Consider the following 55,633-nt stretch of genomic DNA (forward strand, 5'->3'; position numbering starts at 1 on the left):
CGTACTGCTTCCGATGGTGCTGCCGCCCACGGTGGGCGGAGTCGCGCTCCTGCTCGGCTTCGGGCGGCGCGGGTTGCTGGGGCCCTGGCTGGAGGACACATTCGGCGTCGTACTGCCGTTCAGTACCGCCGGTGCCGTGGTGGCCGCGACGTTTGTCGCCATGCCGTTCCTCGTGATCAGCCTGGAGGGCACGCTCGCGGGCATGCGCCCCTCGTACGAGGAGACGGCGGCCTCGCTCGGCGCCTCGCCGGTACGGGTGTTCTTCACCGTCACGCTGCCGATGGTCGCCCCCGGGCTTGCCGCCGGGGCTGCGCTCACCTGGGCACGGGCACTCGGCGAGTTCGGCGCGACCATCACCTTCGCAGGCAACCTGCCGGGATCCACCCAGACCCTGCCCCTGCAGGTCTATCTCCTCCTCCAGGACCAGCCCGAGGCAGCCACCTCGGTGTCTCTGCTTCTGCTGGCCATTGCGATGGCCGTCCTGGTGGCGCTGCGCGGACGCTGGACCGGTGGAGGCTCGCCCGCTCGTAGGGCGCAGGACGCCGTCACAGGCCGTGAAGAGCCGGGCGAACCTCCGGCGGCCACAGAGGAACGGACCGCCCCGGCACCCGAGGGGGACGCCCCGCGATGGCCCCTGCACGCCGACGTCACCGGCTTCAACCAGCTCACCCTCGACGCGGCACCCGGCACCACCATCGCCGTCGTCGGCGAGAACGGCGCCGGCAAGACGACCCTCCTGCGCGCCCTGCTCGGCCTCACTCCCCGGGCCCACGCGCGGCTGCAGCTCGGCGACACGGACGTCACCGCTCTCCCCCCGCACAAGCGCGGCGTGGCCTGGGTCCCGCAGGACGGCGCGCTGTTCCCGCACCTGAACGCCCTGTCCAACACGGCATACGGCCTACGAACCCAGGGCGTACCGCGCACCGAGGCCCGACGTGCCGCACAACAGTGGCTGGACCGGCTCGGCGTCGGACACCTCGCCCGCCGCAAGCCCGCCCAACTCTCCGGCGGCCAGGCCCAACGCGTCGCTCTGGCCAGGGCATTGGCGCCCGATCCGCGGCTGCTGCTGCTCGACGAACCGCTCGCCGCCCTCGACCAGACCACCCGCGCCCATGTCCGGCACACCCTGCGCACCCACCTGTCGGGCTTTCGTGGCGTCTGCCTGATCGTCACCCACGACCCCGTGGAGGCCGTCTCACTGGCGGATCGTGTCCTCGTACTCGAAGACGGCCACACCCTGCAGGACGCCACGCCCTCGGAGGTCACCCGGCATCCGCGTTCCCCCTGGGTGGCACGGATGCTGGGCCGCAACGCCCTTGCCGGGACCGGCACTTCGCAGGGCACCCTCGCGCTCGCCGACGGCGGCCACCTCGTCGTGGCCGACCCGCCGGCCGAGGGAGCGCATGCGCTCGCCATCATCGCGCCCGAGGCGGTATCGCTGCACCGCGAGCACCCGGAGGGCTCCCCCCGCAACGTCCGGCCCGGAACCGTCCGGGAGATCACATCACTCGGCAGCCGGCTCCGCGTCCTCGTGGCCGGCGACCAGGCACCCGACCTCGTCGCCGAGATCACCCCACAGGCAGCGGCAGACCTCGAACTCGCCGACGGCACGCCCGTCTACACGAGCGTCAAGGCCACCGAGATCACCCTCGTGGCCACCTGAGGAAGCGGGCCTCGGACCCGGTCATCCCCGCTCGCCTCCGCGTACCCCGTCGGTCGCCGGATCGACACTCCTCAGCAGGTACGTATCCATGATCCAGCCGTGCCGGGCACGTGCCTCGGCCCGCAACTCCCTGATGCGTTCGGACACTTCACGCAGCGGACCGGCGACCAGGAGCTCGTCCGGCGTACCGAGGTAGGCACCCCAGTAGATCCACACATCGTCGCTCTCGACGTCCGTGAACGACTCGTGCGCGTCGAGCATGACCACGATGTCGCCGTCGTCGCCCCGACCCACGTCACCGAGGCGGCGGGCCGGGGTGATGTGCAGGGGCCGGCCCACCTGGTTCAAGGGAATGCGGTGCCTGGCGGCCAGCGTCGAGACGCTGCTGATCCCCGGCACGACGTCGACGGCGACCGACACGTGACCGCGGGCCTCGATGTCGGACAGAATCCCGAGCGTGCTGTCGTACAGCGACGGATCGCCCCACACGAGGAACGCGGCGGTCTCCCCCGCCGCCATCTCCTCGCGCAGCAGGACCTCGAAGATCTCCCCGCGCCGGGTACGCCAGTCCTGAACGGCCGAGGCGTAGTCGCTACGCCCCATGGGGCGCCGGTCCCGGCTCGGGTCCTCCACCTCGACGACGCGGTACGGGCTCTGCGCGTGCTCCTCGATCATGCGATGCCGCAGATCCGTCAGCACCGCCTTGTCCGGCCCCTTGCCGACGACGAAGAACACATCGGCCCGCCGCATCGCCTTCACCGCGGCGAGGGTCAACTGGTCCGGGTCCCCCGCTCCGATACCGATCACGAGTACGCGTCGTCGCTCCATGCTCATACCCGCAGTCTCGCAGGCCCGCCGCCTGACGGCGGCCGCGACCAGTGATGGCGGGCCGCCTGCCCGAGCGCGTGACGCCCGCGAGCAGCCGAAGCGGCCGTCAGGAGGCCGTGGCGACCTTCCACAAGTGGCCGTCAGGGTCACTGAAGGTGCCGTAGTACCCGCCCCATTCGGTCGCGGACGCCTCCAGCACTGCGGTGGCGCCCGCAGCCACCGCAGTGCGCATGACCTCATCCACCTCGTCCCGCGAGTCGGTGATGAAGTGCAAGGACGCCCCACGGAACCCGGATCCGTCCGCGGGGACTCCGGCGTCCTCCGCCACGGAATCCCAGGCGTACAGCGCAAGTGACGAGGACCCCTCACCGAGGCTGCACCTGACGAACCCGGGGAACTCCTGTTCCACCGCGCAGCCGAGACCTTCGACGTAGAACGTCTTGGCGCGATCCACGTCCTGGACCCCGAGCATGATGACACTGACCTTCAGCTGAAAACTCATGGCGGTGAGAATAGGGCGTGGGGCATGAACGCGTCGGCCGAAACACAGAGGAATTCCAGTACCGATCGAGCAGCGCCAGAGCGGATTCGCCGCTATCGGCCGGCGGCCCGGTCGATGACACCGGGCAGCACACATGAGTGTGCCCTCCGTCGACGACGGAGGGCACACTCATGCCGGCGGGTTCAGCAGGAGCCGACCCATTCGACCTTCGAGACGTGGCGCTCGATGAAGCTGGCGCTGGCGCCCGGGGTGGCGACGGGACTGTCCGTCGAGTGGTAGGTGTGGCAGTCGGTGCGGTTCTTCTCGGGGCTGTCCGGATAGTGGTACGTGTACCGGACGTGGTCGGCGCCCGGGTACCGCTTCCCGTTGTTGAAGGCGGCGTGAGTGGTGAATTCGCCGCCCTTCCAGTTACCGGCGGTCTTGAAGACGATCCTCGATTTGACCGAAGTCTTCTCGTAGAAACAGATATAGCCGGACGGGCATCCGTAGAGCGTTTTGGACGGGCTGGCCTGTACCGTCCCGGCACCGGTGAGACTTGCGGTCAGAGCGAATGCACCGGTGGCGGCAAGGATGCCCAGCGTGCGCTTGGCCATGAATTCCCCCTTGGGATCGTGCCTTTGCGTCAGTCATCCTGCACGCCGAACGGGCCGGGGCGAACCTCTGACCTCTCAGGCTCCGGCACAAGCCCCCGAACGGCCCAACTGGGATTCCGCCCACCCTCCGGGCCCCTCGGCAGGGTGGGACGACATACGCCTGTAGTCCCCCTGTCGTAATCCTTCTGCATGGTTGATCGTTGGGCGGTCGACACGAGCCGTGAAACGCCGAACAGGGGGACGAACCGTGACCATCAGCCGCAGAGGATTGCTCGGGACGGGCGCGGCATTGGGGCTGCTGACCGCATGCGGATCCAACACGGGCCGGGAGGAGGGAGGTTCGGGCAGCGGACCGAAGCTCTCGCAGTGGTACCACCAGTACGGCGAACAGGGCACCGAGCAGGCCGTGAAGAAGTACGCGGCCGCCTACAAGAAGGCGAACGTCAGCGTTCAGTGGCGGCCCGGGAACTACGACGAGCAGACCGCCGCCGCCCTGCTCACCGATTCCGGCCCCGACGTCTTCGAGGCGAACGGGCCCTCGCTCGACCAGATCCAGGGCAAGCAAGTCGTCGACCTCACCGATCTGTTCGAGGGGGTCAAGGACGACTTCAACCCGGCCGTGCTCGCCCCCAAGACGTACGACGGCCGGATCTGGGGTATCCCCCAGGTCGTCGACATGCAACTGCTCTACTACCGCAAGAGCCTGCTCGCCGACGCCGGTGTCGCGCCGCCGAAGACCCTCGACGCACTCGTCGATGCGGCGAAGAAGCTCACCTCGAAGAAGGTGAAGGGCCTGTTCCTGGGCAACGACGGAGGCGCCGGTGTGCTGGGCGGCACTCCGCTGTTCGCGGCCGGGCTCGAACTGGTCACCGACGACGGGAAGGTCGGCTTCGACGACCCGGCCGCGGCTCGCGCCCTGGGCAAGATCCGCCAGTTGTACGCCGACAAGTCGCTGCTCCTGGGTGCTCCGGCCGACTGGTCCGACCCCTCGGCGTTCGTCCAGGGGTTGACGGCCATGCAGTGGTGCGGATTGTGGGCGCTGCCCACGGTGGAGAAGGAGCTCGGCGACGACTTCGGCGTCCTGCCGTTCCCCAAGGACGGCAGCGCGGGCGAACCTGCCGTCCCGGTCGGCGCGTACGCGGCGGCGGTCAGCGCCCGGAGCAAGCACCAGAAGGCCGGCAAGGACTTTCTGAAGTGGCTGTGGATCGACAGCACCGACCGCCAGGAGGACTTCGCTCTCGAGTACGGCTTCCACATTCCGGCCCGCATCTCGCTCGCGAAGAAGGCCGAGAAGCTTCGGACGGGTCCGGCGGCCGACGCCGTGCGGTACACCACGGACCACGGCCACGCCGAGCCGCTGCTCTGGACACCGGCGAGCAGAAGCTCCTATCAGGACGCACTCAGCCGCATCATCAGGGAGGGCGCGAACCCGGAGAGCGAGCTGAAGAAGGTGGTCCGCAAGGTGTCCGCGGAGCTCGGGCGGGTGAAGAAGAAGTCGTGACCGCGCAGAGCCCGCGTGCCCAACGCCCCACTGAGCGTAGGAGGTTGTGGGGAGCCCAGAACCGCACACTGTGGTTCTGGGTGTTCGTCGGGCCCTTCCTCCTGGGCCTGGGCGTCTTCACGTACATCCCGCTCGGCTGGAGTCTGTACCTCAGCTTCTTCGACGCGCAGAACACCGTCAATCCCAGCGACTTCGTCGGCTTCGGCAACTACACGGCGATGCTGCAGAACGACGCGTTCACCGACAGCCTGTGGACGTTCCTCGTGTTCTCGCTCTTCATCGTGCCGACGACGTACGCCCTCTCGCTGGCGCTCGCCCTCATGGTCAATCGGCAGCGTCACGCGCAGGCGTTCTTCCGCTCGGTGTTCTTCCTGCCGGCTGCCTGCAGTTATGTGGTGGCGGCACTGATCTGGAAGATGTCGATCTTCAACGGGGTGCGGTTCGGACTGGCCAACACCCTGCTCGGCTGGTTCGACCTCGATCAGGTCGCCTGGTTGGCGACGACGGATCCGCCCTGGTACTGGGCGGTGATCGTCACGGTGCGGCTCTGGCTGCAGGCCGGCTTCTACATGGTTCTCTTCCTGGCCGGTCTCCAGCGGATCAGTCCCACGCTCTACGAGGCGGCAGCCGTGGACGGGGCACGGCCGGGCTGGCAGGTGTTCCGGTACATCACGTTTCCACAGCTCAGGGCCACCTCCGTGGCAGTCGTACTGCTCCTGGTCATCAACGCCTTCCAGGCGTTCGACGAGTTCTACAACCTGCTCTCGGACGCCCGCGGGTACCCGCCGTATGCCCGACCACCGCTCGTGTACCTCTATTACACGGCGCTCGGGCAGGGGCAGAACCTCGGCCTCGGCAGTGCGGGTGCCATCCTTCTCGCCCTGATCATCGCCGTGGTGACGGTGGGGCAGGCGAAATGGTTCGGACTCGGGAAGAAGGAGGCGTAGTGAGAGACGACTCGAGAGTCCGGGCGGGGCGCGCACTGCGTCTGTCGCTGTTGATCGCGCTGGCCCTCCTGTTCCTGATCCCGTTCTATCTCCTGGTACGCAACGGGCTCTCGTCGGAGAGTGACATCACCTCGCCGGAGTGGACCTTCTTTCCCTCGTCGCTGCGCTGGGGCAACATCAAGGAGCTGTTCGACGACACATCCGTGCCGTTCGCGCGCTCGCTGCTGAACTCCTCGCTGATCGCGGTGGCGACGACGCTCGGAACACTCCTGCTCGCCTCGCTGGCCGGCTACGGTCTGGCCCGCATCCCCTACCGTCACGCGAACAAGGTGTTCTTCGCGATCCTCGGCACGCTGATGGTTCCGGCCTCGGTCACGTTCGTGCCGACCTTCGTGCTGGTCTCGTCCCTCGGCTGGGTGTCGACGATGCGCGGGCTGATCGTGCCGACCCTGTTCTCCGCCTTCGCGTGCTTCATCTTCCGGCAGTACTTCCTGGGATTTCCCAGGGAGTTGGAGGATGCGGCCCGGGTGGACGGTCTGGGTTACTGGCGTACGTACTGGCAGGTGGTGGTGCCCAACTCCCGTCCGGTCTTCGCCGCGGTGGGCACGATCGTCTTCATCGGCGCGTGGAACTCGTTCCTTTGGCCGTTGGTGATCGGTCAGGACCGCGACTCGTGGACCGTGCAGGTGGCGCTGTCGTCCTTCACCACGTCACAGGTGATCAGGCTGCACGAACTGTTCGTCGCGGCAGCCGTGTCGATCGTGCCGCTGCTGGTGGTGTTCCTGTTCTTCCAGCGGTGGATCGTGGCCGGGGTGGAGCGGTCGGGCATCGACGACTGATCCACCACCTCCCGCGCCGACGACGTCCGCGGGGCCTTCAAGTCCCGTGCCGGGTCTGTCCGTTGTGTCGTCGAGACTGGTCACCCCGCGCACGACCCGCGCCCGGCACCTACGACCTCCGGTCTGGACCAAACCCTTGACGGGCCTTCGAGCACGCCCTTATATCAAGAGGTGAAAGATGTGACGGGAGAGGTTCCGTGATGCGTTCACCTCTCGACACACGCACAGCCTCAAACACGGACATGTCATGCACATGCCCCCCACGAAGTGATGTGATGACCGTGCACACCCCCACACGCCATGTGCGACGGCTTTCCAGGAAACGTCGTGCCGCACTCGGCGCCATCTCCCTGGCCTGCTGCTGTGCCGTCGCGGCAGCCCTGCCGTCCGGGGCCTCGGCCTCACCCGAAGCCCCCCGTTCGGCCGACAAGAAGGCGTCGGCGGCCGCGTTCGCCGACGAGTTCGACGGCCCGGCCGGGTCCCCGGTGGACAGCAGCAAGTGGCAGACGGAGACCGGCGACAACGTCAACAACCACGAGCGGCAGTACTACACACCGGGCGGCGACAACGCCCAACTCGACGGCGAGGGCCACCTCGTCATCACCGCCCGCAAGGAGAATCCGTCCAACTACCAATGCTGGTACGGCACCTGCGAGTACACCTCGTCCCGGCTGAACACCGCGAACACGTTCACCCAGACCTACGGGCACGTGGAAGCCAAGATGAAGATCCCGCGCGGCCAAGGGATGTGGCCCGCCTTCTGGATGCTCGGCGCGGACATGGGTGATGTCGGCTGGCCCGCAAGCGGTGAGATCGACATCATGGAGAACGTCGGCTTCGAACCCGGCACCGTACACGGCACGCTGCACGGCCCCGGTTACTCCGGCGGAGGCGGCATCGGCGCCGACTACTCGCTGCCCGGCGGCGAGGACTTCGCCGACGACTTCCACACCTTCGCGGTGGACTGGGCCCCCGACTCCATCACCTGGTCCGTGGACGGCAACGTCTTCCAGACCCGGACCCCCGCCGATCTCGACGGCAAGGAATGGGTCTTCGACAAGCCGTTCTTCCTGATCCTCAACCTCGCGGTCGGCGGCGACTGGCCCGGCGACCCCGACGGCGGCACGACCTTCCCGCAGGAACTCGTCGTCGACCACGTGCGCGTGGAGACCGACGACGCCGCCCCGCCGGCCTGAACACTCCGCGGCCCGGGTGGTGACCTCACCACCCGGGCCGTGGTCCGTACGTGGTCAGCCGTCAATCTCCGCCCACGCGTCGGGCCGAGTGCCGTCGACGTCGGTGACGCCGTAAGCCCTGGCGAGGTCGGCGGCCGTCACCGACTGCTGGTTCCAGCGCGCCCGGTCCGCATCCCCGGCCAGCGCGGCGATGCCCCTGCCGACGAAACACGGCGACTCGGACGCCGCGAAGCCCGCGGGAGCGGCCGGGTACCCCGCAACGCTCCCGTCCAGGGCCTCGCGCCAGTTCTCCTCGGTGACCCCGAAGTTGTCCAGCATCATCTCCGAGCGGAGCCAGCCGGGGGTGACCGCCAACGCCGTTGCCCCGTACGGCGCGAGCTCGTGCCCCTGCGAGAAGCCGAGCCGGTTCACGGCGACCTTCGCCAAGTCGTAGTACACGGAGATCCGGTACTGCTCGGCGTTGTACGCGGTGGTGCCGTCGGTGATCTCCACGAGCAGCCCTCCCGGCCGGTCGACGAGCAACGGCACCAGGTGGTGCGACGTGACCAGATGGGTGTCGATCGCCAGGCGCAGGATCCGCAGGCCGGTGTCGAGATCGTGCTGCCAGACAGGCGTGTTCCACGTCGGTGGCGGGCCCTTGAGTACCTCGGCACCCCAGATGCTGTTGACCAGGACGTCGATGTGGCCGTAGTCCTTCCGCAGCCGCTGCGCCAGGCCGGCCACCTGGCCGGACTCGAGGTGGTCGACCTGGATCGCGACTCCCGCCCCGCCGAGCCGGGTGACCAGGTCGGCAGTCTCCTCGATCGTCTCGCCGCGGTCGTAGTCGGACCGGATGGAGGCATCCCCACGGCTGCTGCTGCGTCCCGTGCAGATCACCGTCGCTCCGGCCTCGCCCAGAGCCGCAGCGATACCCCTGCCCGCGCCGCGCGTGGCACCGGCGACCACCGCCACCTTGTCCCTCAGTGCACCGTTTCCTGACAAGTCCATGGTGAGAGCCTCCCAGCCTCGCGTTCGCATGCCGATGCGACATCCCGGTGGGGTCGTGAGCCGCAGGCGATCCGCGCGTCGTATCGGTTCGGCGGGTACGCAACCCGGTCTGGCCTGCGGTGCCGTGGGCCCCTTCGTCCACGGCTCACCATTGGCGGCTCACCGTCGCCTTGCCCCCGGTCACCAGGGTGGCAGGGGGTACGTCGTCGGTGACCACCGCGCCCGCGGCGACCACGGCATCGCGGCCGATGGTGACGCCCGGCAGGATCATGGCGCCGGCGCCGATCCACGCGTTCTCCTGTACGTCGATGGGGCCTCCGCTCAGCCAGCCCCGCCGCTCCTGAGGGTCGACCGGGTGGCCGACCGTGATGAAGGTGGCCTTCGGCCCGACCATCACGCGCTCGGCCAGGCGAATGCCGGCGTAGTCGAGGAACGTGCAGTTCTGATTGATGAACACCCGCTCTGCGAGCTCCAGTCGGAGTCCGTGGTCGGTGTAGAAAGGCGGATAGACGGTGACTCTGTCCGGCAGCGGCTTGCCGAGGATCCGCTCGAACAGGTCCGCCTTTCCCGCCTCGTCGTCGAAGGGCAGGACGTTCAGGCGGGAGGTCAGTTCGGTGGCGTGCAGGACGCGTTCGGACATGGCCTTGAACTCGGGGCTGTGGATGCGCATCAGACGGTCGTTGGACATGCACGATCCCTATCACTGCGCGCGCGCCACGGTCTCCGCCGTGTACCTCGGGGGCCGGGGGTGTCAGCACGGTGGCCTCCGCCGCGGAGTGCGGCGGAGGCCGTGGAGTGCGCGCGGGTGCGGTCGCGTCAGTCCGGGACGTTGTCCTCGAAGGTGGTGCCCGAGGAGCGGTAGGAGTCGACCTTCGCCTGTACTTCGGCCGGGGTCAGCGCCTCGTCCTTGACGTGCAGGACGTAGTCGACCTGCTGGTCGTACGCACGGGCCTCGGTGGAGGTCTGGCCCTCGAGGTCGATCAGCCACTGGTTGAAGTAGATGCCCATGGGGCGTTCGGGCAGGTACTTGGCGTCGTGGGTGCCGAAGAGTTCACCGTCGATGTAGTACTTGATGGTGCTGTCGTCGATGGTGAACACGACGTCGTGCCAGCCTTCGAAGCTGGTACGGGACTCGGTGTGCTGGTTGACCACCTCCCAGGGGTCGGGGCGGAACGTCTCCCACGAGGTGGTGAACAGGACGTTGTCCGTCTCGCCCCAGCCGCCGTTGGGCAGATACTCGAAGTCGTACTCCGAGTAGTCGTCGGCCATCGGAGCAGTGAGGTCGTTGAGCGAGAAGAACGCCTGGACGAGGCGATCGCCGTCGGGGCCGGACTTCGGCGCGTCGGAGAACTTGATCCGTGACGCGTAGGTGCCGTCCTTGAACTTCATCTTCTGGGAGAGGAGTTCGGCCTGCTCGGTCGACTCGGGTGTGCCGGCGGTGGAGGTCTCCAGGTTCATCACGGAGTTCTCGCCTTCGGTGGCGAAGGTGATGTTCTCCGGTGACCAGGTGGCTCCGGGGACGCCGGGACCGCCGGAGTTGCTGCGGACGCTCCAGCCGTTGGCGGAGATCGCCGGGTCGCTGTGCGAGGTGTAGTTGAAGTCGTCGAAGAGCGCTTCGCCTGCGGCGGCCTTGGCACTGCGCTCGCCGCGGCTGTCGTCGCTCGCCTGGGCGGTCGCCGTCAACGTGACTGCGGCGAGTCCGGTGACGGTGGCCACGGCTACGGCGATGCGCAGGTTCCTGGGACGGGCTCGGTGGGCGGGGTGACGTCGACGGATTCGTGGGGCTCCGGACACGGTGTTCCTCCTGGTGGGGGGCTACTGCGGGGGTTGTGCCTGTGTGCAGCCCCGCCGCGACTGGCGCGGCGGGGCGGTCGGCGTCGTCGCGTACCGGTTGAGGCGCGACGGGATGAGGGGGCGGTGGTGGACGCCGAGGGCGTCGAGACGGGCCGTATGGACGTGCAGGCGGGGCAGGAAGTCCCGGGACCAGGAGGTCTCGCCGGTCCAGGAGCGGTCGGCCAGAGCGCACAGACGGGGGAACGACTGGTACTCGATCTGCTCAGGACCGGGCACGAACTCGGTCCACAACTGGGCCTGCGCGCCCAGGATTTGGGCAGCCTCTCCGGGATCCCAGTCATTCGGCGCCGGATCGTGCGCGTGCACGGCGCGCAGGTCGACGACGGCGCCCGGCTGGCCAGGCGGTTCGCCGGGGTCGGCGGACTGGGCGTAGTCGAGGTAGGTGGCGAGGTAGTGGGCCATCACCACCTGATGGCCGCGGCGGGCGGCGGCCCGGCCGTGTGCGGGGTCGCGCCAGGTCATGACCGTGAAGCCGGGCGGCAGTTCGGTGCCGGTCTCCGCCCAGCCGACCGGACTGCGCCCTCGGGCGAGCAGGTGCTCCCCGATGCGGCCCATGAACCAGCCGTGCAACTCCTTTGTCCCTGCCAGGCGTTCGGTCGCCATGCGCTCCTGCGCCGACGGGCTTCGTTCCCATTCACCGGTCGGGCACTCGTCGCCGCCGATATGGACGTACGGGGACGGGAAGACGTCCATGACCTCGTCGAGGACGGTGCGGCAGAAGTCGAGGGCCGCGTCGTGGACACCGAGGGTCGTGTCGCAGACACCCCATTCGGTCCAGACGTCGAGCGCCCGGTCGGGGTCGTTGCCGAGTGCCGGGTAGGCGGCCAGCGCGGATCTCACGTGGCCCGGCATCTCGATCTCGGGGACGACGGTCACTCCGCGTTCGGCCGCGTACGCCACGATGCCGGCGAGCTCGTCCCTGGTGTAACTCCCGCCGTGCGGAACGCCGTCGTACGTGGTGCTGCCGGCGGGCCCGACCATGGAACGGGCGCGGTGACCGCCGACCTCGGTGAGCTTCGGGTAGGCGGCGACGGGCATCCGCCAGCCCTGGTCGTCGGTGAGGTGGAGTTGGAGGACGTTCAGTTTGTGGAAGGCGAGCAGGTCGACGTAGTGGCGTACGTAGGAAGCGGGCTGGAAGTGGCGGGCGACGTCCAGCATGACGCCACGCCAGGAATGGCGGGGCACATCGGTGATCTCGGCACAGGGCAGCTGCCAGGTGATACCGCGCCGCGGGGTGGCCGACAGGGCCTCGGGAGGCAGGAGCTGGCGGATGGTCTGGATGCCGCGCAGGAGCCCGTCCGGTCGGGCAGCACGGAGCAGTACGCCGTTCGGACTGATGGTGAGGCCGTAGCCTTCCGCGCCGAGGCCGGTGAGCTGCGGGTCGAGGGCCAGGACGAACGCTCCGGTCGCGGAGGGGCGCAGTTTCAGGCCGGTGGCGGGGGCGAGGAGCATGCGCAGGAGGTGCGCGGCGTCCTCGGCGCCGGGGGCTGCGCGCACGGTCGTGTGCCGGTCGAGGGGGAAGTGACCGGGCCGGGGTGAGTACCGGCTCGGTCTCGGGACCAGGGAGATCTCGGCGCGTGGTGCGGACACAGGTCGGCCTCCGGGGCGTGGGATCGGTCAGCCCTTGACGGCCCCGGCGGCGAACCCCGAGGTCACATGGCGCTGCAGGACCAGGAAGATGGCCAGGGCGGGCAGGGCGAAGAGGGTTGAGGCGGCCATGGTGGCGCCCCAGTCGGTGCCGAAGGTGTTCTGGAACGAGGAGAGCCAGACCGGCAGGGTGCGGCTGTCCTGCTGCTTGATGATCAGGAAGTTGGCGTAGGCGAATTCGTTCCAGGCCGTGATGTAGCCGAAGAGCGAGGTGGCCATCAGGCCGGGGGCGAGCAGGGGGAAGGCGATTCTTCGGAAGGCACCGAGCCGGGTGCAGCCGTCGACCTGGGCGGATTCCTCGAGTTCGGGCGGGATGGTGCCGATGAAGCCGCGTAGCACGACGATGGTGAACGGCAGCGTGATCATGAAGTAGACGAGGGTGAGGGTGGGCAGCCGGTCGAGCATGTCGGTGTCCCGGGAGATGATGTAGATCGGGATGATCAGTGACTCCCAGGGCGCCATCTGCGCGATGAAGACCATCAGCATGAACTGCCGCCGTCCGCTCCATCTCAGCCGCGCCACCGCGAAGGCGGCGCCGAGTGCGACCACGAGCGCGAGCAGCACCGCGCTCGCGGTGACGAGGATGCTGTTGCGCCAGAAGAGGGCGAACCCGTCCGAGTCGACGGCGGTACGGAAGTGCTCCAAGGTCCAGGTGTACGGGACGATTTGCGGGCTCTCGGACTGGATGTCCCTGGTGGGCTTGAAGGCCGTGGTGACCATCCAGTAGACGGGGAAGAGGCAGACGAGGACGGTCAGTACGGCCGCCGCGTCGAGAGGGATCCGGCGGATTCGGGAACGGGTCACAGCTCGGCCTCCTGCTTGAACATCTGCCGGAAGTAGGCGACGAGCACGCCGGACATCAGGACCACGGTGACCATGGAGGCGGCCGCTCCGAGGTCGTAGTGCTGGGCGGACAGCGCGGTCTGGACGGCGTACACCGGCAGGATGGTGGTGGCGTCTCCGGGCCCGCCCCGGGTCATCACCCAGATCTGCACGAACGCCTTGAAGGTCCAGATCACTTCGAGCGACAGGACGAGCATGAAGATCGGCCGGATCATCGGGAAGGTGATCGAGCGGAAGATCCGCCGGGCGCCCGCCCCGTCGAGGCGGGCCGACTCGTAGAGCTCGCCTGGGACGGTGGTGAGCGCCGAGTAGAGAGTGATCGCGGCGAACGGCACCGACTGCCAGACGATGAGCAGGACCAGGATCGCGAAGGAGGCCGGTCCGCTCGCGAACCAGGTGTACCGGTCGAAGGATTCGAGTCCAAGACTCCTCAATGCCCAGTTCACAAAGCCGAATTCGGAGTGGAAGAGCCACTGGAAGACGGTGGTGGCCGCGATCACCGGCATGGCCCAGGCCAGTACCAGCGCACTGAGGACCATGGTCCGGCCGAAGCGGCCGAGCCGCTCGACCATCAGGGCGACGAGCGTCGAGATGAGCATGATGAGGGCGACGTTGATCGCCATGAAGACGAAGGTGCGGCGTACGACCTCCCAGAAGCGGGGGTCGGTGAGCAGCGTGCGGTAGTTCTCCAGTCCGACGAACTCGGCCTCGCCGAGGATGAGTTGGCGGAGCCCGAAGTCCTGGACGGAGATCAGCAGGGCGCGCAGCAGGGGGTAGACGAGCAGGTAGAGGGTGCCGAGTACGGCTGGTGCGATCAGCAGGTACGGCCACGGACTGCGAGGCCGGGCGGGAGTGCGGACGGCACGCGGGGCACGGCGTGGCGCGGGTGCCTTCCCGGGTGCGGTGGTCCGTTCACGAGTGAGTGGCACTGCACTCAGGACCCGGTGTTCATGGCGCGGGTGATGGCTTCTGACGCCTTGGCCGCCTCGGTCTCGGTGGCGCCGCCGGTGATGACGGCGGTCATGTAGTCCTTGATCGGGTTCTCGGCCTCGACCGCTGCCCAGGCGGGCGTGTTGGGGGTGGCGTGGCTGTTCCTTGCCGCGCCCACCGCCATGGCCGCGGCGCCCGGGTCGTCGGCCACGGCGCTCGCCAGAGTGGTCTTGTTGGGCACGTAGCTCATGGCGACGGCCAGCTTCTTCTGCCACTTGTCGCCGGTGAGCGCCTTGACGAAGCTCCGTGCCGCGTTCGGGTGCGCGGAGGCGGCGGGGACGATCAGGTCGGAGCCGCCGGTGAAGACGGCACCGGGCTTCGACGCGGACTTTCCGGGGATGGGGAAGAAGCCGAGTCTGCCCTTGAGTTCGGGGTTCGCCTCGGTGATCACTTGGGCGCCGCCCGGCGTGGAGATGATCTGGGCGACGTCGCCCTTGGCCATCACGTCGGCCTGGGGCGGGTCGTCCTCGTCGGAGTCCTTGGGTCCTTTGCCGAGGGCTTGGAGCTCCTTGTAGAACTCCATTCCGCGGACGGCTTCGGGGGTGTCGAGGGAGCCCTTCCAGGTTCCCCCGGACTCGGTGGCCAGGTCGCCGCCCTCGTCCCAGATGAATCCGGCGAGCGCGTACCACATCTGGCCGGGCAGGTAGATGCCTTGCGTCTTGCCCTTGTTGAGCTTCGCGGTGGCGTCGGTCCACTGTGCGCGGCTCTTGATGTCAGCCGGGTCGATGCCGGCCTTCTCGAAGAGGTCGGTGCGGTAGACGACCACGCGGTTGGCCGCGTAGTACGGGATGCCGTACTGCTTGCCCTGGTAGGAGCCGGGCTCCGCCAGGCCCTTGAGCCACTGCTTGCCGCCGAGTTCGTCGACGGCGTCACTGAGGTCGGTGAGGCCGCCACTGGCGGCGAACTGGGCGACCTGAGTGTTGCCTGCCTCGATCACGTCGGGCGCGTCCTTGCTGGCGAGGGCGGCGGTGACCTTCTCGCCGATGCCGTCCCACTCCTGGATCTGGATCTTGACCTTGATGTCCGGGTGCGCGGCCTCGAAGCCCTTGACGAACTCGTTCTGGAACTCGGCCGAGACGCTGTCCCGCATCAGCCAGACGTCGATCGTCGTACGCCCGCCCTCCGCTCCCCCGGAACTGCTGGAGGAGCCGCAGGCGCTGAGGCCGGCGATCGCCACACATACGGACACCCATGCAAGCAAGCGGAGCTTCACGGTTCACCTCTGCGGACGAGCCGGCCCCGGAGGGGGCTGGCAACCCAACCACCTGACCAGTGGCATCAACTGGATACCTGACCTGTTGGCGATGGATGAAGTTGGCATAGACCAATTGAAACGTCAACCCCCTTGGCATATAAGGGATTTGCTAACCGACCTGGAGGCCGCGAGCCGGCCGACCGGCTAAACTAGCCTTACCAGTAGGCCACTTGTGGTCAGGTCGTGGCAGACTGGTCAGGCCCGGGACGTGCCGCAGGGAAGAAGGCCGACAGCAGATGGAGACGCAGCCGCCGGGGGCGGTACTCAAACGCGAGCGGGTCCGCGAGGTGATCCTCGAACTCGTCGAGTCACGCAGCCCAGGTGACGCCATTCCCTCCGAGCGCGCGCTCTGCGCCCGACTGGGCGTCTCCCGGCCGACCTTGAGGGCCGCGGTCGACGATCTGGTCGCTTCGGGGGTACTCATCAGGGAGCACGGCCGCGGCATGTTCGTGGCCCCGGAGAAGATCACCCAGGAGCTGGTGTCCGACCGCCACACACTCACCGCTCCGCCGGCGACCGGCACTTGGTCCAGCCGGCTCCTGGAGTTCGCCACCGTCCAGGCAGGCGCCCGGGTGGGCCGCAAGCTGCGCCTGTCCCCCGCGGCCGACATGGTGTACGTGGCGCGACTCCGACTGGTCGACGGGGCGCCCATGGCGATCGAGCACCTGCACATCCCGGCGTCGATCGTCCCCGGCCTGACAGCCGAGGAGTTGGAGAGCGGCGACCTCTACGATCATCTGCGCGAGCATCACCAGATCCGGGTGCGGGAGGCGGTGCAGGCCATCGAGCCGACCGTGGTGACCGAGGCGGAGGCCGAGCTCCTCGACGTCCCGGCCCTCTCGCCGGCGCTGCTCTTCGACCGTCTGACCACCGACACCGAGGGCCGCCCCGTGGAGTACGTCCACTCCCTGTACCGCGGCGACCGCTATCGGATCGTGTCCCGGCTGACGCTCGGCCCGGACCCCGGCACGGCGGTCCCACCTGCCCGGGACGGCCACCATCCGGGCATTCCACCGGGCGACCTCACCCATCGCGACCCGATCACCTCATCCACGACGGGCGACGTACAGACGGAGCGCTGAGGCCACGCCGGCGGGTGGCCGCAGCCCACCTGGCCGATCGACCGACGTAAATGCCCGACATACCGCCGCATACACCTGACGCGACGTCAAAGCTGCTCCAGCCGGAACAGGTTGAACCGATAGGCCTCGATGTCCCTCAGACGGACAGCTCCCATGGCACGCACGAGCAGGCGATAGCGCAGCGGCAGCGAGCGGCGCAGTGCGGCAGGCAGTCGAGCGAGGGTGCGGCTCTCGGCGAGGCGCAGGCCCGGTACCCAGGTCTCCATGTCCCGGGGATCCGCGCAGGACCAGCGGATGCGGGCCTCCATGTCCCCCAGCACATCGTGCCGGTCCTGGCGTTCGACCATCCAGGGTGCGGAGGTCTCCAGCGCGACGGTGGCCCCGGGCAGGCGTTCGTCGATGAGCCGGAACACCGACTCGACGTCCTCCTCCGGCAGGTAGATCAGTACCGCTTCGGCGAGCACGAGATACGGGCCGGGGCTGTCCGCGACGGTGTCGGCCCAGGAGGGGTCGGTGACCGATACCGGCAGCATCCGGCGCCGCTCGGTGTCCTCGAAGTACCTGCGGCGCAGTGCGATCACGTCGGGCAGGTCCAGGTCGAACCAGTGGACGCTCCCGTTGTCCAGGCGGTCGAAGCGCGTATTGAGTCCGGTGCCGAGCTCGACGACCGTGCCCGACGGATGCCGCCGCAGAAAGTCCTCGGCCCATACGTCGAACAGCAGGGTCCGGAGAGTAGCTCCCAGCAGGCTCTTCGCACCGTCGAAGCGCGAGAAGTCGTAGTCGATCCCGTCGACCATCCGCACCGCCTGCGGGTCGTCGATCATCCCGTGCCGTTTGCGGGTCTGCACCGCTCGGCCGTACAGCGGAATCAGCAACGTCTCCTGGACCGCGCCGAGTTCGGGCTTGCGTTTGGGCTGAGTCATCGGGCTCACCTCTCCCATCATCCGCTGCCTGCGCGGTACCGACCCGGGAAGCCAGAGTAAGTAAGGCTACCCTAAGTAGACCTTGGAGGGAGGTGCTCATGCCGACTGTGCCGTGGGGTCCGTCGGCCGCCCTGAGTCTCGAGGAGGCGGGCCACGGCGGATTCCGGTACGGCGGCCGAGGAGGTCGCCGGGGCGGGGGGATGCTCGCCCCGGGGCAGCGACGAGCCCGCACCCTACGAGCCGTACGCGCTCAGCACCCGCCGGGCCACCAGCTTCACGTCCGCGTCGAGTTGGGACTTGGTCGGGTGGTTCCAGCGCTGGTAGTCGACGTACACCACCAGGTTGCCCTCGCGGGCGACGAGTGTGTGGTTGCGGTTCATGTTCGCCTTGTGCCGGAATGAGTCGCGTTCGAGGCGGGCCTCGTCGCCGAAGCCGGACAGTTCGCCGCCGTCCGCCGAGGTGACGACCTCCTCGGCCTGTTTCGCCGCGCTCCGGCCGGTCAGCGGGGAGTCAGGCAGGGCCTTGACCCGTACGGTCAGATGCGGTGTCGGATCCGCGTCGGATTCCCAGTCGCACCCGGTGACGCGCCCGTCGGCCCCTCCCCTGGGTGTGGTGTCCTGCGCCTTGGCACCCGGCACAAGGCCGGCAGCCTCGGAACGCAGCCTGGAACAGAGGGGCTTGGCTTCGGTGATCTTTCCCCCCGTGGGCTCCGCCAGGGCCCTCTCGGACGCGGGCACCTCGGCCCCGAGCTGCTCGAGCACGTCGGCCAGCGCCGTCCGCGCCGCCGCCTCCACCCGGTGCTGCGGAGGCACTTCACCCCACAAGCCGCTCGACAGCGCCTCCGTCCTCGCCTTCACCCGGACCGTCACATTGCGGTGGCGGGCCAGGAGGTCGGCGCTTTGCCAAGTGCCCCGAGCCGAGTCATTCGCAGTCGACTTCGCCTCGTCCCCCAGGCCGTCGAGGGGGTGCGCGTCCGCCAGGACCTTCTCGTCCTCGTCCTCGTTCTCGATCTTTCCTCGACCGGCGTCGCGGAACGCCTTCTTCGCCACCGTGACCGCCGGCGTCGGCTTGCGCGAACCGGTGGGCGTCGCACTGTCGGACTCCTCCTCCCCGCCGGGCTGGTGCGCGGTCACGGTCACCGACAGCTCCCGTTCCGCGTGCCGGGGCGCGTCCCGCTCCTCCCAGGCGCAGTCGGCGGGCGGCGGCATCCCCTCGCGGTACACGCGCATCGACTTCTGCGCCGTCGGCGACACCGCCTCGCACGCGTTGGCCGCCGCGTCCGGACGCACGTCACCCTTGCGCCAGCCGTGCTTCTTCAGCGGCGGGTCACCCGCCACCGGAATCGGCTCGGCACCGTATCGCCGGGTGTCCCCGCCGGAGTCCGGCAGAGGGTACGCGACGACGCTGCCCCCGGACTCGCCCGAGCGCCGCAGGTAGATCCGGTCGTCGTCCCAGCCCACGAACAGCTGTGGCTGTGCGCCGATCTCCGCGATCCGCCCGATGGTGCGTTCCTCGCCGTCCTGTATCCCGTACGTCATCAGCCACGTGACCGGGAGCCCCTTGGGGCCCTTCACCTGGCGTACGGCCAGCAGCTTGTCCTTCCAGACGCCGAGGACGCTCCCGCTGTCCTGACGCTTCTTCCAGCGCACCTTGCCGGTGTCCAGGTCGTAGGCGTACAGCGCCGGGTCCCGGAAGTAGCCCATCACCAGCGTGTCCCCCTGGGCGAACGGGCCCACCTTCGCGCTACCGCTGCCACTGGAGAATCGCTTGAGCTGCTTGCCGATGGTGCGGACGGGCTTGCCCGCCGAGTCGTACGTCTGGATGAGGCGGTGGCTCGCCCGGCTGACGTCCAGGACCACCGGGTCGTCCGAGACGATGCCGTGCAGTTCGTCGCCCACGCGCTGCGCCTTCGTGCGCCAGACCGGTTTCTTGTCCGCTCCCTCGTACAGGGCGAAGTGGGCCGGGGCGCCTTCGGCGGCACGGATCCAGCCCGGGACCTTCTCCTTGGCGTTGCCCACCGGGGCCTCACGGACGGCGAGATGGCGGCCGTTGTGGTCGACTTCGTGTGCGCAGGCCTTGTCGCTCTCGAGACGGGTTCCCAGTGAGGTGCCGTCCTGCGCCCGGAACTGCTTCACGCCGTAGCAATCGAGGGTGACGGTGAGCGCCTCGTCCCCGATGCTGATGTCGCTCTTTCCGTAGGAACCCTTCATCTTGCCGACGTCCTTGGCCCACTCGACCTCGCCGTCCGCCAGGTCCACCGCGGCGGCGTAGCTGCAGTCGCCCTTCTTCTGCGCGGTGAGGAACAGCGCGCCGAGACCGGACTTGCTGGGCTCGTCCGACATCCCGCAGACACCGCTCGTGCCCTCGGGCGCCTTCAACGTCCAGCGCTGCTTGCCCGAGCTCGTGTCGTACCCGTGGAGGTCATCCCCGTCGCGCACGGCGAGCGTGCCCTTGCCGATCCAGGCTGCGGCACCGCCGTCGGCGCCCGCCGCGTCGACCACGGCCCGCGCCTCCCACGCCTTCTTCAGCTTCTTCGGCTGCATGACGCGGCGCGGCTTGTCCTTGCCGTCGTCGTCACCCCCGCCGGTGCAGGCCCCGCTCGCGAGCAGTGCGCCGAGCACCGCGACGGCCGTGGTCGCCCGCAGGCGCGTACGCACAGGTCGCCCCATGAGTGGTATCCCCCGATTCCCCCTGGTCCTCGGGCCGAGCCTAGGCCGACCGAGGCCACCGCCGTCAACCTGGGACCTCCGAGGGTCACGGGTGCGGGCAGGTGTGCTCGGTGGCGAGGAGTCCGGTGCCGTCGGGCTCGGGGGGCGGACACAGGACTCGGCCGGCCGCGCGGTCGTCGTCGACGAAGCGCTTGAACCAGGCGACGGTCTGCTCCGCGACGAGGGCACCAGGGGTGTTGGTCACGAAGTGGTCGCCGTCCAGCGAGAGATACGCCTTCTCGGCGGATCGCGTGCCGCGGTACATGGGTTCGGCGTGGTCGGTGACCGGGGCGACCTCGTCCTGCTCACCGCCGATGACCAGGGCGGGAGCGCGGACCCGTGCCCAGTCGTACGCGCCGTCGTAGTACGGGGTGAGTGCCACGGCGGCGCGGATCTCGCGGTGCTCGGCGGCGGCCACGAGGGCTCCGCCGCCGCCCGCGGAGTGGCCGAGTACGCCGAGCCGTCGAGGGTCGGCTCGGTCGGCGGCGGCGCTGTCCTGGGCGGCGTAGTCGAGTGCGGACCGGAGTTGGCCGGCGCGCTCGTCGGCGGTGTCGTCGGTGGCGCGGGTGTTGAGGGTGATCGTCACGAAGCCGTGTGAGGCGAGGAGTTCACCGAACCAGGCGACCATCGATTCGTCGGCGCCGAGTCCGGGTGAGGCGGCGATGACGCCGTGGCGGCCGGTGGTGTCCGCGGTGGGGGCGGGGCCGCCCGCCGGGTAGTGGAGCGTGCCGCCGCCGAAGTCGCCGTCCACGGCGTCGGACCCGAAGCTGTCGGTGCGGACCTCGTACGGGCCGTAGTGCTTGTCGCCGAGTTGGCGCTCGACCGGCTCGGGCGGCCTCGGCCGGCTGCCCGAGCCGTCCCGCTCCTGCGCGGGCCCGCCGCAGGCGGCCGAGGCGAGGAGCAGGACGGCGGTGAGGAGAGGGCCGAGCCGCGGGCGAAGAGCCGGTGTGCGCGCTGGTTCCACGGTCGCGGCTCCTCGCCTCGGTTCAGCTACCGAAGACAGTGTCCTGCTGATCGGGGATGACCGTGCCGTCCTCGCGCAGCACAGGACCGAGGGTGCCGTCCGGATGCGTGTACCCGGTCGTGGAGCAGGGGTACGCGCCGTCCTTGCGGGGCAGCGGCTCGATGAACATCGGGTTGACCAACCAGGCGCCGTCCGCGTTGTCGTAGCCGCGGCACATGACCTCGTTCTTGTTGCGGTTGAGGATGAGGTGCGCGTCGGTGGCGTCGCCGACGATCGTCACATCGGTGTCCGCGTCGCCCGCGCCGATCGCCGGACGCTTGTCGGCGGGCTGCTTCTTCCAGGCGTCGGGGCCGGTGATGCCGAAGGCCTTCTCGTTCAGCCAGCAACGCTTGCCGTCGATGTACGGCATGTCCTCACCCTTGCTGTCGGGCCGGCCGCCGCAGCCTTCCTGGGTGTAGGTGATGCGGCCCTGCTGGTCCAGGACGTTGCGGATGGCGATGGTGTGCTTGCGGTCGACGCCCACGCCGCCCGTCCAGGCGTTGGTGACCGGGGTGGAGCCGGCGGAGTCGACCCAGACTTCGAATCCGGCGCGCTTCAGCGTCCGGATCAGGTCCTTGATCTGCGGGTTGTAGCGCGCGTAGGCGTGCAGAGTGTGGCTGCCGAGCTTCTGTGTGGCTCCCACGGGCGCGGCGAGCGCCTCGGCGCGGGACTTGCGGGCGTACGACCTCACCTCGGCCTCGGTGTGCCCGGCGAACAGCTGGGGCACCCAGGCGTACTCGGGCAGCGTGCGGCGGCTGTTCCAGTCGCCCTCGAAGGCGTCGTTGCCGTTCATCAGGGTGGCCTCGCTGCGGATGGAGAAGATCTCGTCCGTGCAGGCCGTGTTGGTGGAGGTGGGCAGCGGTGCACCGACGGGCACGTCCGTGCCGCAGGCCTCGGTAAGCGTGCGGTCGGCTTCCTCGGTCATCCACGGACTGGAGTCGGACCAGTTGGCCGGGCGCAGAATCTTGTCGTGCTTGAGGGCCCAGGCGATGGCCAGATCGGTGATGTCGTTCTTGGTGACGGTGTTGTCCCAGTCGAAGACGGCGACCGGTCGGTCGCCGTGTCCGGTACGGGAGTTGGAGCAGTTGCCACGCTCGTCGATCACTCGCTGCAACTGCTGCTTGTTGGTGCCGTGCCACTCGAGGTCGGCGGAGAGCCGGGGACATCGGTGTCGTTCGGCGGGCCCCTCGGCCGCAAACGTGGGAGTAGCAGGAACGATGGTGGCGAGAACGGCGACCGAGAGAGAACCGAGGACGGCAGCCAGGGGGCCAGTGCGCACGCGGCGCCCCTCCTTCACATCAACGACGTCAGGACGTCTCGCACCGTACGCCTGGCATTAACCCTGGGTACACCCCACCGCGCCGGGCACACGCCGGAACGCCGCGGAGACCGTCCGAAGTCGGTCTCCGCGGCGTTCCGGCTGCAGGCGCGTGGTCGGGCGGTGACCTCCTCTCGGGGGCACCCACCGGCCGGGCGCTACTTCCGGTGTACGAGATCACGTGCGGTTCTGCGGGCGGAGGCCCAGGTGCTGTTGCGGTGGGCCGAGCGCCGGCCCAGGAGGTAGGCGCCGGCCACTGTGCCGGCGAATCCTGCCACGGCGCCGGACACGATCCCCTTCCGGTGCTTGGCCACGCTCCAGGCGGTGCCGGCGCTGGATGTCACCCGTCCGGCGGTGGACGTCACCCGTGCGGCAGTGTTGGTGAGCGCCTGGCGGCCCCCAGCCAGGCCGGTGGCTTCCGCGGCCTCTTCGGTCTTGGCCGCGGCCTGCTCGGGGACCGCCGCGGCCTTGGCCGCTCCCTTCTTGTCAGTGGACCGGCGCTTGGGTGCCGGTGAGGGGACGCCGCTGCCGGATGCGCCGTTGCGTTCAGCGGTCGGCTGGGCGGCCGTGTCGGAGTTCTTGTTGGTCTGGTGCTCTGCAGTCATGGGATCCGGGTTTCCTCTCAACTCTCGGTGATACTCAGGGGATTGCACTATTCGGGTGCCCTGTGTCACTCCGGGACCCGCCGGCGTCCCTGCGAGCGCGTGTCAGCCGCCGTCCCGTGGCAACAACGAGCCCAACGGCCCGAGATCCAGGTTCAGATCGTCCATGGTGAGGCCGTGCTGGTCGCAGAGTTCCGCCATCCGCTCCTGGAGGATCATCAGCGTCTCGCCGATGCGCTCCTCCTGGTCCTCGCTCAGGTCTCCCTCGTCGACCCGGTGCAGTGCTGTGCGTTCCATCAGCTGCCGCAGGAGTTCGACGATCGTCAGGACCAGCTTGATGAGGTCGCGTTCGACGGTGTCCGGGTCGGTCCCCAGTCGCTGGGCCGCCGTGCCCGGGCGCTTGATCTCCTCGTCGGGGCGCGGCGGGACCAGGTCGAAGGCGCGAACGGCTGCCTGCGCCACCTCGTCGAACCGGCCCCCGTACAGGGGCTCTCGGGCTTGTCCCACGGGACACCTCCAGGTCTGTCGACTACCGCGGCCGGTGCCGCCCCGCCCCGGACGCGGCACTCCCCTGCGCGCACCGGTCACCACGGCGCCGGTTCGTCGGCGGTGAGCGAGCGGATGACGGCGCGCAGGTTGATGTGCACCAGGTCCACGTCCGCGATGGACAGGACCAGGTCCCCGGTCAGGACGGCGCCGCCGGACAGGAGACGGTCGAGCAGGTCGATGAGTGCGACCTGCCGTCCCGCGAGCTCCTCGATCCCCGGGTCGTTCCCCGGTACGTCGACCGGCATCAGGGCTCCCCGACCGGTGCGGGCGGTGTGGCGAAGGAGTAGGGCGCCCAGGGGCCGGTGACCTCCAGCCGGACGCCGGGGACGTCGTCGACGAGTCCGGCCAGGGCCGTACGGAAGTCCTCGACACGGCCGACGGGAACCAGGAAGGCCTCGTTGGCGATGTTGTCTCCGACGTCCGGGGCCAGTTCACCCTGCTGCGGACGGTGCGCCATCCGCATCACCGCGAACTCGGCGACCCGGCTCGCGGCTTGGTCGGCGACCGCGCCCGCCGCACGGTAGACGTCGCTGTGGGTGCGCCGTTGGGCACGCCGCTGCTGCAGATAGGCGCGGCCCGGGCTCGCGGCCGGTGCCTCCTGGGTGACGACGGGTGTCTGTGCCGCGGCCTGCCGAGCGTCCGCGTACACCTTGACGCCCAGTTCCACATGGCCCTCCAGCTGGGCCAGCAGGATGTCGAACTCGGTGGCCCGTTCGTCCAGCATGGCGGCCACCCGGTCGTCCTCGATGTACACGGTCGCCAGGCGCATCGGCAGGACGGTGGCATGTTCGTAGGCGGCCTCGACCACCGCATGGTGGGTCCGTGCCATGACCTCCAGCCTTCCCAGGTCCTCCAGTTGCGTCTTGAGCGCCTCGGCCCCGAACGCGTCGGCCGGGACGGAGGAGGTGAGCGCCGCGAGACCGCCGGCACACACCGTGCGGACCTGCCCGCCGTCGATGCCCGGCAGCAGGGCCGCCGCGCGGTCGAGTGCTTCGCCCGCGCGGCCCACGGCGTAGACGTACGACATGTCCCGCGCACCGTCGTCGGAGTTCATGAGTCCTCCTCGTTCCGCTGCCGGCTCGGCGCCTCCTCGAGGCCGGCGGCCGAGCGCAGTTCGGCGAGTTCGGCGCGCAGAGCGGCGTTCTCGCGTTCCAGAGCTCCGGCCGGTGCGGCCTCGTCCGAGCGCCCGGAGACCTCCCTGGGAGGCCGGGCACGCGAGGAGAGGGAGGGGTCGTTCTCCCACCAGTCGATGCCCATCTCCTTGGCCTTGTCCACCGAGGCCACCAGCAGGCGGAGTTTGATGGTGAGCAGCTCGATGTCGAGCAGATTGATCTGGATGTCGCCCGCGATCACGATGCCCTTGTCGAGCACCCGCTCGAGGATGTCGGCGAGGTTGGCGGACGAACCTTGCTGCGCGTACGGGGACACTCCGCGGGAGGATCCCGCCCGGCCTGGCAGTGAATCGGACACCTTCGATCAGCCTCTCTGGGTACTGCGGCGCCGTCAGCTACGGGCGGCCGCGGGAGCGCGGCGCCGGCGCGAGCGGGGAGCGGGACGCTCCTCCTCCTGAACGGCCTCGTCACCGGGCTCGTCGGGGTCCTCGTCCTCCGGGTCCTCATCGTCGTACTCGTCCTCCGGGAGGTCCTCGTCCTCGGGGAGCTCTTCGTCCTCGGCGGTGTCGGAGTACTCGTCCTCGAGATCGGCATCCTCGTCCTCGGAGTCGTCCTCACCTCGCGGCTCGTCGTCCTCGGCCGGCTCGTCGTCCTCGTCGTACTCGTCCGCCGCTCGGTCGTCCTCGTCGGCCAGGTCGGCGTCCTGCGTGTCCTCGCCGTCCTCGGCTTCGGCGGCCGAGGCCTCGTCGCGTTCGCGCTCCTCCTCCTCGACGGCGTCGTCGTGTTCCAGTACGACCTCGCCGTCGCGGATCTCGCCGCGCCAGCCGTCGGAGGCCTCGCCCCGCATCATGATGAACTTGCGGTAGAGCTTGAGGTCGAGCCGGGCCCGTCGGCCCTGGGCGCGCCAGATGTTGCCGGTCTTCTCGAACAACCCCTTGGGGAAGTACTCCAGGACGAGCAGCACGCGCGTGAGGTCGTCCGTGATCCGGTGGAAGGTCACGACGCCCTTGACGGTTCCCTTGGCGCCTTCGGTGGTCCAGGTGATCCGCTCGTCGGGCACCTGCTCGGTGACGTTCGCCTTCCAGCTGCGGGTGGACTTGGCGACCTTCACCTTCCAGTTGCTCGTGGTGTCGTCGGCCTTCTCGACGCTGACGACACCCTTCGCGAACGTGCTGAACTCCTGGAACTGCGTCCACTGGTCGTACGCCTCGCGCACCGGCACACCGACGTCGATGTCCTCGACGATGGTGACGCTCTTGGACTTCCCACCGCCGCTCTTGCCCTTGCCACCCTTGCCGAACAGGCCCTTGACCTTGTCCTTCACGGTGTCCTTGAGGTGCGACACGCCCATGCTCATGGCGGCCTTCGCGGGTGACTTGCCCTCGCTCAGAGCCTGTCCGCCCTTCGCCAGGTCCGAAGCGATCCCGCCGGCCTTGCCTGAGCCGCCGTCCGCGAGTTTGCCGACTCCGTCGCCCAGGCGTTGGCCGAGGTTGCTCACCGCGTTCGTGGCACGGGCGCGGAGGTAATTCTGCAGTTCTTCCTTGAGTCGGTCCGTGGCGGGGTTGTCCGCGATCTCGCTCTTCAGCTTGTTCATGGTCGAGTCAGCCATTGCGGCCACCTCCTCGCGGCTTGCGCGCGGCGCTCGTCGCTGTCTTGCCCGCCTTGGACGCGGTCTTGGTCGCCGTACCCGATGCCGACTTGGTGCGGTTCGAGGACGCGCTGCGCGCCTTGCTCGCTGTGCCCGACCCGCTGCCGCGCTCGGCATTCGAAGTGCCCTTGGTGGCGGCCGACTTGGCGGACGAGGTCTTCGCCGACGCTGTCTTGGCGGCGGCCTTGCGAGCGGGTGCCGGCTTTTCACCGCCGTCGTCGGCGGCGGACGATGCGTCCTCACTCGCGTCCTCGTCCGGTCCGGACCCGTCATCAGCCTTCGGTGGCTCGTTCAATGCCTGGGTCCGTTCGTGCAGCGAGTCCGCGAGGCCGGTCGCACGTTTGGTGAGCGCGCCCGTGGCCGCGGTCTTGGTCGCGTCGACCAGCTCCTTGCGGACCTGGTCGTTGAGGCTGCCGAGTACCGGTGAGTTGGCCACCAGTTTGCCGATCTGGGTCGGGTCGAAACTCAGTTTTCGGCCGGCCAGGAACATGCCGAGTCCGATGGCCATCTTGGCCTTCTTCGTGCGACCCAGCAGGTATCCACCCACCACGGCCACACCCGTCTTGACGTTGCCATTCATCGTGTGCACCTCTTCGGAGCTTGTCAGGGATTGACGCCCGTGCCTGGCTGATGTGCCTCGCACTCCTCCAGCCGGTCGAGCAGTTCGTCCTCACGCCGGTCGAACTCTTCGTCGTCGATCCGCCCACTGAGCAACTCGCGTTCCAAGGCGGCGAGTTCACGCAGCACGGGCTCGGGGTCGTAGTACTCGCGCTCGGCCGCCAGGATCACCTGGTCGATGGCCCAGAGGCTGCCGCGTACCGGCGCGAGGGGCAGGGTGAGGACCTGTGAGATGAGGCCCATGGCTCGATCTCCGTTCTGGGGGACCGCGGGCAGACATGACTGCCGCGGCAGTACCTCTCGGCGCTGTCGCTGCCGGAGGTGTGTGTCGGACGTGCCGGTCAGACGAAGCTGTAGGGCGGCAGCGGTCCGTTGAGCGTGAAGGTGTAGGCGTCGCCGTGCCGTTCCGCCTCCTCGTGCACGGCCTGCGAGAGGACCGCTGCGCTCTCACGTGTGACGAGGAACGACACATTGAGGAAGTGCGAGGTGGTCGGGTCCGCCGGAGCGGTCCGCAGCGCGGCCGGAGCCAGCCGGTCCACCACCAGGGCGGCCTCGGTGCTCTCGCGCTGCTGCACCTCCTGCATGATCAGTTCACCGAGTGCGACCTTCTCGTCCTGCGCCTCCGGGTGGTCCCGCGTGTGCTCGTTGAGCCCGCGGACCTCGTCCGAGTCGGTCAGGATCTCGTGCAGCAGATCCTGTTCGTCCCGAGCGACCTTGAGGTTGTACTCGAGGCAGCCGCGCAGCTCTTCGAGCCGCTCGCGGTACGGGTCGCGCTGCTCCTCAAGTACGGCGAGCACCGAGTCGTCGTCGGGGCCGAGCAGTCCGAACCGCATCGGCAGCGCGGCGCCGTCCGTCATCAGGCGCTCGAGTACGCCCTGGTGGGCGAGCAGGTCGCGGCGTTTGGCCCGCAGGTCGGACGGCGCTTGGCTGACGACTGCTGCGAGATCCTTCGTCGTGACGGTGCGCAGCTCCGAGGGTGGGTCGCCGACTCCCTGCAGCCCGTCGAGGTTCAGCGGGTGGTCGACGCGGGTGATGGCGTAGATGTAGGTAGGCACCGGTCACTCCTCTCGACGCTGCGACGCGCGCCGGCTGTTGGACGAGGACTTGCGCTGAGGCCGCCGCTCTTCCTCGGGCTCCTCTTCCCGGCTGCCCTGAAGCCCTTCGGTGAAGGCCTCCACAGCGCCGGTGAGGGCGCCCTTCGACTTGCCCTTGGCGCCGCTCTCGGTCGCCTCGCCGACGATGTCGGTCAGTTGGGTGGGGGCCTTGCGGCCGGACTCCAGATCCAGGCGGTTGCAGGCCTCGGCGAAGCGGAGGTAGGTGTCGACGCTGGCGACGACCACTCGCACATCGATCTTCAGGATCTCGATGCCGACGACGGAGACTCGGACGAATGCGTCGATGACGAGGCCTCGGTCCAGGATCAGTTCGAGTACGTCGTAGAGGTTTCCTGAGCCACCTCCGCCACCGCTCTGTGCGTTGCTCTGTTGCACCATGCTCATGGTCGATCTTCCTTCCGTAGAGCCGAGTTGAACCGCAGCAGCGGTACGCCGACGTGGCCGGCACAAAGGACGCGTCCGGTGCCGGGCCGTCCCGGGCGGTGATGTCAGCGGTCCGTCCGGCCCCTCGCGTACCGCCGTGTGCGTTCGTAACCGGTGAGCTGACCCTGGGTGTCGAGCGTGACCCGGTAGGAACCCATGACACTCGTGGTGTCCGGGATCCTGGCGAGCTCGAGTACCTCGACATCCGCGATCCAGCCGTCATCCGTCGCCTTCACCGCGGACACCGAACCGGGTTCGGACCTCAGCAGCTCCGCCAGTTGGTGTGCGGCGCGCTGCATGGCCTCGGGGACCCCTAGGCGCGTCCGGCGCGCAGGCCTGGCTGCGGACTTGGCTGCGCCACGCTTGCGGTCGGTCTTGTCCTGGCCGGTGTTGTCGTCGTCGGCATGCGCGTTCTTGTCCTTGTCGGCATGTCCGGCACTGTCGGATGTGGCCATGATTTCCGCCTGTCACACGTCGTCAGAACGTCCGGTCGAGTCCGGTACAGCCATTCACGGCTGGCTCACCGAGTGCCCGTGCGAATCGGTCCTATGCGTGGTCCGGCCGGGTCGCGGCCCTGCGGATACATTTCACGCGCCTGGGCACACGGTGGTGCCCAGGCATTGCGCCGGGCAGTTAGCGAAGGGCGACGAGCGGGGCCAACTGAGGGGCAGCGATGGAGATTTCGAGTCTCTTCACAGCAATCGCCATCGGCGTCGTGATCGGCGTCCTCGGTCGGCTGGTACTGCCGGGCCGGCAACACATCGGCGTGCTCTGGACGATCACGGTCGGCATCGCAGCGGCCTTGCTCGGTACGGCAGTCGCGGCCGCGCTGTCGGTGGCGGACACCGGAGGTGTCGACTGGGGCGAGTGGCTGCTTCAGATCGGCCTGGCTGCGGCAGGTGTCGCCGCTCTCGACCGCGTACTGAACCGCCGCTGACGATGCACCCCGCACCGAACAGCCTAACCCCCGAGCCGTCTCAACAGGGCGCTCTTCGCGCCTGTTCGGGAAGAGCGCATCTACGCCGATCAGGCCACGACGATGTCCGTCAGTCCTCGGAGGCCCGGTGGTGCAGATACTCGAGAGCGTCCAGGACGACCGTATGCCGGTGCCAGGAGAGCCAGGCACCGACCTGCGCGCCCAACTCCTCCATCGTCTTCAGCCGGGCCCGCGGCAGCGGATCGCTCAGCGGCCGCCGGTAGTGCGCGGTCATGACGGCCAGCGCCTCGTCGTGGCCACTCGCCAGGGGCAGGCAGTGGCAGGCGAGCGTGCCGTTGTGGGCCATCGCTCGGCTCGCAGCGCGGGTGAACAAGTCACTGGCCGGAGCCGCCGGGACGGTGATCTGACGCGCCTCGTTCGCGGCCCGGTCCCAGGCGGCTTCCTCGCCCTGGGTGAACGCGGCATAGTCCGCGAAGGGTTCGTCGAGCCCGGTGGAACGGGAGAGCCGGCGCATGCCCGCCTCCACCAGGTGCACATGACCGGCGTCGGCCCCCGCCACGCGCAGCATCTGGCCGAGCGCGGCATCGAGTACTTCACTCTGCGGAGCAGAACGCCGCACCTCACGGCTGCCGAGCATGTTCAGTGGCGGCGGCAGCGGATGGTCGCGGCCGGGGAACCAGTCCTTGCACCCGCTCTCGGGACCCGACACACGCACCACCGCGTCCGCGACGGTGTGGAGCTTGAGATTGCACTGCTGCGAGGCGTCCTTGAGCAGGGTGAACGCGGCGAGCAGATCCTCAAGTCCGTAGCGCTCGAGGAGAATGCTCTCGGCTCTGCGGACCACGCTCCGGGCCGCGCGACGGTTGCGCCTGCCGATCCACTCCCGCCATTCCTGCTCCGTCGCATCGGCCGGTTCGGCCTCGGGCAGGCGCGGCACGTCGTCCGCCGGGGAGCGTGGATGCGGGGCAGCGGGCGCGGCCGACGGCCGTGCACTTCCCGAATTCGTCCGCCCGGGACTGTCGTCGAGCGTGCTCATGAGTAGCGGGCCTCCCTCGGACGTGCGTCGACGGTGGCGACCGCTCGCGGCGGCGAGCGGCTCTGTCTCCGTTTGCCGACATCCTGGCCTCATACTGGTAGCCCGTCTTCCGGCCCTGCAACCCCCTCAGCCAATTCACTGCCCCCGGCGGGACCTCGTCTACGGCACACAAGCGCCACCGCGACCGACGGCGCGTTCGCGCATCGGTCGCGGTGGCGGATGCCTGCGTCAGGCGGCCTCGGCGCCCGTCTCAGCCGTGCTGCCGAGGGCCTCGGCCCGTACGTCGGCACAGGCGGAGCTGATCAGCCGGGAGACGTGCACCTGGGACACCCCGAGCCGTTCGGCGATCTGGCTCTGTGTCATGTCTCGGAAGAACCGCAGGTAGAGCACGCGGCGCTCCCGCTCGGGCAGACGGCTCAGGCCGGGCCGGGCCGCCTCGCGGTCCTCGACCACGCCGAAGCCCTCGTCGGCCTCGCCCAGGTACTCGCCCAGGCCCGCCCCGTCCGACTGTGCGGACGACTGCGCGGAGAGCGACAACGGGCGGTAGCTGTGCAGCGCCTCGAGCCCCTGCCGCGCCTCCTCCTCACTGAGCCCGGCCATCCGGGCCACCTGCCCCGCGCCCGCCCCGTCGGGCATGACCTGCAGAGCTGTACGCACTCGGTTCCGCAGATCCTGCACCCGCCGCGGCACGTGCACGCCCCAGGTGTAGTCACGGAAATGGCGGCGGAGTTCGCCGGTGATCGTGGGTACGGCGTACGCCTCGAACGCACCGCGCTCCGGGTCGTAGCCCTGGACCGCCTTGCACAGGCCCAGTGCGGCGACCTGCCTCAGGTCCTCTCGTTCCTCACCGCGGTCGCGGTATTTGTCGGCGAGCCTGGTGGCCATCGGCAGCCATGCGCGGATCAGCCGTTGTTCGATCACTTCGCGTTCCGGTCCCGCGGGCAGTTCGTTCATGCGCTGGAAGTCGCGTTGCGTCTGCGGACGGTCGTGGTGGTCATGGCGCATGCCGCCGCGTGTGCGGGAGTTCTTTGTGGCGATTGTGGTGTTCTTGGCGGTTACCGCGTTTGTTGCGTCTGTTGCGTTCACTTTTGTTCACTCCTCGGATGTCCGAGTGGTGAGCGGGCGCCGTCGGCGGCCTCACTGCCCGATTCACGACAGTGCAGAACCGGCCGGCCGACTGTCGTCGGCGCCGAAGAGCCTCACAAGTCTGAAGCTGTCTTTCACCTCCCCATGACCCGTGGCGCCAAACGTCCGCCGGGCAAGTGCCGTTTGCCCGCACCGGATGCGTGCGGCCGAATGTCGACACCCGCAGACCGAGGCGCCCCGACTTCGTCTCGTGTCCCGGCCTGCGGGTACGCGTCACGCCAAGTGGCGCCTCTGCGGCCGCAGTCCGGCGGATGGCGCGCCCCCGGCATCGCGTACGCGAAAGGCAGGCCCCGCCATGTACCACACGGTCGCCGACCACATCCTCGACCGGTTGCGTCACTGGAACGTCGAGCACGTCTTCGGCTACCCCGGCGACGGGATCAACGGACTGATCGCCGCCTGGGGCCGGGCAGGCGATCGCCCCGAGTTCATCCAGGTGCGGCACGAGGAGATGGCGGCACTCGCCGCCGTCGGCCACGCGAAGTTCAGCGGCCGGGTGGGCGTGTGCACGGCCGCCTCGGGCCCCGGGGCCGTACATCTCCTGAACGGGCTGTACGACGCGAAGCTGGACCATGTGCCGGTGGTCGCCCTGATCGGTCAGACGGCGCGCAGCGCCATGGGCGGCTCGTACCAGCAGGAGGTCGATCTGCACAGCCTGTTCAAGGACGTGGCCTCGGACTTCGTCGAGACCGTCACCGTGCCCGAGCAGTTGCCGAACGTCCTGGACCGCGCGGTGCGCACGGCGTACGCACGACGCGCGCCCACGGCGGTGATCGTCCCGGCGGACGTGCAGGAGCTCGAATACACACCGCCCAAGCACGCGGTCAAGATGGTGCCGTCCAGTGCGGACCGCAGCGCGTGGACCGCCGAGCCCATCGCCGAGGCCCTGGAGCGCGCGGCGGACGTCCTCAACTCCGGGGACAAGGTGGCGATCCTGGTCGGGCAGGGCGCGGCCGGGGCGCATCACGAGATCGTCCAGGTCGCCGAACTCCTCGGCGCCGGCGTCGCGAAGGCCCTGCTCGGCAAGGACGTGCTGTCCGACCGCTGCCCGTACGGCACAGGCGTGATCGGTCTGCTCGGGACGCGGCCGTCGTACGAGTTGATGCGTGACTGCGACACGCTCCTCACCGTCGGATCCAGCTTCCCGTACTCGCAGTTCCTTCCGCCGTACGGCAAGGCACGTGCCGTGCAGATCGACATCGATCCGCACATGATCGGCATGCGCTATCCGTACGAGGTGAACCTGGTCGGCGACGCGCGGCACACGCTGCGCCGGCTCCTGCCGCTGCTGCACCGCAACGATGGCCTGGACTGGCAGGAGGCGGTGTGCGCGGAGGTGGAGCGATGGGACGATGCGATGACGGGCCGGGCGGCCGTCTCCGCCGACCCGGTCAATCCGGAACATGTGGTGCGTGCGCTCGATCCGCTGCTGCCGGACGACACGATCCTCACCGCCGACTCAGGATCCGCGGCCCACTGGTACGCCCGTCACATCACCATGCGCGGGACGATGCGCGGCTCACTCTCCGGCACGCTCGCGACGATGGGCTGCGCGGTGCCGTATGCGATCGGCGCCAAGTTCGCGCACCCCGACCGGCCGGTGGTGGCGCTCGTGGGCGACGGCGCGATGCAGATGAACGGTCTTGCGGAACTGATCACGGCTGCCAGGTACCAGGACGAGTGGGCGGATCCGCGCCTGGTCGTCGGCGTACTCAACAACCGGGACCTGAACCAGGTCACCTGGGAGCTGCGCGCCATGGCCGGGGCGCATTCCTTCCTGCCGTCGCAGGAGATCCCGGATGTCGACTACGCGGCGTTCGCCCGGCAGTTGGGGCTCACCGGGATCCGCGTGGAGTCGCCGGACGACGTGGCCGACGCGTGGGAGGCGGCGTTGAGTTCGGACCGTCCCGCGGTCATCGACTTCGTCACCGACCCCTCCGTACCGCCGATTCCTCCGCACTCCCCCTGGGCGCAGATCGAGAACACCCGGGAGGCGCCGCTCAAGGGTGGTCCGCAGCGCACGGACGTGGCCGGGCAGGGCTTCAAGGCGAAGGTGCAGGAGCTGTTCCCGACGCTGCGCGGCGACTGACCCGCCAGTCCTCCTCCCCCACTGCCCGTTCCCCCGCCGTCAACCTCCCGTGCTCTCCCGCACGATGACCTCGTGGCCCACGACATGGTCCTGCAGCGGGCCGGTGTCGAGGCCGTCGATGCGGTCCAGGAGGAGGGTGACGGAGGCGCGGGCGATCTCCAGCTTGTCCGGCGACACCGTGGTCAGGCTGGGCACACTGAAGCGCGCGGCCTCGATGTCGTCGAAACCCACGACGTCGAGCTCGCCCGGCACGTCGATCCGCCGCTCGTACAGGGCGCGCAGCGCGCCGAGGGCGAGGTCGTCGTTGAGGCAGAGCAGCGCGTCGGGGCGGTGCCGCCGCTCCATGAGGGCGGCCGCAGCCTGCGCGCCGTACTCGCGGTGGTACGCGTCGACCCGCACCACCAGGTCCGGATCGAACGCGACGTCCGCCGCCTTCAACGCTTCGCGGTGACCGTCGGTGCGCAGCCGGTCGGTGCCCTGCCGTCCCGCGGCCCGCCCGCCGACGACAGCGATACGGCGCCGCCCGCGGGACAGCAGATGCTCGGTGGCCTCGCGGGCTGCCCGGACGTTGTCGACCGCCACATGGTCGGCGCCGCCCACGGCCGGGCGCTCACCGAGCAGGACGACGGGGAGCCTGCGGTCGCGGGTAGCCAGGTCGCGGGCGTGCAGGGCGAGCGGGCTGAGGATCACGCCGTCGCTGATCTGCGCGTCGAAGCCCTGCAGGACGGCCAGCTCCTGCTCGCGCACGCCTCCCGTGCGGTGCAGCAGTACGGTCTGGCCGCGCCGGCCCGCTTCGGCCATGACATGGGTGGCCAGCTCCGCGAAGTAGGCGACGTCGAGTTCCGGGACCGCCAGCGTGATCATGCCGATACGGCCGCGGCGTAGCTGCCGGCCGGCGATGTTGACCCGGTAGCCGAGGGCGTCGATCGCCTCCTTGACCACCTCTCGGGTGCGATCGGAGACATGCTCGAAGTCGTTGATCACGTTGGACACGGTCTTGGGCGAGACGCCGGCGTACTCCGCCACGTCCTTGATCCTGGGTCTGGCCGCCACGCTGTGCATTCCTTCCCTCGGCCGTCCGCGATGGTATCCAGTACCGGCGTCCGCATCACGAAACGGTTTCGGGCCGGATCCTTGACCGTCCCAGGGATTTACATCGATGTAAATCCCATGGTGCCATGACGTCTCACCGACTGGCGCAGTCCTCATCGGCAAGGAGCAGCATGCCCGCCCCGCATTCCCCGGCCCAGCCGCGTCCCGAGTACCCCCGGCCGCAGTTCGTCCGCGAGGCCTGGCTCAATCTCAACGGCGAGTGGCAGTTCGAGCTCGACCGTGCCGACACCGGCCTCGAACGCGGCCTGTGTGACCGGGAGTTGACCGACACCATCACGGTCCCCTTCTGCCCGGAGTCGACGCTGTCGGGGATCGGCGAGACCGACTTCCTGGAGGCCGTCTGGTACCGGCGCACGGTCACCGTGCCTGCCGAGTGGACCGACTCCCGGATCCTGCTGCACTTCGGCGCGGTGGACCACGACACGACGGTGTGGGCGAACGACGTGGAGGTCGCGCGGCACCGCGGCGGCTTCACTCCGTTCACCGCGGACCTCGCCGATGTGGCACGCCCCGGCGAGGAACTCGCGATCGTGGTCCGGGCACGGGACACCCGGCACGGACCGCAGGCCCGCGGCAAGCAGGCCACCTGGTACGCCAACACGCACTGCAACTACACCCGTACCACCGGGATCTGGCAGACAGTGTGGCTGGAGCCGGTACCCCGGGCCGTGGCGCTGAAGCGGCCCCGCATCACGCCCGACCTGGCATCGGGCACGTTCTTCCTCGACCTTCCGCTCACCGGCAACGCGCCGGGCCACCGGATCCGCGTCACGCTCGAGGACGAGCACGGCACCGTCGCCGAGGCGGTGACCCGCGCCGACCTCGACCTCAGCCCGCGCCTGGCCCTGCCCGTACCCGAGGACCGGCGGCGCGTGTGGTCTCCCGACGACCCGCATCTGTACGGCCTGACCTTCGAGGTCCTGGACGCCGAGGGCCGGTCCGTGGACCGGGTCACCTCGTACACAGGACTGCGCTCGGTCTCCATCGACGGCAAGCGCCTCCTGCTGAACGGCGAGCCCGTCTTCCAGCGCCTCGTCCTGGACCAGGGCTACTACCCGGACGGCCTGATGACCGCGCCGAGCGACGCGGACCTCGTCCGGGACATCGAACTCGGCCTGGCGGCAGGCTTCAACGGGGCCCGGCTGCACCAAAAGGTCTTCGAGGAGCGGTACTTGTACCACGCCGACCGTCTCGGCTACCTGGTCTGGGGCGAGTTCGGCGACTGGGGCTGCGAGGTCGGCGTACGCGACGACAATCAGCGACCGGACGCGAGTTATGTCACGCAGTGGCTGGAGGCCGTGGAGCGCGACTACTCCCACCCCTCGGTCATCGGCTGGTGCCCGCTGAACGAGACGTACCAGCATCTGCATGACCGGATCACCCAGCTCGACGACGTCACCCACGCCATGTTCCTCGCCACGAAGCAGGCGGACGGCACCCGGCCGGTGATCGACGCCTCCGGATACGCCCACCGCGTCCCCGAGACCGACGTGTACGACTCGCACTCCTACGAGCAGGACCCGGCCGCCTTCGCGAAGCAGATGCGGGGCCTCGCCGAGAACCGGCCGTACCTCAACACCGGTCCGGACGGGCGCACTTGGTCGGTTCCCTACCAGGGGCAGCCGTACTTCTGCAGCGAGTTCGGCGGCATCTGGTGGGACGCGAAGGCGGCGGCCGAGACCGCCGGCGACGAGCGGGACTCCTCCTGGGGGTACGGCGAACGGCCGCGCACCGCACAGGAGTTCATCGATCGGTTCACCGGCCTCACCGGCGTCCTCCTCGACGATCCGGACATGTTCGGCTACTGCTACACGCAGCTGACGGACGTCTTCCAGGAGCGCAACGGCGTGTACCACTTCGACCGCAGCGAAAAGGTCGACACCACTGTGCTGCGCGACGCGCAACTGCGTCCCGCGGCGTTCGAAAGCTCCAACTGATCAGGTTTCTGTAGGTAGTTCACCTCGATGAATGTCCGCAGGGCGGCGGTGCCAAGGACCGCCGCCCGCGGGGAAGGAGCCACATGACAGGCTCACCAGCACCCGCGCACCGGTCCGGGTTCACCCGGCGACGGGCACTGACCACCGCACTCGGCGCCGGGGCGGCCGTCCTCGGCACCGGGGCGCTGAGCGGCTGCGGCAGCGCGCTGGCGTCCGACGACTCGACCGTCCGCCTGTGGGACCTGTTCCAGGGCGCCGACGGCGGGCTCCTCAACGACATGGTCAGCGCGGCCCGTCCCGACATGCCGGGGACGAAGATCGAACGCACCGTGCTCGAGTGGGGCACCCCGTACTACACGAAGCTCGCGATGGCATCCGCCGGCGGACGCGGCCCCGACGTCGCCGCCACCCACCTGTCGCGTCTCGCGGGGTACGCGCCCACCGGGCTCATCGACCCGTGGGACCTGGATCTGCTGGCCGAATTCGGCGTGCGCAAGAGCGACTTCGCCGAGGCCGTCTGGTCACGGACCCTGTTCGAGGGCAAGACGTACGCCATCCCGCTCGACACCCACCCGTTCATCGTGTTCTTCGACCCGAAGCCGACGAAGAAGGCAGGGCTGCTCAAGGCGGACGGCACGCTGGACACGGACGCCTTCTCGTCGCCCGACCGTTTCCTCGACGCAGGCCGGGAACTGGCCAAGGCCACCGGCAAGCAGGGCATCGCGTACGGCTACGTCAACGACACCGCGCAGGGCTGGCGGCTGTTCTTCGGTCTGTACCGGCAGACCGGCGGGACCTTCAAACTGCCCGAGGGCGGCCCGGCCGAGGTGGACCTCGACCGGATGACCGAAGTCATCGCCTTCATGACGAAGTTGACGGACGGCAAGGTCAACCCCAAGGGGCTGAACTACGAGTCCGCCGTGGCCGCGTTCGCCAACAAGCAGACCGCGATGATCCTGAACGGCGAGTGGGAGCTCAATACGTTCAAGGAAGCCAACAAGGACGTGAGCGCCGCCCCGTTCCCCACGGTCTTCGGCACTCCGGCCGTCTACGCCGACGCGCACTCGTTCGTGCTTCCGCACCGCGACAACCCCGACCCGGAACACCGTCGGCGCACCCACCAGGCGGTGGCCGCCCTGCTGAAGGCGGGCCAGATCTGGGCCACCGCGGGCCACATCCCCGCGTACGAGCCGATCACCCGCACCAAGAAGTACGCCGACCTGCTGCCGCAGGCGCACTACAAGGCAGCCGCGGAGGATGTCGTACTCGACCCGGCGGCCTGGTTCGTCGGTGCGGGTTCCGACTTCCAGAACTCCGTGTCCCAGGTGCTCCAGCAGGCGCTGCTCAACGGCCTCGCCCCCGACCGGGCGGCACGCGCCATGGTGCGCCGCATCAATACCTTCCTCTCCAAGCCAAGCCCGGCCTGACCGGCGGCACCATCACCTCGCAGGAGGCACAATGACGTCCCCTCCCCGCGTCGCGCCCCGGTCAGGCACCGGGTCGGTGCGGCGATTCTTCTCGCCCGGTCTGCTGTTCGCGCTGCCGTTCCTCGTCCTGTTCGGGGCATTCATGATCTGGCCGCTGGGCCAGGGGCTCTGGATGAGCCTGACCGACACGTCCCTGTCGGCGCACGCCCCGTCGTTCATCGGCCTCGACAACTTCACCGAGGCCTTCCAGGACGCCGAGATGTGGCGGGCACTCGGACACACGCTGTTCTTCACCGCGATCTCGACGATCCCGCTGGTCGTGGTGGCGCTCGGTATGGCACTTCTCGTGCACACCGGCCTGCCCGGTCAGTGGGTGTGGAGGCTCGCCTTCTTCGCCCCCTATCTGCTGCCCGTCGGTGTCATCGGCCTGCTGTGGCTGTGGCTGTACGAGCCCGACCTGGGCCTCTACAACCAGCTTCTGGACTCGATCGGGCTCGGCGCAGTCGGCTGGCTGACCGAGGAGTCCGTGGCCATGTGGGCGATCGCCCTGGCCACCCTGTGGTGGACGGTCGGCTTCAACTTCCTGCTCTACCTGGCCGCGCTGCAGTCGATCCCGGACCACCTCTACGAGGCCGCGGCCATCGACGGAGCCGGCGGCTGGCGGCGCCTGTGGTCCGTCACACTGCCGCAGCTGCGCCGCATCACCGTGGTCATCTCCGTGCTGCAGGTCCTGGCGTCCCTGAAGGTCTTCGACCAGGTCTACCTGCTGACGAAGGGCGGTCCGAACGGCTCCACGCGCCCGGTCGTGGAGTACATCTACGACGTCGGTTTCACCGGCTACCGGCTCGGCTACGCGTCGGCGATCAGCTACATCTTCTTCGCCCTCGTCGTCCTCGCCTCCGCCGTCCAGTTCGTCGCCCTACGCCGCCGGGAGAAGTGACCATGACCTCCACCGACACTCCTGCCCGCGCCGCCGGCTCCGAGCCACAGCCCACGCGCTCCATTCGGCCGATCAGGCCACCGCGGCGGCCCGCCAAGACCCGCACGAACCTGACCCTCGGCGACAGCCGCGTCGCACGCGTCCTCGCCCTGACCGCGCTCGCCATCGGTGCGCTGATCTGGCTGCTTCCGATGTCCTGGGCCCTGCTCACGGCGTTCAAGTCCGAGCAGGACGCGAGCGATCCGCTGAACTGGTTCTGGCCGGAGAACGGCTTCACGCTCGACGGGTTCAGCCAGGTCTGGGAGCGCGGCGACCTGCCGCTGTGGATGCTCAACAGCCTCTTCATCGCAGCCGCTGTCACCGTGATCACGGTCCTCGTCTCGGCGATGGCCGGATACGCCTTCTCACGCACCCAGTTCAAGGGCCGGCGCTGGCTGTTCGTCATCACGGTCGCCGCGGTGCTCGTACCGCCGCAGATCCTGATCGTGCCGTGGTTCCAGCAGATGCTCACGCTGAACCTGCTCGACACCTACGCGGGGGTGATCCTGCCCCAGACAGTGGCACCCGCCATGGTATTCATCCTGAAGAAGCACTTCGACTCGCTGCCGCGTGAGCTGGAGGAGGCGGCACGGATCGACGGCGCCGGGCACTGGCGCATCTTCTGGTCAGTACTCCTGCCGCTGTCGCGGCCGATGCTCGCCGCCGTGGCGATCTTCGTGTTCATCGGTGCGTGGAACAACTTCCTGTGGCCCTTCATCTCCACGTCCGACCCGTCGCTGATGACACTTCCCGTCGGCATCACGGCGGTGAAGGACGCGTACGGCATCCAGTACGCACAGTCGATGGCGTCGGCCGTACTGGCCGCACTGCCGCTCGTGGTGGTCTTCGTCTTCTTCCAGCGTCACATCGTGAAGTCGGTGGCGACGACCGGTCTCGGCGGTCAGTGAGCCTCCATGCCGACCCGCCGGGACCGCGAACCTCCGCGCCCGAGAGCCTCGTTGACACTCCTCCGCCCCTTCTCTACCGTCCACAAGCCAGGGAACTTACATCGATGTAAGGAGTCGCCCATGGGCGCCCGGTCCCGCTCCGCCCTGCTCACCGCCATGCTCGCCCTCCTCGTAGGCCTGCTGTACGCACCTCAGGCCACCGGGCAGCAGTCCGATCCCGACCCCGCGGCAAAGGCCGCGGGGACCTTCCGGAACCCGCTGAACTCCGGCCCGGACCCGTTCATGGCGTACGCGAACGGCGCCTACCATCTCGCCACCACCCAGGGCGACAGCATCAAGATGTGGCGCTCGAAGTCCATGTCCACGCTGCTGGAGACCGACCCGATCACGGTGTGGACGGACGACGACGCCTCGCGCAACCAGCACATGTGGGCGCCGGAGTTCTACCACTTCGGCGACCGCTGGTACCTGTACTACACGGCCGACGACGGCGAGGACGACCACCACCGCCTCTTCGTCCTGGAGTCCGAGGCGGACGACCCGGCCGGCCCGTACCACTTCAAGGCGAAGCTCGAGCCGCCGAACCACAAGGACACGTTCGCGATCGACCCGGGCATCCTGCAGCACAACGGCAAGCTCTACCTGGCGTACAGCGGCATCAACGCGTACCAGCACAACGGCCTCAACATCGCGCCGATGTCGAACCCGTACACCGTCTCGGGAGACGCGGTCGCGATCGACGCCGCCGGTGGTTGCCCCGAGGTGCGCGAAGGACCGGCGTTCCTGAATCGCAACGGTCGTACCTGGATGACCTATTCGGCCTGCGACACCGGGAAACCTGACTATCAGGTGTGGATGATGTCGCTGCCGGACGACGCCGACCCGATGGTCCCCGGCAACTGGTCCCAGCACGAGGGCCCGGTGTTCTCGCGCGCCGACGACCGCGGGGTGTTCGGCCCCGGCCACCACTCCTTCTTCACGTCACCGGACGGCACGGAGGACTGGCTGATCTATCACGCCAAGACCACCGCCGAGAACACGTACACCAACCGCACGACCCGGGCCCAGAAGATCTCCTGGAAGGAGGACGGCTCTCCGGACCTCGGTACACCGCAGGCCATGGGCGCCACCCAGAACCTGCCCGCGGGCGACCCCGGTTCGGGCAATCACTGGATCAACGACGACGGCCGCTCGAGCGGCGACGCGACCGTCGAGTACACGGGCACCTGGAACTCCGGTGCCGGATGCGCGGCGCAGTGCTTCTTCGGTGACGACCACTGGAGCGACCAGGCCGGCGACACGGCGACGTTCCGGTTCACCGGCACCCGCATCGTGCTGCTGTCCGTGCAGGACACGGGCAACGGCATCGCGGCCATCAGTGTCGACGGCGGACCCGAGGAGCGCGTCGACTTCCACGGCCCGATCCGTACCGGCGAGACGGTCCAGTACCGCAGCCCGAAGCTGTCCCCCGGTCCGCACACCGTGCAGGTCCGGGTGACCGGTGAGCACAACGACTCGTCCGACGGCGCGTTCGTCAGCGTCGACCGGGCCGAGGTGTACACCGACTGACCGGTGGACTCGCGCACCGAACGAAACGGTGGCCGCGTCCCGTGGATCGCCACGGGACGCGGCCACCGGCCTGTCCCGGTGCTCCTCAGTAGCAGTACGGGTCCGTCACGGGCGCCAGTGCCGACGTCCCAACTCCACGAGAGTCATCCGGTCGCGGGCGGTCGCGGCCACCTCGTCCGCGGCCGGCCCCTCGCCGAGCTCGGCGCTGAGGAAGGAGCAGGCGGTCTGCACCATCTGGTCCACGAAGAGCCCGGCCAGCATGCGTAGTTCGCCCGCGCTCCAGCTGTCCGCGCCCGGGTCCGTGGCGAGGGTGTCGGCCACCTCCTGGATGAAGGTCTCGAGCTCGACCGCGATGGCCTGACGCACCTCACGCACCCCGCCGTGCCGCTCGCTGGCGACGAATCGCACGTGCGCCGGATGGTCGGCCACGTAACCGCGGATCAGGTCGACGGTGGTGTCTATGCGCTGCTGCGGGCCGTCCTGCTCGGTGAGCAGGGCCTGTACGAGCACGTGCAGGCTGCCCAGAGCCTGGTCGACGAGGGCCACACCCAGATCGGGGATGTCCCGGAAGTGGCGGTAGAACGCGGCCGGGGTGATGCCCACGGCGCGCGTGACCTCGCGCAGGCCGATGCTGGACAGGCTCTGCTCCTCCAGGAGTCCGAGCGCTGCGTCGAGCATGGCCTGACGCGTCTGCTGCTTACGGGCTTCCCGGGGTCCGGGGGTGGTGGTGCGGCTCATCACGGAGACCGAGTAAACACTCGTTTGCCATTCGGCGCCAGCGCGCGTACTCTCTTTTTCAGTGAACAACTGTTACTACAAGCGTTCACCGAAGAGGGGGATGTGTACCCATGATCATTCTCGTTGCGGCGGTACTTCTGTTCGGCGTCCTGGTCGGCGCCGCCGCCCAACTGCCCGTGTCCGCATCACTGGTGGGCGGCGCACTGGTCGCCACCTGGCTGCTCGTCTTCGCGGTACGCGAACGGCGGCCGGCTCGGCGGGCGGGACGGTGAGCGCGATGACCGGACCCACCGACACGGTCGCACCCCGCACGCCCGCGCCCGACAAGCGCGTCCGCCGCGCGGCGGACGACTACGCGGTGGCGTCGTTCGTCACCGGGCTCACCGGCCTGCTGGTCTTCAATCTCTTCCTCGGCCCGTGCGCCCTGATCTTCGGCACCTTGGCCCTCACCCGCGGGACCTCACGGCGAGGCCGCGCCTGGCTCGGCATCGCCCTGGGCGTGGCGGACCTGGTCGTCCTGGCCGTGCTCACCGCGGCCAACGGCACGCTGTCGTGGTCCACGACGGGCTGACCTCTCACGCACGGTTCGAAGGCCGCCGCGACGGGCCAACCGCACGGGTCTCGACCTCGTCGTAGCCCTCCTTGCGCAGCCCGTATCGGTAGGCCCGGTCCATCTCTCCGCCCAGCGCCATCATGTCCGGCGCCGTGCCGCGGTCGAGGTGCACGCCCGGCGTCCACAGCCGTGAGCGGCGCACCGCATCGCTGCCCGTCACCTCGGCGTGCTCCACGTCGACGATGAGGGCCAGGTGCGGGGGCATGCCGCCCAGCGCCATCGTCTCGAGGAGAGCGGGATCGTCGGTGATCGTGCCGCGGCCGCGGACATGCAGCACACCGCTGCGTCCCGGGACGAGCGCGGCGAACGACAGCCGCTCGTCCTGCAGCAGGTTGTGGAGCGAGTCGGCACACTTGTTGCCCTTGCGGTCCGGGATGGCGAGGGTGCGACCGTCCAGGATCCTGGCCACCTCCCGTCGGTCACCGCGCGGGCTCGTATCGCTCCCCTGGGACGCGTCCCACGTGGACAGCGCGAGGAACCTCGACGTCGCGGCCGAGTTGATCGTGACGACCGTGGAACTGAACACGCACAAGCTCATGGCCGATCCCAGAACCACTCCGGTGGAGACCTTCGAGAGCGAACTGGTGGACATGATCACTCGCTATCTGCGCGGCGATCGGTAGCCCGAAGCACCCCTGCGCGCGGTGGTTCCCGCACCTGGGGGACCGATGCCGACCGGCGCGCCCCGCGGATCAGCGCCTTCGTTCCGCTTCCCCACGGGAGCCGGCGCGCGCTAGCCGTCGATCACCAGATGGTCCAGGGGCCGGGAACTGCACAACAGGATCTTGTTCGCGGCGATCTCGCGGGGCCGGATCCCTCCGTTGTGCCGCATGTCGACGGACCCGGACAGGAGTGTGGTCTTGCAGGTGCCGCACATGCCCTGGGCGCACGACGCCGGCAGGGTGATCCCCTCGCGCGAGGCGGCGGCCAGCACGGTCGTACCCGCATCGCAGTCGATGGTGCGCCCGGTGCGGGCGAACTCCACCTTGAACGACGCCTGTCCGGTGCCCTGATCGGCCACGTCCCGGTCCGCACTCTCGAAGGTGAAACTCTCCTCGTGGTAGTGCTCCATCGCGAATCCGGCGCCCGACAGCATGCCCTGCACCGCCTGCATGTAGCCGCCGGGCCCGCAGGTGAAGACCTCGCGTTCAGGGAAGTCGGGGGCGAGTTCGCGGAGCAGTTCCGCGCACAACTGCTCGCCCCGGTCGTCCAGTACGTGCGTGACCCGGATGTGCGGGCTCGTCAGCGCGATGAACTCGAGTTCCTGCCGGAAGATGATGTCGTCGAAGCTGCGCGCACTGTGGACGAACACCACGTCCACAGCGTGCGCCAGGTCGTACAGCGCCCGGGTCATCGACATCAGGGGCGTCACCCCGCTCCCGGCCGACAGGAAGAGGTATTTCGGTGCCGGATGCCGGGCGATGGTGAAGCGTCCGAGCGGGCCCCGCGCCCAGACCTGGCTGCCCGGAGTCAGGTGGTCGTGCAGCCAGTTGGAGACCCGGCCGCCCGGGACACGTTTCACCGTGATCGTCAGCAGATCGGGGCGGGTCGGCGGGGAGGAGATGGTGTAGCAGCGCTCGACCTGCCGGCCGTCGATGTCCAGGAGCAGCGTGAGGAACTGACCGGGGTCGTGCCGGAAGAGGTGCGGGTCGGTGGGTTCGAGGACGAAAGTGCGTACGTCGTGGGTGGTGTCGTGGACCTGCTTGCACACCAGGAGCCCGTCGGCCCAGACGGGCGGGAGGCTCCCGGTGGCCATGGCCGCTGTGGTCATCGTCCCTCCTCCAGATGTGCGTCCAGCCGGTTGATGTACCACTGCACGAAGTCCTCGACCTGGGACTCGGTAGGGCTGTACGGGCCGGGGACGTAGCCGGGGTCGCCGATCCCGAGCTGCGCGCGGGCGACGAAGACGGCGTCCTGTTCGTTGGTGACTTCCCATACCTTCGTCAGTGGGTCCAGGTCGTAGTCCGTGCCCTCCTCCGCGTCGGCGTGCACCAGCCAGGTGGTGCGTACGAGGGTGCGGTCCGCGGCGAGCGGGAGCACCGAGAAGGTGACCGCGTGGTCGGCCGCGCAGTGGAACCAGGCGTTGGGCTGCAGATGGAGGCCGAGGTGGCCGAGGCGGGCCGTGGGGAAGTCGGCGAGCAGACGGCCGACCGCGGCCTTGCCGTCGTCGGTGAACGACTCCCCCGCGAGGTCGAGCGGTTCGCGTTCGATGCGGAAGCCCGTGGGCCGGTCGACCAGGTCCTCGAGCGCGGCGTACGGCAGCCCGATCGACTCGTAGGCGGCCCGTGCCTGTGCGTCTGCCTCGAGGAACCGCTCGTAGGTCGGGCGCAGTGCGTCGGGTACGTCGCCCTCGGTGAAGTTGTAGAGCGGGAAGTAGCAGCGCTGCAGCTCGGGGTGGCCGGCGCAGTGGTAGCACTCCCGGTTGTTCTCCATGGTGAGCTTCCAGTTGGCGTCCTCGACCAGGTCGACCTGCTTCGCCACCTTGGCCTGCCCGAGGCGGTGGGGGGCGAGGTAGGGGGTGATCCGTTCGGCGAACTCGTCGAAGTCGTCAGGGGGTTGGGCGGCGAGGCAGAGGAAGACGAGACCGGCGACGGCGCGCACGTGGACGGACCGCAGGGCGAAGCACGAGGGGTCGAAGCCCGCGTCCTGCGATGCGGCGTGCAGCAGTCTGCCGTCCACGCCGTATGTCCAGTGGTGGTAGCCGCAGGTGATGTTGCCGACCGAACCGCTCGCCTCGTTGAGGATGCGGGCGCCGCGGTGTCTGCAGACGTTGTGGAAGGCGCGCACCTCTTCGTCGTCGTCGCGGACGACGATCACGGAGTACGGCCCGACGGTGACGGTGATGTAGTCGCCGGGTTCCGGGACTTCGGCTTCTGTCGCGGCGAAGATCCAGCTGCGGGCGAAGACGGCCTCGATGTCGAGGTCGAAGAACGTCTCGCTGACATAGAAGGGGGCTTCGAGGCTCCGGCCGGCGACGCGTCGTTCGACGAGTTCGGCGGCGGGTGTGACGAAATCTTGTGCGGTCATCTCGTCTCTCCGATGGTTCGTCAGACGGGCAGGCACAGGCGCAGTGCGTCGTACACGGCTGCGTGGATGTTGCGACTGGTGACCGCGTCACCGATTCGGAACAGCTGGTACCGCCCCGCCGCGTTGCGGACGACGGTCTGCTTCTCGTACGCGAGGAGGGCGCGGTGGTCGACCTCGCCGAGGTTGGTGGAGCCGGCCAGGAGGTCCGCGTAGAGCTCGACGTTGGGGAGCGTGCCGTGCTCGACGACGACGTGGTCTACGGTCTGTTCCGTGTCGGTCCGGGTGTACTCGCTGTGGAGGGTGGCGGTGAGCCGCCCGTCGGGCGACCGGCGCACCGCACGCAGTCGCCTGGCGAGGGTGGTGGTGACGCCGTGCTCGGCGAACACCCGTAGATAGGCGGGGGAGTTCATGCTGCCGATGTCCGGTGCGAGCGTGCGTTCCGGTGTCACGTAGTGCAGTTGCGCGCCGGCCGGAGCCAGCAGCTCGACGGCGTCCATCGCGGGGTGGCCGCCGTGGTCGTCGTAGACGAGGATCTCGCTGGTGCCGCCGGGGCGCAGGGAGCCGGACATCACGTCCCAGGTGTCGGATACGAGGTCCTCGCCGGCGGCCAGGAAGGACCGGTCGGGCATGCCGCCGGTGGCGATGACGACCAGGTCGGGGTGTTCGGCGGTCACGTCGGCGGCCTCTGCGTAGGCGCCCAGGCGCAGGTCGACACCGAGGTGCTTGCACTCGGAGAACCGCCAGTCGACGATGCCGAGGAGGTCCCGGCGGCGCGGGTTGGACGCGGCGAGGCGTATCTGGCCGCCCGGGGCGTCGCTCGCCTCGAACAGGACGACGTGGTGGCCGAGTTCACCGAGGACGCGTGCCGCCTCCAGGCCGGCCGGACCCGCCCCGACGATCACCGCCTTCGAACGGGACCGGGCGGTGGGTGCGATGACGTGCGGCAGCTGGAGTTCCCGCCCGGTCGCCGGGTTGTGGATGCACTTGCTGTCGCCGGAGTCGTAGATCGCGTCGAGGCAGTAACTCGCCCCGACACAGGGCCGGATGCGGTCCTCCTCCCCCGCGGCGACCTTGGCCACCAGGTGCGGGTCGGCGATCTGGGCACGTGTCATGCCGACGAGGTCGACGAGGCCCTCCCGCAGGGCGTACCGCGCGGTCGCCGGGTCAGCGATCCTCGCCGCGTGCATCACGGGTACGTCGACGTTGCGCCGTATCTCTCCGGTGAACTCCAGGAACGAACCGAGCGGGGTCCCGATCGGCGGGATCGTCCTGGCCAGGGAGGCGTCGCTCTCGATGGATCCCCTGATGGCGCTGATGAAGTCGATGCCGGCGGCGCTGAACCGTGTCGCCGCATACACAGCGTCGGAGAACGTCAGCCCGTCGGGGTGGTCCTCGTCGAAGGCCATCCGGATGCCGAGGACGAAGTCCGGGCCCACGGCCTCCCGTACGGCACGGATCACCCGGAGCGGGAAGGCGGTCCGGTGCTCGATGCTGCCGCCCCAGGCGTCGTCGCGCTGGTTGGTCAGCGGGGAGAGAAAGCTGTCGAGGAAGTGGCCGTAGGCCTGGAGCTCGATTCCGTCGAGTCCTCCGGCCTGGCAACGCACCGCCGCAGCCGCGTAGTCGGCGACGATCCGGTCGAGGTCCCACGGCTCGGCGGCCTTGGGGAACGCACGGTGCGCGGGCTCGCGCAGCGCGGACGCGGCCACCAACGGGAGCCAGTCTCCTGAGTAGTTGCTCGTACGACGGCCGAGGTGCGTGACCTGGCACATGACGGCTGCTCCGGCCTCGTGCACGTCGTCGGTGAGCCTGCGCAGCCACGGGACGATCTCGTCGCGGTACAGCAGCAGATTCCCGAACGACGGTGGGCTGTCCGGGGACACGACCGCCGAGCCGCCGATCATCGTCAGGCCCACACCGCCGCGCGCCTTCTCCAGGTGATAGGCCCGGTAGCGGTCCTTGGGCAGTCCGTCCTCCCCGTAGGCCGGTTCGTGGGACGTACTGACCACACGGTTGCGCAGGGTGAGGTGCTTCAACCGGTAGGGCTGGAGCAGGGGATCCATGGTCGTGGTAGGTACGGGCATATCTGCTCCCGGTGAACTCTGTGGGCCGGCTGATGACAGCTGGATCCGAGAATTGGCCACGCTCAAGAAAGGCGCCTGGACGCCCTGAGAGTTTCGCTGTGCGAAACAGAGTCGCTATACGAGACAAATGTGGAGCCTGTCGAACTCCGCCGTCAAGCCTTTTCAGAGGTGGATCAGACGGGATCCGCAGTGGATCAGCCGCGCCGCAGATATCCCTTGCGCCAGGAGATCTTGTCGCCGGCCGCCACCAGCTGTTCGGCGAGCCCGGAGATGGTGTGGTCGTTGATCCGGAACGTCGGCCCGGAGAGCGTCACAGCGGCCACGACCTCGCCGTTCAGCGACCGGACGGGAGCCGAGAGCGCGGCCAGACCGATCTCGTGCTCCTCGCTTGCGACCCCGTAGCCGAGTTCGCGAACAGTCTGCAACTGCTCCTTCAGGAGCGCCGGATCCGTGACGGTGTACTCGGTGTACTCCTCCAGCGGCTGGGCCAGGATCTCGGTGACCTCGTCCTGCGGCAGATGCGCGAGGAAGACCTTGCCCGCGGATGTGGCGTGCAGGGGGGTGCGCTTGCCGATCCAGTCGATGCTGGTGATCGCCGCGTTGCCGATCACCTGGTCGATGCTGATGACCTCGTCCCCTTCGTGGACCGCCAGGTTCACCGTCTCGCCCACGGCCGCGGCGAGTTCCCGGCACACCGGGCGGCTCAGCAGGGACAGGTCGTCGCCCTTGGTGACCCCGCCGGCCAGTTCGACCATCGTGTAGCCGATGCGGTACCGCCCGCGCTCGTTGTCCTGCTCCACGAGCCCCCTGGCCTCCAGGGTCGCGAGCAGCCGGAACACGCTCGACTTGTGGATCTCCAGGGCCTCCGCGATATCCGTGACGCCGGAGGGTCCTCGCGCCGCCAGTACCTGAAGGATCGACACCGCACGATCCACCGACTGCACCGAGTTGTCCCGCGCCCGACCCTTGCTGCCCATACAGGGAGCGTATAGGAGGGCTTCGAACACCTGGCTCGGCCCGCTCGGCGCCATCGCGAGCAGCCCCAGACCCGTGGTGATGACCGCACGCGGCAAGCCTCCGACGACTCGCTGGTCTCCGGTCACCGTCCGGCCTGACAAGCGCCCAGCACACGCCCACGGCACCGTGCCCTGGTCTCCGCTCGCCCCCGAGCACATCCTCGTCGACCACCCCTGCCAGCAGTCGACCCCGCTCATGGCCCTCGCCGTAGAATCGGCACCGGCTCCGCCATGACCACCCGATGCCCGCTGTCCGGTGGAGTCTCGGACCTGCGGGACGCGTGAGTGTGCCGCACGCGGTCGTGTGTCCTGGCAGGAGGACTTCACCGATCACTTGCCGGGATCAGGGTGGCGCCCGATCACCTGGACCGGTGCGCCCCTCCCGGTCGGCCGGGAGGGGGCAGTCCCACTCGGAGCACGCTCGGGCAGACCTACTGCGGCACGCCGGGTCCGGCCGCATAGGCCAGCGGAGGAGCGATCGCCTGCGCGTCCGCTCCTTCGCCCACCCACAGCGCGATGAACAGAGCGGCGGTCGCTTCCAGGAGTCCCGCACGTTCGAGACCGCCGCCCGCGAGGGGGTCGCAGCCCACGTCCCGCACCAACGTACGGACCCGCGCGACCGCCTCCCCGTCGTCACCGCAGACCGGGACAGCGAGCGGCCTCCCGTCGAAGACGGGCGGGCTCATGCGCCACACGTCCTCGTGGCAGAGGTTGAACGCCTTGACCACGTGGGCTCCCGGCGCCGCCGAGGCCAGTTGCCGGGCGGCCGAGGGGCCTCCGTCCGTCAGCAGCCGGAAACCTGCGCCGACCGGGTTGCTGCAGTCGAGCAAGGCCTTGCCGTCCAGGGCCGCCTGCAGTTCCTGTGCCACTTCCGCGCCCGCACCGAAAGGCAGCGCTGCCAGGACCACCTCGCCGAACTCGGCCGCTGCGCGCAGACCGACCGGCTGTGCGCCTCCCCCGACGCGCCTCGCGAGCCGTTCCGCCTTGCCGATGTCCCGTCCACCGATGGCCACTTGGTGCCCGGCCCGTACCCAGTGGGTGGCGAGTGCCTCGGCCATGCTGCCCGTTCCCAGTACGCCGATCCTCATCACACATTCCCTTTCTGTGGCTGCTGTGACGCCTCGCACTGACGCTAGGAGGTCGCTCGGGCACCATGTGGTACGTGACGCATGACCCCTTCCTCGCCGACTGCCGCGCCCGCCTCGCCTTCGACCTGTTCTCCAACACCTGGAACCCCGTGGTCCTGTGGGCTCTGCGCAACGGGCCGATGCGTCCGGTCGAGCTTCGGGAACGGATCGGGGGCATCAGCTCCAAGGTCCTCACCGAGACCCTGCGACGGCTGCGGGCCAACGGCCTGGTCGAGCGGAACGAACGCACCGGGTCAGCGTCACGGGTCGAGTACCGACTCACCGCTCTCGGCGGGACCTTGTTGTCCCCCATCGACGCGGTCGGCGCGTGGGCCTTCGAGCACGGCGACGAGGTGATGACGGCACGGGAAGCGGCGTGCACGGCCGAGTTGCAGGCGGATCCATCGTCGCCCTGACGAGCTCTTCCGAATTGATCAGTGGTCGTATGCGACCAGGAAGCGCATGATCAGTGCGCGGGCCTCGCGGCTGTGCCGGATCGTGCTCGGCCCGGCCGGGACGCGTTGGGCCCTCTGCTCTGATCCGAGCGCTCGGGACAGCTCTCCTCATGCCGGACGACGGGGTCGGCGTCGCCTTGGGCGCGGGCGTGCAGATGCATGTCATGCCAGCCATCCGCGTGTCGAACTGAACTGCGCCGGACACCCTCGAACCCGAATCCGGTCTTGTCCGCCACCCGGCAGGACGCGTGGTTGCGGACGGAGTGTGCCAGTTCCAGACGGTGGAAGTGCACGTGCTCCAGCGCCCAGTCGGACAGGGTGGCGAGCGAGCGCGGAGCGACGCCGTGGCCGCGGAGCTCGGGCAGAACCCAGTACGCGCATTCGGCAAGGCCCACGAACAGATCCATCGAACGCAGGGCCACCCGGCCCACGATCTGTCCGCCGTCCGCATCGGTGACCGCCCACTGGGCGCCGCGCTCTTCCTGCCACTGTCGACCGGCGTCCGCGATCCACTCCTCAGCTGCCGCCCGAGACGGCATACGGCGCAGCGACCAACGCCGGATCGTCGCGTCCTGGTAGGCGCCCTGGAGGACCACGGCGTCGTCATTCCTCCACGGCCGCAGGAGCAGAGCTTCGTCGGACGACATGAGCGAGGGCTGGGGGAAGCCGGAGAGACTGCCTGCCGGAACGACCGGCGCGACGGACGGTCTCACGAACGCGGCCGGTGGGCTCGGATATCCACGGGGCGGCCGTCCGGGTCGTGCGCCGTCATGGTCCACTGCGCAGGCAGTGTCACGATCGGGCCCACCGGGTGTCCTGCCGCCAGAATCCCCTCGCGAACCTCGTTCAGTTGCGCGTGAGTTGCGACGCGCAGACCCCAACCCGCGTTGCCCAAGGGGTCGAGGTCCGTGATGGGGACGGCGGGTGTCTCGACCATCATCAAGTGGTCGTTCCCTCCGACATCGACGACCGCGACCCGGGGGTCGGACGAGGTGGCGCCGCGCTCGAAGGCGAGCGCGGCGCCGAGCACGTGCGTGTAGTACGTCAGGAGCCTGTCCAGGTCGGTCGTGGACAGCGTCAGATGATTGATTCCCAGCAGCTCAGGCATCGTCGGCAGGCTACTACCGTTCGATCGACCGGGTGTGGGCGACGAGCGCGTTCGCGTGCCCGTGGCCGAGGCCGTGCTCGGTCTTCAGCCACGTGACCAGCTCCATGTGCCCGGTGAGCGGCGAGGAACGGATCAGTGCGATCCATTCCTGCACGGGTCGGCCGTACTTTTCCTCGATAGCGGGGAAGTAGCTGGCGGGGTTCCCCTTCACGGCAGCCATAGCGGATTCCTCTCTGTGCGGGGCGATGCGATGCGGGGCGGGGGACTCGCGACTTGGGACTCAGGCGGGCCGGTACGTCGCGTCGATCACTCCGGTGGAGAAGGTCGTCGACGCGGTCAGCGTCAGGGGTACGCGGTTCGAGCCCTCGGGGAACAGTCGTTGGCCGGTTCCCAGCACCAAGGGGTGGACGAGCAGGCGCAGTTCGTCCAGCAACCCGGCTGCAAGGAGCGCCCGAGTCACGCTGATACTGCCGGCCAGGTTGATGTTCCCACCCTCCTGTCCCTTCAAGTCCTGCACGGCGGCGATGACTTCACCGTCGATGACGGAGGCGTTGTTCCAGCCGGGCTCCCGGAGAGTCGTGGACGCGACGAGCTTGGGTACGCCGTTGATGACGTCGGCCACCTCGCCGCTCTGGCCCGGCCACACCGCGGCGAACGCCTCGTACGTCACCCGCCCGAACAACAGCGTGTCCGCCTCCGCGTACATCCCACCCAGCGCGGCCCCCATCTCGTCGTTCATGTAGGGGAAGTGCCAGGTCTCCGGCGCCTCGACCACGCCGTCCAACGATATGAACAGGCCGGCCACAACCTTGCGTACCGCAGTCATCCGTATCCTCCGATCCTGGGCCCTCCGGCGGCGTGCGCCTTGCGTGTGCATCGGCGACGCGGGCGGGCACGGGATCGAGTGTCACGACCGTTGGCCTGCGGGAACAACAGGCAATCGAGCAACGCCGGTTGAGCGAAACTCAAGCACGGGTGGGTGCGACGACGGCGCCCTGGGAGCATGTCCGCGCTACACCGCAGGCATGTACCGCTCGAACCAGTCCAACACCCGTGTCAGGAAGTCGATCTGCGCGGGATACGCCCGCACCCCGTGCCCCTCCTGCGGATAGATGACCAGTCCCGACGGCACTCCCCGCGCGCGCAGGGCCTGGTGGAACTCCTGCGCCTGGCCGGGGGGTGTGCACGCGTCCAGCGCGCCGGCGACGTTCAGGCAGGGAGTGCGTGTCTTGCCGGCATGCAGGACGGGGCTGCGGGTGTGTGCCCGGGTGCCGGGCTGCTCCGGGTCGGCGTCGAGGAAGCGGTTGCCCCACGCGGCGATGTTGCTCGTGAACGACTGGCTGTACCAGTCGGTCACCGGGGCGAGGGGGACGGCCGCGGCGAAACGAGTGTCCTGGGTGACGAGCCAGGAGGACATGAAGCCGCCGTAACTCCTGCCGATGAGGCCGATCCTGGCGGGGTCGGCGATGCCCCGTTCGACCAGGGCGTCGATGCCGGACAGGTAGTCGTGGGTGTCGGCGCCGCCCATGTCGCCGACGACCGCGCCGGCGAACGACTGCCCGCGGCCGCTGCTGCCACGCGGGTTGGGGTTCAACACCGCGTATCCCCGGGACACCAGGAGCGGCACCCACGGGTACGACATCGACCAGGTGTCGCGGAATCCCCAGACGGGGCCGCCGTGGATGTTCACGACGAGCGGGAAGGGACCGTCGCCCGCGGGCTTGCACACGATGCCCTCGATCTCCGTGCCGTCGGGCGCGCTCCAGGAGAGCGCCTGCGCCGAACCGGCCACCGAGCGCAGGTAGTCGGTGCCGGGGTCGGCCACGGACGCCAGCACCTGGTCGCCGTCTGCCGCGGTCAACACCAGCTGCTGCGGGAGCTCGTAGGACTCCTGGATGGTCAACACCCTTCCGTCGGCGGTGAATGAGCCGTCGGGGTGGAAGGTGGTGCCGCCGCAGGACTTGGCGGTGGACAGGGCCTCGGTCACGCGCCCGTCGCCGGTGCGGACGACGCCGGCGACGGAGTCCAGGTGTCGCACCCCGACGTACCCGAGGCGCCCGGCGTCGATCCACTCGAGCCGGGTGACATCGGTGCCCGCGGTGTCGATCCGCCGTACCGCACCGGAATCGGCGTCGACGAGCAGCAGGTCACCGGCCACCAACCAGCGGTCACTGCAGACCGCTTCGGCTACCGACAGCCACCGGCCGTCGGGCGAGCCCGTCGGCAGCCCGAGCTGGACCTCGCTGTCCAGTACGGTCCGGACCGCTCCATCCAGGCCGATGAGGCTGAGGACGGCGCCGTACCAGTCGTCCTCGCCCGGGGAGTCGGAGGTGATCGCGGCGATACGGTCCGGCCCGCACCAGCCGGCTTCCCAGCAGTTGAGGCCCTGCGGCGACACGCGCTCGAGGGCACCTGTCGCCACGGTGTACGACCACAGGCTGCGCCAGGCCTCGTCGGCGACGTCGCCGTCGACCTTGGGGAACCACGCAGGCGCCCCGCCGCCACTCCCCCGGTTGGTGCCCGACCCCTGTCCGCCGGACAGGTCCGCGCCGAGGCCGGCGACGCCGAGCAGGATCCGCCGGCCGTCCGGCGACCAGTGCAGGTACTCGACCGTCCCCGGCACGGCGGGCGCCCGCTCCGCCTCCCCCAGCGTGCCGTCCACCAGGAGGTACAGCTGGTACACGCCGTCCTCGCCGCGGTCTGACAGGAACGCCAGCGTCCGCCCGTCCGGCGAGAACCGTCCCGACCGGGCCGAACCGCCACCCGTCGACACGGGCCGGAACCGGCCGTCCACCGCGGTGTACACAGCGGTTCTCGGCGCACCTTCGAGGTCGGCCATGACGTCCGCGGTCACCACGGCGCTCGCTCCGTCGTACGACACTTGCGCCTCACGGATGTTCATCGGCCGGCCGAATCCCGGCCCGTGCAGCGCACGGAGGTACTCGAGAACCTTCCGGTACTGCGTCGTCGCCCTCAGATCTGCCGGCAAAGCGCTCCCCTTCCCCATCGTGGCCGTGCCGGGGTGGAGACCGGCACCACGTCCAGCCTGCCGGTTCGGTCCGAACCGGCGCGACCGTCAGGTGTCGGTCTTCCGCGCGCACCCGCACGACGGACGATGTCCACCGGCGCCCGCGCACCTACCGTCCGGACACCCCGGAGCGAGAACGGTCGGACCACAGCCCCCAGGTCTGCAGCACGTACGGCCTGCCCTTCTCCTCCCCCGCGATCAGTGGCACGTCGAGCAGCCGGAAACCGGCCTTCGCGGCCACGGCGGCGCTCGCGGCGTTCTCGGCCTCCAGTTCCAGAATCACGTGTTCCACGCCGAGTTGGCCGAAGGCGTACGCGGCCATCACACGCACCGCCCGCGCGGCCAGGCCCTGACCGCGGTGCGCGGGGCCGATCACATAGCCGATCTCGGTGCCCTCGGGGGCGCGCCGCAGCATGACCTCGCCGAGCGGCTCCCCGCCGTCCGCGGTGATGGCGAGCAGGACGGTCGAGCCCTCCGCGCGCATTTTCCGTCCCCGGTCCAGGCGGGCGCGGGCCGCCGCCGCGTCGAAGGGCGAGACGATCGGTGTCCAGTG

57 protein-coding genes and 1 pseudogene (2 of these 58 only partly in view) are annotated in these 55,633 nt (G+C 69.2%); 17 read left to right on the forward strand and 41 right to left on the reverse strand.

The features are described 5' to 3' along the window. Positions 1-1,663, forward strand: the 3' portion of a protein-coding gene (locus DSC45_RS04115) for an ABC transporter permease (protein WP_119287184.1). The gene continues 332 nt to the left of window position 1, outside the view; only the last 1,663 of its 1,995 coding nucleotides appear in the window; its start codon lies beyond the left edge, outside the window; the stop codon is at positions 1,661-1,663. 21 nt (positions 1,664-1,684) lie between these two features. Here DSC45_RS04115 and cobF read toward each other — a convergent pair whose 3' ends face one another. The 3 genes from cobF to DSC45_RS04130 all read right to left on the reverse strand — a co-directional run bounded on the left by cobF (position 1,685) and on the right by DSC45_RS04130 (position 3,586). Then, positions 1,685-2,497, reverse strand: coding sequence for a precorrin-6A synthase (deacetylating) (cobF, locus tag DSC45_RS04120; protein ID WP_119287186.1), 813 nt, complete (start codon positions 2,495-2,497; stop codon positions 1,685-1,687). A 100-nt stretch (positions 2,498-2,597) separates the two neighbouring features. Beyond that, entirely contained in the window at positions 2,598-2,993 is a 396-nt protein-coding gene (locus DSC45_RS04125) for a VOC family protein (protein WP_119287188.1), read from the reverse strand. 182 nt (positions 2,994-3,175) lie between these two features. Beyond that, positions 3,176-3,586, reverse strand: a complete 411-nt coding sequence (locus DSC45_RS04130) for a hypothetical protein (protein ID WP_119287189.1) — start codon at positions 3,584-3,586, stop codon at positions 3,176-3,178. Positions 3,587-3,833: 247 nt separating this feature from the next. Between DSC45_RS04130 and DSC45_RS04135 the strand changes: the two genes are divergently transcribed. The 4 genes from DSC45_RS04135 to DSC45_RS04150 all read left to right on the forward strand — a co-directional run bounded on the left by DSC45_RS04135 (position 3,834) and on the right by DSC45_RS04150 (position 8,069). Beyond that, positions 3,834-5,087, forward strand: a complete 1,254-nt coding sequence (locus tag DSC45_RS04135) for an ABC transporter substrate-binding protein (RefSeq protein WP_205571239.1) — start codon at positions 3,834-3,836, stop codon at positions 5,085-5,087. A 44-nt stretch (positions 5,088-5,131) separates the two neighbouring features. Beyond that, a complete protein-coding gene (locus DSC45_RS04140; RefSeq protein ID WP_240434448.1) occupies positions 5,132-6,034 on the forward strand; it encodes a carbohydrate ABC transporter permease in 903 nt (300 codons plus the stop codon). Then, positions 6,004-6,873 (forward strand): carbohydrate ABC transporter permease, encoded by an 870-nt coding sequence (locus tag DSC45_RS04145; protein WP_119287193.1) that lies wholly within the window; start codon positions 6,004-6,006, stop codon positions 6,871-6,873. The genes DSC45_RS04140 and DSC45_RS04145 overlap by 31 nt, the downstream gene beginning before the upstream one ends. A gap of 275 nt (positions 6,874-7,148) precedes the next feature. Beyond that, entirely contained in the window at positions 7,149-8,069 is a 921-nt protein-coding gene (locus tag DSC45_RS04150; RefSeq protein ID WP_119287195.1) for a glycoside hydrolase family 16 protein, read from the forward strand. 54 nt (positions 8,070-8,123) lie between these two features. Here the strand turns inward: DSC45_RS04150 and DSC45_RS04155 are convergent, their stop codons facing one another. The 7 genes and pseudogenes from DSC45_RS04155 to DSC45_RS04185 all read right to left on the reverse strand — a co-directional run bounded on the left by DSC45_RS04155 (position 8,124) and on the right by DSC45_RS04185 (position 15,603). Further along, positions 8,124-9,056, reverse strand: a complete 933-nt coding sequence (locus tag DSC45_RS04155) for an SDR family oxidoreductase (protein WP_119287197.1) — start codon at positions 9,054-9,056, stop codon at positions 8,124-8,126. Between the two features lie 145 nt (positions 9,057-9,201). Beyond that, a complete protein-coding gene (locus DSC45_RS04160) occupies positions 9,202-9,744 on the reverse strand; it encodes a DapH/DapD/GlmU-related protein (RefSeq protein ID WP_119287199.1) in 543 nt (180 codons plus the stop codon). A gap of 128 nt (positions 9,745-9,872) precedes the next feature. Next, positions 9,873-10,667: pseudogene (locus DSC45_RS04165) on the reverse strand (glycoside hydrolase family 16 protein); the annotation flags it as partial. A 204-nt stretch (positions 10,668-10,871) separates the two neighbouring features. Next, positions 10,872-12,500, reverse strand: a complete 1,629-nt coding sequence (locus tag DSC45_RS04170) for a beta-N-acetylhexosaminidase (RefSeq protein ID WP_119287202.1) — start codon at positions 12,498-12,500, stop codon at positions 10,872-10,874. Positions 12,501-12,527: 27 nt separating this feature from the next. Then, positions 12,528-13,361 (reverse strand): carbohydrate ABC transporter permease, encoded by an 834-nt coding sequence (locus tag DSC45_RS04175; RefSeq protein ID WP_119287203.1) that lies wholly within the window; start codon positions 13,359-13,361, stop codon positions 12,528-12,530. Next, the gene (locus tag DSC45_RS04180; RefSeq protein ID WP_119287205.1) at positions 13,358-14,329 is read right to left on the reverse strand and encodes a carbohydrate ABC transporter permease; all 972 of its coding nucleotides are present in this window, start codon (positions 14,327-14,329) and stop codon (positions 13,358-13,360) included. The genes DSC45_RS04175 and DSC45_RS04180 overlap by 4 nt, the downstream gene beginning before the upstream one ends. A gap of 5 nt (positions 14,330-14,334) precedes the next feature. Next, complete coding sequence (locus DSC45_RS04185) at positions 14,335-15,603, reverse strand: extracellular solute-binding protein (protein WP_119287207.1); 1,269 nt, start codon at positions 15,601-15,603, stop codon at positions 14,335-14,337. A gap of 278 nt (positions 15,604-15,881) precedes the next feature. On the opposite strand from DSC45_RS04185, the gene DSC45_RS04190 reads away from it, so the two are divergent. Then, entirely contained in the window at positions 15,882-16,727 is an 846-nt protein-coding gene (locus tag DSC45_RS04190; protein WP_119287209.1) for a GntR family transcriptional regulator, read from the forward strand. An 86-nt stretch (positions 16,728-16,813) separates the two neighbouring features. On the opposite strand, the gene DSC45_RS04195 is transcribed toward DSC45_RS04190, so the two are convergent. The 15 genes from DSC45_RS04195 to DSC45_RS36895 all read right to left on the reverse strand — a co-directional run bounded on the left by DSC45_RS04195 (position 16,814) and on the right by DSC45_RS36895 (position 29,201). Continuing rightward, positions 16,814-17,650, reverse strand: a complete 837-nt coding sequence (locus DSC45_RS04195) for a class I SAM-dependent methyltransferase (RefSeq protein ID WP_119287210.1) — start codon at positions 17,648-17,650, stop codon at positions 16,814-16,816. Between the two features lie 233 nt (positions 17,651-17,883). Further along, positions 17,884-20,319, reverse strand: coding sequence for an outer membrane protein assembly factor BamB family protein (locus DSC45_RS04200; protein WP_119287212.1), 2,436 nt, complete (start codon positions 20,317-20,319; stop codon positions 17,884-17,886). A gap of 85 nt (positions 20,320-20,404) precedes the next feature. Continuing rightward, a complete protein-coding gene (locus DSC45_RS04205) occupies positions 20,405-21,322 on the reverse strand; it encodes a poly(ethylene terephthalate) hydrolase family protein (RefSeq protein WP_119287214.1) in 918 nt (305 codons plus the stop codon). Positions 21,323-21,344: 22 nt separating this feature from the next. Then, a complete protein-coding gene (locus tag DSC45_RS04210; RefSeq protein WP_240434479.1) occupies positions 21,345-22,580 on the reverse strand; it encodes a haloacid dehalogenase-like hydrolase in 1,236 nt (411 codons plus the stop codon). Positions 22,581-22,837: 257 nt separating this feature from the next. Next, positions 22,838-23,284, reverse strand: coding sequence for a hypothetical protein (locus DSC45_RS04215; RefSeq protein WP_119287216.1), 447 nt, complete (start codon positions 23,282-23,284; stop codon positions 22,838-22,840). 102 nt (positions 23,285-23,386) lie between these two features. After that, on the reverse strand, positions 23,387-23,788 hold the full coding sequence (locus DSC45_RS04220; protein ID WP_119287218.1) for a gas vesicle protein K: 402 nt from the start codon (positions 23,786-23,788) through the stop codon (positions 23,387-23,389). Between the two features lie 77 nt (positions 23,789-23,865). After that, on the reverse strand, positions 23,866-24,075 hold the full coding sequence (locus DSC45_RS04225; protein ID WP_119287219.1) for a gas vesicle protein: 210 nt from the start codon (positions 24,073-24,075) through the stop codon (positions 23,866-23,868). Further along, entirely contained in the window at positions 24,075-24,884 is an 810-nt protein-coding gene (locus DSC45_RS04230) for a GvpL/GvpF family gas vesicle protein (protein ID WP_119287221.1), read from the reverse strand. The genes DSC45_RS04225 and DSC45_RS04230 overlap by 1 nt, the downstream gene beginning before the upstream one ends. Then, entirely contained in the window at positions 24,881-25,258 is a 378-nt protein-coding gene (locus DSC45_RS04235) for a gas vesicle protein (RefSeq protein WP_119287223.1), read from the reverse strand. Before DSC45_RS04235 ends, DSC45_RS04230 begins: the two co-directional genes overlap by 4 nt. A 75-nt stretch (positions 25,259-25,333) precedes the next feature. After that, positions 25,334-26,551, reverse strand: a complete 1,218-nt coding sequence (locus DSC45_RS04240) for an SRPBCC family protein (protein WP_119287225.1) — start codon at positions 26,549-26,551, stop codon at positions 25,334-25,336. After that, positions 26,544-27,170: a hypothetical protein gene (locus DSC45_RS04245; protein WP_119287227.1), complete on the reverse strand. Its 627-nt coding sequence runs from the start codon at positions 27,168-27,170 to the stop codon at positions 26,544-26,546. Before DSC45_RS04245 ends, DSC45_RS04240 begins: the two co-directional genes overlap by 8 nt. A gap of 23 nt (positions 27,171-27,193) precedes the next feature. Continuing rightward, positions 27,194-27,451: a gas vesicle protein GvpG gene (locus DSC45_RS04250; RefSeq protein ID WP_119287228.1), complete on the reverse strand. Its 258-nt coding sequence runs from the start codon at positions 27,449-27,451 to the stop codon at positions 27,194-27,196. Positions 27,452-27,549: 98 nt separating this feature from the next. Further along, positions 27,550-28,263 (reverse strand): GvpL/GvpF family gas vesicle protein, encoded by a 714-nt coding sequence (locus DSC45_RS04255; RefSeq protein ID WP_119287230.1) that lies wholly within the window; start codon positions 28,261-28,263, stop codon positions 27,550-27,552. 3 nt (positions 28,264-28,266) lie between these two features. Continuing rightward, entirely contained in the window at positions 28,267-28,707 is a 441-nt protein-coding gene (locus DSC45_RS04260) for a gas vesicle structural protein GvpA (protein ID WP_119287232.1), read from the reverse strand. Between the two features lie 104 nt (positions 28,708-28,811). Further along, a complete protein-coding gene (locus tag DSC45_RS36895) occupies positions 28,812-29,201 on the reverse strand; it encodes a gas vesicle protein GvpO (RefSeq protein WP_119287233.1) in 390 nt (129 codons plus the stop codon). Positions 29,202-29,419: 218 nt separating this feature from the next. On the opposite strand from DSC45_RS36895, the gene DSC45_RS04270 reads away from it, so the two are divergent. Then, positions 29,420-29,683, forward strand: a complete 264-nt coding sequence (locus DSC45_RS04270; RefSeq protein WP_119287235.1) for a GlsB/YeaQ/YmgE family stress response membrane protein — start codon at positions 29,420-29,422, stop codon at positions 29,681-29,683. A gap of 109 nt (positions 29,684-29,792) precedes the next feature. Here DSC45_RS04270 and DSC45_RS04275 read toward each other — a convergent pair whose 3' ends face one another. After that, positions 29,793-30,719 carry an ANTAR domain-containing protein gene (locus tag DSC45_RS04275; RefSeq protein ID WP_162929122.1) on the reverse strand — a complete coding sequence of 309 codons (927 nt, stop codon included), beginning with the start codon at positions 30,717-30,719 and terminating at the stop codon, positions 29,793-29,795. A 228-nt stretch (positions 30,720-30,947) separates the two neighbouring features. Beyond that, on the reverse strand, positions 30,948-31,724 hold the full coding sequence (locus DSC45_RS04280) for a sigma-70 family RNA polymerase sigma factor (protein WP_119287238.1): 777 nt from the start codon (positions 31,722-31,724) through the stop codon (positions 30,948-30,950). Between the two features lie 436 nt (positions 31,725-32,160). Between DSC45_RS04280 and DSC45_RS04285 the strand changes: the two genes are divergently transcribed. Then, positions 32,161-33,954, forward strand: a complete 1,794-nt coding sequence (locus DSC45_RS04285; protein ID WP_119287240.1) for a thiamine pyrophosphate-requiring protein — start codon at positions 32,161-32,163, stop codon at positions 33,952-33,954. A 39-nt stretch (positions 33,955-33,993) separates the two neighbouring features. Here the strand turns inward: DSC45_RS04285 and DSC45_RS04290 are convergent, their stop codons facing one another. Further along, a complete protein-coding gene (locus DSC45_RS04290) occupies positions 33,994-35,016 on the reverse strand; it encodes a LacI family DNA-binding transcriptional regulator (RefSeq protein WP_119287242.1) in 1,023 nt (340 codons plus the stop codon). 161 nt (positions 35,017-35,177) lie between these two features. Here DSC45_RS04290 and DSC45_RS04295 point away from each other — a divergent pair, with 161 nt between their 5' ends. The 5 genes from DSC45_RS04295 (at position 35,178) to DSC45_RS04315 (ending at position 41,887) form a co-directional block, all read left to right on the forward strand. Next, positions 35,178-37,004, forward strand: a complete 1,827-nt coding sequence (locus tag DSC45_RS04295) for a glycoside hydrolase family 2 protein (RefSeq protein WP_119287244.1) — start codon at positions 35,178-35,180, stop codon at positions 37,002-37,004. An 83-nt stretch (positions 37,005-37,087) separates the two neighbouring features. After that, positions 37,088-38,431: an ABC transporter substrate-binding protein gene (locus DSC45_RS04300; RefSeq protein WP_119287245.1), complete on the forward strand. Its 1,344-nt coding sequence runs from the start codon at positions 37,088-37,090 to the stop codon at positions 38,429-38,431. 31 nt (positions 38,432-38,462) lie between these two features. Continuing rightward, on the forward strand, positions 38,463-39,371 hold the full coding sequence (locus DSC45_RS04305) for a carbohydrate ABC transporter permease (RefSeq protein WP_119287247.1): 909 nt from the start codon (positions 38,463-38,465) through the stop codon (positions 39,369-39,371). 2 nt (positions 39,372-39,373) lie between these two features. Next, the gene (locus tag DSC45_RS04310) at positions 39,374-40,318 is read left to right on the forward strand and encodes a carbohydrate ABC transporter permease (RefSeq protein WP_119287249.1); all 945 of its coding nucleotides are present in this window, start codon (positions 39,374-39,376) and stop codon (positions 40,316-40,318) included. A 120-nt stretch (positions 40,319-40,438) separates the two neighbouring features. Continuing rightward, positions 40,439-41,887, forward strand: a complete 1,449-nt coding sequence (locus DSC45_RS04315; RefSeq protein WP_119287250.1) for a glycoside hydrolase family 43 protein — start codon at positions 40,439-40,441, stop codon at positions 41,885-41,887. Positions 41,888-41,992: 105 nt separating this feature from the next. Here the strand turns inward: DSC45_RS04315 and DSC45_RS04320 are convergent, their stop codons facing one another. Beyond that, positions 41,993-42,625, reverse strand: coding sequence for a TetR family transcriptional regulator (locus DSC45_RS04320; protein WP_119287252.1), 633 nt, complete (start codon positions 42,623-42,625; stop codon positions 41,993-41,995). 110 nt (positions 42,626-42,735) lie between these two features. Between DSC45_RS04320 and DSC45_RS35630 the strand changes: the two genes are divergently transcribed. After that, positions 42,736-42,897 carry a hypothetical protein gene (locus DSC45_RS35630; RefSeq protein WP_162929123.1) on the forward strand — a complete coding sequence of 54 codons (162 nt, stop codon included), beginning with the start codon at positions 42,736-42,738 and terminating at the stop codon, positions 42,895-42,897. A 5-nt stretch (positions 42,898-42,902) separates the two neighbouring features. Continuing rightward, positions 42,903-43,196 (forward strand): DUF4190 domain-containing protein, encoded by a 294-nt coding sequence (locus DSC45_RS04325; protein WP_119287253.1) that lies wholly within the window; start codon positions 42,903-42,905, stop codon positions 43,194-43,196. Positions 43,197-43,200: 4 nt separating this feature from the next. On the opposite strand, the gene DSC45_RS04330 is transcribed toward DSC45_RS04325, so the two are convergent. After that, a complete protein-coding gene (locus tag DSC45_RS04330) occupies positions 43,201-43,776 on the reverse strand; it encodes a pyridoxamine 5'-phosphate oxidase family protein (RefSeq protein WP_346426647.1) in 576 nt (191 codons plus the stop codon). On the opposite strand from DSC45_RS04330, the gene DSC45_RS04335 reads away from it, so the two are divergent. Beyond that, positions 43,700-43,861, forward strand: a complete 162-nt coding sequence (locus DSC45_RS04335) for a hypothetical protein (RefSeq protein ID WP_240434450.1) — start codon at positions 43,700-43,702, stop codon at positions 43,859-43,861. The two genes, DSC45_RS04330 and DSC45_RS04335, sit on opposite strands and share 77 nt — an antisense overlap. 110 nt (positions 43,862-43,971) lie before the next feature. Here DSC45_RS04335 and DSC45_RS04340 read toward each other — a convergent pair whose 3' ends face one another. From DSC45_RS04340 to DSC45_RS04360, 5 genes are all read right to left on the reverse strand, one after another. Next, complete coding sequence (locus tag DSC45_RS04340) at positions 43,972-45,009, reverse strand: FAD-binding oxidoreductase (protein WP_240434451.1); 1,038 nt, start codon at positions 45,007-45,009, stop codon at positions 43,972-43,974. Next, on the reverse strand, positions 45,006-46,265 hold the full coding sequence (locus DSC45_RS04345; RefSeq protein WP_119287255.1) for an aromatic ring-hydroxylating oxygenase subunit alpha: 1,260 nt from the start codon (positions 46,263-46,265) through the stop codon (positions 45,006-45,008). Before DSC45_RS04345 ends, DSC45_RS04340 begins: the two co-directional genes overlap by 4 nt. Before the next feature lie 20 nt (positions 46,266-46,285). Beyond that, positions 46,286-48,346 (reverse strand): NADH:flavin oxidoreductase, encoded by a 2,061-nt coding sequence (locus tag DSC45_RS04350; RefSeq protein ID WP_119287257.1) that lies wholly within the window; start codon positions 48,344-48,346, stop codon positions 46,286-46,288. Positions 48,347-48,540: 194 nt separating this feature from the next. Continuing rightward, positions 48,541-49,323, reverse strand: coding sequence for an IclR family transcriptional regulator (locus DSC45_RS04355; RefSeq protein WP_240434452.1), 783 nt, complete (start codon positions 49,321-49,323; stop codon positions 48,541-48,543). Positions 49,324-49,793: 470 nt separating this feature from the next. Beyond that, on the reverse strand, positions 49,794-50,450 hold the full coding sequence (locus DSC45_RS04360; RefSeq protein ID WP_119287259.1) for an NADPH-dependent F420 reductase: 657 nt from the start codon (positions 50,448-50,450) through the stop codon (positions 49,794-49,796). Positions 50,451-50,524: 74 nt separating this feature from the next. Between DSC45_RS04360 and DSC45_RS04365 the strand changes: the two genes are divergently transcribed. Next, positions 50,525-50,905, forward strand: coding sequence for a winged helix-turn-helix transcriptional regulator (locus DSC45_RS04365; RefSeq protein ID WP_119287683.1), 381 nt, complete (start codon positions 50,525-50,527; stop codon positions 50,903-50,905). Positions 50,906-50,955: 50 nt separating this feature from the next. Here DSC45_RS04365 and DSC45_RS04370 read toward each other — a convergent pair whose 3' ends face one another. The 6 genes from DSC45_RS04370 to DSC45_RS04395 all read right to left on the reverse strand — a co-directional run. Further along, positions 50,956-51,591: a GNAT family N-acetyltransferase gene (locus DSC45_RS04370; protein ID WP_162929124.1), complete on the reverse strand. Its 636-nt coding sequence runs from the start codon at positions 51,589-51,591 to the stop codon at positions 50,956-50,958. A gap of 62 nt (positions 51,592-51,653) precedes the next feature. Continuing rightward, positions 51,654-52,052 carry a VOC family protein gene (locus DSC45_RS04375; RefSeq protein WP_119287263.1) on the reverse strand — a complete coding sequence of 133 codons (399 nt, stop codon included), beginning with the start codon at positions 52,050-52,052 and terminating at the stop codon, positions 51,654-51,656. Positions 52,053-52,065: 13 nt separating this feature from the next. Further along, on the reverse strand, positions 52,066-52,272 hold the full coding sequence (locus tag DSC45_RS04380; protein ID WP_119287265.1) for a DUF4287 domain-containing protein: 207 nt from the start codon (positions 52,270-52,272) through the stop codon (positions 52,066-52,068). Positions 52,273-52,332: 60 nt separating this feature from the next. Then, positions 52,333-52,878, reverse strand: coding sequence for a dihydrofolate reductase family protein (locus DSC45_RS04385; protein WP_119287267.1), 546 nt, complete (start codon positions 52,876-52,878; stop codon positions 52,333-52,335). A gap of 186 nt (positions 52,879-53,064) precedes the next feature. Then, a complete protein-coding gene (locus tag DSC45_RS04390) occupies positions 53,065-55,041 on the reverse strand; it encodes a S9 family peptidase (protein ID WP_240434453.1) in 1,977 nt (658 codons plus the stop codon). 148 nt (positions 55,042-55,189) lie between these two features. After that, positions 55,190-55,633, reverse strand: partial view of a GNAT family N-acetyltransferase gene (locus DSC45_RS04395; RefSeq protein ID WP_119287269.1) — the 3' portion only. Its footprint extends 126 nt past the window's final position; the window shows 444 of its 570 coding nt (coding positions 127-570); its start codon lies beyond the right edge, outside the window; it ends in the stop codon at positions 55,190-55,192.

It is taken from the genome of Streptomyces sp. YIM 130001, assembly GCF_003574445.1.
Lineage (GTDB): Bacteria > Actinomycetota > Actinomycetes > Streptomycetales > Streptomycetaceae > Streptomyces.

Coding starts and splice junctions, on each gene's coding strand:
- cobF (WP_119287186.1), bottom strand. CDS start 2,497: ATGAGCATGGAGCGACGACGCGTACTCGTGATCGGTATCGGAGCGGGG.
- DSC45_RS04125 (WP_119287188.1), bottom strand. CDS start 2,993: ATGAGTTTTCAGCTGAAGGTCAGTGTCATCATGCTCGGGGTCCAGGAC.
- DSC45_RS04130 (WP_119287189.1), bottom strand. CDS start 3,586: ATGGCCAAGCGCACGCTGGGCATCCTTGCCGCCACCGGTGCATTCGCT.
- DSC45_RS04145 (WP_119287193.1), top strand. CDS start 6,004: ATGGTTCGGACTCGGGAAGAAGGAGGCGTAGTGAGAGACGACTCGAGA.
- DSC45_RS04150 (WP_119287195.1), top strand. CDS start 7,149: ATGACCGTGCACACCCCCACACGCCATGTGCGACGGCTTTCCAGGAAA.
- DSC45_RS04155 (WP_119287197.1), bottom strand. CDS start 9,056: ATGGACTTGTCAGGAAACGGTGCACTGAGGGACAAGGTGGCGGTGGTC.
- DSC45_RS04160 (WP_119287199.1), bottom strand. CDS start 9,744: ATGTCCAACGACCGTCTGATGCGCATCCACAGCCCCGAGTTCAAGGCC.
- DSC45_RS04190 (WP_119287209.1), top strand. CDS start 15,882: ATGGAGACGCAGCCGCCGGGGGCGGTACTCAAACGCGAGCGGGTCCGC.
- DSC45_RS04195 (WP_119287210.1), bottom strand. CDS start 17,650: ATGACTCAGCCCAAACGCAAGCCCGAACTCGGCGCGGTCCAGGAGACG.
- DSC45_RS04200 (WP_119287212.1), bottom strand. CDS start 20,319: ATGGGGCGACCTGTGCGTACGCGCCTGCGGGCGACCACGGCCGTCGCG.
- DSC45_RS04215 (WP_119287216.1), bottom strand. CDS start 23,284: ATGACTGCAGAGCACCAGACCAACAAGAACTCCGACACGGCCGCCCAG.
- DSC45_RS04225 (WP_119287219.1), bottom strand. CDS start 24,075: ATGCCGGTCGACGTACCGGGGAACGACCCGGGGATCGAGGAGCTCGCG.
- DSC45_RS04230 (WP_119287221.1), bottom strand. CDS start 24,884: ATGAACTCCGACGACGGTGCGCGGGACATGTCGTACGTCTACGCCGTG.
- DSC45_RS04240 (WP_119287225.1), bottom strand. CDS start 26,551: ATGGCTGACTCGACCATGAACAAGCTGAAGAGCGAGATCGCGGACAAC.
- DSC45_RS04245 (WP_119287227.1), bottom strand. CDS start 27,170: ATGAATGGCAACGTCAAGACGGGTGTGGCCGTGGTGGGTGGATACCTG.
- DSC45_RS04250 (WP_119287228.1), bottom strand. CDS start 27,451: ATGGGCCTCATCTCACAGGTCCTCACCCTGCCCCTCGCGCCGGTACGC.
- DSC45_RS04260 (WP_119287232.1), bottom strand. CDS start 28,707: ATGAGCATGGTGCAACAGAGCAACGCACAGAGCGGTGGCGGAGGTGGC.
- DSC45_RS36895 (WP_119287233.1), bottom strand. CDS start 29,201: ATGGCCACATCCGACAGTGCCGGACATGCCGACAAGGACAAGAACGCG.
- DSC45_RS04270 (WP_119287235.1), top strand. CDS start 29,420: ATGGAGATTTCGAGTCTCTTCACAGCAATCGCCATCGGCGTCGTGATC.
- DSC45_RS04275 (WP_162929122.1), bottom strand. CDS start 30,719: ATGAGCACGCTCGACGACAGTCCCGGGCGGACGAATTCGGGAAGTGCA.
- DSC45_RS04280 (WP_119287238.1), bottom strand. CDS start 31,724: ATGCGCCATGACCACCACGACCGTCCGCAGACGCAACGCGACTTCCAG.
- DSC45_RS04285 (WP_119287240.1), top strand. CDS start 32,161: ATGTACCACACGGTCGCCGACCACATCCTCGACCGGTTGCGTCACTGG.
- DSC45_RS04290 (WP_119287242.1), bottom strand. CDS start 35,016: ATGCACAGCGTGGCGGCCAGACCCAGGATCAAGGACGTGGCGGAGTAC.
- DSC45_RS04295 (WP_119287244.1), top strand. CDS start 35,178: ATGCCCGCCCCGCATTCCCCGGCCCAGCCGCGTCCCGAGTACCCCCGG.
- DSC45_RS04300 (WP_119287245.1), top strand. CDS start 37,088: ATGACAGGCTCACCAGCACCCGCGCACCGGTCCGGGTTCACCCGGCGA.
- DSC45_RS04305 (WP_119287247.1), top strand. CDS start 38,463: ATGACGTCCCCTCCCCGCGTCGCGCCCCGGTCAGGCACCGGGTCGGTG.
- DSC45_RS04310 (WP_119287249.1), top strand. CDS start 39,374: ATGACCTCCACCGACACTCCTGCCCGCGCCGCCGGCTCCGAGCCACAG.
- DSC45_RS04315 (WP_119287250.1), top strand. CDS start 40,439: ATGGGCGCCCGGTCCCGCTCCGCCCTGCTCACCGCCATGCTCGCCCTC.
- DSC45_RS04320 (WP_119287252.1), bottom strand. CDS start 42,625: ATGAGCCGCACCACCACCCCCGGACCCCGGGAAGCCCGTAAGCAGCAG.
- DSC45_RS35630 (WP_162929123.1), top strand. CDS start 42,736: ATGATCATTCTCGTTGCGGCGGTACTTCTGTTCGGCGTCCTGGTCGGC.
- DSC45_RS04325 (WP_119287253.1), top strand. CDS start 42,903: ATGACCGGACCCACCGACACGGTCGCACCCCGCACGCCCGCGCCCGAC.
- DSC45_RS04330 (WP_346426647.1), bottom strand. CDS start 43,776: ATGAGCTTGTGCGTGTTCAGTTCCACGGTCGTCACGATCAACTCGGCC.
- DSC45_RS04340 (WP_240434451.1), bottom strand. CDS start 45,009: ATGACCACAGCGGCCATGGCCACCGGGAGCCTCCCGCCCGTCTGGGCC.
- DSC45_RS04345 (WP_119287255.1), bottom strand. CDS start 46,265: ATGACCGCACAAGATTTCGTCACACCCGCCGCCGAACTCGTCGAACGA.
- DSC45_RS04350 (WP_119287257.1), bottom strand. CDS start 48,346: ATGCCCGTACCTACCACGACCATGGATCCCCTGCTCCAGCCCTACCGG.
- DSC45_RS04355 (WP_240434452.1), bottom strand. CDS start 49,323: ATGGGCAGCAAGGGTCGGGCGCGGGACAACTCGGTGCAGTCGGTGGAT.
- DSC45_RS04360 (WP_119287259.1), bottom strand. CDS start 50,450: ATGAGGATCGGCGTACTGGGAACGGGCAGCATGGCCGAGGCACTCGCC.
- DSC45_RS04370 (WP_162929124.1), bottom strand. CDS start 51,591: ATGTCGTCCGACGAAGCTCTGCTCCTGCGGCCGTGGAGGAATGACGAC.
- DSC45_RS04375 (WP_119287263.1), bottom strand. CDS start 52,052: ATGCCTGAGCTGCTGGGAATCAATCATCTGACGCTGTCCACGACCGAC.
- DSC45_RS04380 (WP_119287265.1), bottom strand. CDS start 52,272: ATGGCTGCCGTGAAGGGGAACCCCGCCAGCTACTTCCCCGCTATCGAG.
- DSC45_RS04385 (WP_119287267.1), bottom strand. CDS start 52,878: ATGACTGCGGTACGCAAGGTTGTGGCCGGCCTGTTCATATCGTTGGAC.